Consider the following 42,868-nt stretch of genomic DNA (forward strand, 5'->3'; position numbering starts at 1 on the left):
CCGTCAGGAGTCCTGTCTGCTGGCGGTCGGTCCGTCCGAGGTGAAGCGGATCTTCCCTCAGCTGACCGAGGAGGAGCGGGGGCGGGCCTCCCTCCGCGAGGTCCTGACGAGCTCGCCCTGGTGGATACGGACCCGGGCGTTCTTCGAGGAGGAGGCCGCGGTCGCCTACAAGGAGACGCGCTACCCGACGCAGATCGACCCCGGCGAGGCCGGGCACAAGGGACAGCTGCGCTGGGCCACCGCGACCTGCCAGGGCCGGCCGGCCGTGTTCACCCTGAGCGCCGGGGAGTTCCGCTACTCGCGCATGGTCGAGTCGCGCCTGGCTGCGCTGTTCACCGCCTACGCCGAGCACACCGCAGCCCGGCGCGGCTGCGTCAACCTCGTGCTGCCCGGCGCCGGATAGGGTCGCCGTATGGACCAGGGGAAGAAGAAGCCGCGCACCTACGACTCCGCCCGGATCCGCACCGCGGTCGCCGCTCAGCTCGCCTCCGTACGGGCAGCCGTCGGGCAGCTCACCCCCGAGCAGCTCGCGCTCCCCACCCACCTGGGCGACTGGACCGTGCGGGACCTCGCCGCGCACATCGCCTGGATCGTCCGGTCGATCCCGGAGGCAGCCGCCCGGCCCGCTCCCGCCAAGGCCGAACTGACCGTACGGGACTGGCCGTTCGCCACCTCCCGGCTCGCGGCGACGGTCGCCGAGCTGGCCAAGGAGACCGCGGCCGGGGAGGAACTCGGCCCGCTGTACGAGGAGTCCGCGGCCCGGTTCGAGGAGCTGCTCGCGGTCATCCCCGACGACCGGGTCCTGCAGCTGCGCGTCGGGGCCATGGCGTTCGGGGACTTCATGGTCACCCGCACCGTGGAACTGGTCGTGCACACCGACGACCTGAACCGTGCCGCCGGCCTGGACATCCCCTTCGACCGGCAGGCGCTCGCCGCCTGCACCCGACTGCTCGCCGACGCGCTCGCGGTCAAGGCGCCCGGCGGCTCGGTGGAGGTGCGGATCCCGCCGTTCGCCGTGGTGCAGTGCGTGGCCGGACCCCGGCACACCCGCGGCACCCCGCCGAACGTGGTGGAGACCGACCCGCTGACCTGGATCCGGCTCGCGACCGGGCGCACGGACTGGGCGGCGGCCATCGAGGAAGCGCAGGTCAGCGCCAGCGGCGAGCGGGCCGACCTGTCCGGGCTGCTGCCGGTGATGAGCTGACGGAACCGGTCGCCCGGCGGGCACGTCGGAGGAACATGAGGAATTCCAGCCGAGTTTCCCGCAGCCTGCCGGTCGCCCTCGTCGCCGTACTCGCGCTCGCCGCCTGTGGCGGCGGTGCGGAGCAGCCCGGCGGACCGGGCGGCGGCGGGCCGACCCTGTCCGAAGGAACCTGGTCGGTGGAGAGCCTGACGGTGGGAGGCCGTACGCTGCCGGCGCCTCCGCAGGCCAAGCTGACCGTCGAGCCCGGTCTGACCAGGGCCGGCGGCAACTACGGGTGCAACGGAATCGGTGCTGACCTCGCCGTCGAGGACGACGGCCGGGCCGTCACCGTGAAACCCGGCCCGCGCACGCAGATGGCCTGCCCGGACCTCGACTTCGAGAACGCGTTCGCGAAGGTGTTCAAGGGGCGCCTGGAGATCGCCCGGGACGGCGACCGGCTGACCCTGACCGCCACCGGCGGGGACCGGATCTCCCTGAGCTCCGCGCCCCGCACACCGGCCCCGCTGCTCACCGGCACCCGGTGGATCGTGGACTCGATCATCAAGGGGGAGACCGTCTCCTCCGTCCCGGCCGGAGCGGAAGGACGGGCGGAACTCACCATCGCCGCCGACGGCGCCGCCAGCGGCAACCTGGGCTGCAACCGGTTCACCGGGAAGGCGGCGATCGACGGCCCGAAGATCGAGTTCGGGCCCCTCGCCGCCACCCGGATGGCCTGCACCGGCCCGGCCGGAGAGGTCGAGCAGGCGCTTTCGGCGCTGCTCCGCAGCGGTCCGCTGCACTACACGATCAAGGACGGCACGCTGACCCTGACCGCCGCCGACGGCCAGGGCGTACGGGCGACCGTCGGCCGGCAGTGATCGGCCGGCAGGGATCGGCCGCAATGATCAGGCGGTGATCCGGCAGTGATCAGACGTGGGCCGTGCCGCCGTCCTTGGCCATCGCCTCCGCGACGGCACGCCGGTTCGCGGCCCACTCCTCGTCGGACAGCCGGGGCAGCGCCTCGTCCCACAGGGGCAGACAGCTGCCGCGCAGCTGGAGCATGCCCTCGGGCCGGGCGAAGAAGAACAGGTGCAGATGGGCCCCTCCGTCACCCCACCTGTTCACGTGCACACGGGCGATCCCGCCCAGGGACTTCAGGGCCCGCTCGACCCGCTGGATCATCGGGCCGAGCTCCGCGGACCGTTCGGCAGGCAGGTCGGCCAGGTCGTGGTGGCCGCGGGGCAGCAGTTTGACGATGGCCGGGAGGGCGCCGTGCTCGTCGACGAGCATCCAGTGCTCATCGGTCCACAGGCTGTCGCCGGCGGTGAAGGAGCAGGGCCCGCAGTCCTGTGGGCCCTGCTCCCCGTCCCGCGGCGGTTCGGGCAGGGTCGGCTGCTCCAGAACCCTGACCCGGATGTCCCCCTCGTAGGGGAAGACGTCCCATCCCTGTATGCCGGTGTCGGGGAACGGGAGCCGCTCGCCGATCGGCAACCGGCGCACGTATTCGCTGGGTTCGGTCATGCGTTGATCATGACAGCGGATGATCAGCCCGGGTAGGGCAGCAGCGTCGCGTCCGTCCTCTCCCAGGACGCCTTCAGCTCCGCCAGCCGGGCCGGTTCGGTCCGTGCCCTGTCGGCCTGCTCGCGGATGTCCGCGGCCAGGTTGAACAGCTGGTCGCGGCCGCTCCTGCCCCGGTAGTACTTCCAGTCGCCGCGGCGCAGCGCCCGCTCGCCGCGGACCCGCCAGAACAGGTCCCGGGCCGGGGCCGCCTCGCCGCGCAGCAGGTAGCCGGCCAGGCTGACGCCGTCCAGCGGGTAGGCGGGGTGCCGGCGGGCGCCGGCCAGCTCCAGCAGGGTGGCGGTCCAGTCCGGGGTGAACACCGGGACGTGGCTGACCTGGCCGCCGTCGATCCGGGCGGGCCAGCGGACGATGTTGGGAACCCGGATGCCGCCCTCCTGGAGGGAGGCCTTGTTGCCGGCCAGCGGCCAGTTGTGGGAGAAGCGCTCGCCGCCGTTGTCGCTGGAGAAGAAGACCAGGGTGTCGTCCTCCTGGCCGGACCGGCGCAGCGCCTTCAGCACCTCGCCGATGGAGCGGTCCAGGTCCTCGACCATCTCCTTGTACTTCTCGATCGAGCCGCCGTCCTCGTGCCACAGCGCCCGCCGGTCGCCCGCCCTGATCCGGCGGGCGATCTCGGCACCGGCCTCCTCGTCGCCGTCGGCGACCCAGGGCCAGTGCGGGGTGGTGAAGTTGAGGTTGAGCAGCCAGGGCTTGCCGCCGTGGTCGCGGGAGACGTAGTCGCCGGCCCGCTCGGTCAGGATGCGCGTGTAGTAGCGCAGGTCCTTGTACTCGGCATCGCCCTCGTAGAGGTCGTGGCTGCCGTCGCCGGACAGCTTGGAGTAGTACTCCAGGGCCCCGCTGAAGTTGCCGAAGAACTCGTCCCAGCCGGACTTGGTGGGGCTGTGGTCGGGCAGGAAGCCGCAGTGCCACTTGCCGATCAGGGCGGTGGAGTAGCCGGAGTCGCGCAGCAGCGAGGCGAGGGTGGGGTGGGTGGGCTCCAGGCCGGCGGACCTGTCCGCGATGGGCTCGGCGAGACCGCCCTCGGTGCGGCCCGGGTAGCGGCCGGTGTACAGGCTGAACCGGGTCGGGGAGCAGGTCGCGGAGCCGGAGTAGGCGTCGGTGAAGCGGACTCCCTGGCGGGCGAGGCGGTCCAGGTGGGGGGTCTCGATGTGCGGGGAGCCGTACGAGGAGAGGTCCGCCCAGCCGAGGTCGTCGCCCAGGATGAAGAGGATGTTGGGGCGGCGGGAGGGGCGGAGGCGGGCGGGGCGGAACTCGCTTTCGTGGGCCTGGGCCCGGGCGGCGCTTGGGGTGGCGGCCAGGCCGGCCGTGGCGGCGGCCGTGGCGGCGACGGCGGCGGCGAATGTGCGGCGGGACGGGGTGGGGCTTGGCATGGGGGTGCTCCTGGGCAGGGCAGAGGGCCGCCGGGCGGCGGTGGGAAGGGTGAACCGGGTGCGGCGGCCGCTGCGCGGGGCTGTCCCCTCCCCGCCCCTTCCCGAACTGGGGGCAAGCCCGCAGACCCCCGTACGTGCGCTGCGCGCCCGTGCGCTCAAACGTCGCGCGGGCTGGATGTGCGCAGCACAGGGGGATCGGCCCGTCGGGGCCGGGGATGGAAGTGCAGCCCCGGGCAGGGGGCGGCGCGCCGCAGGGTGAAGGTGCGGCGGCTAGCGACAGATGGCGCTGGCGACACGGGCCAGGTCGACGTGTCGGCGCTCGACGAGGGTGACCGTCCGGTCACCGAGAGGCTGCATGGGGCGGAAGCCTGTACGGATCCCCGCGTACCTGTCAACCAGGGGCATCCGGATGCCGAGACACCACCCGGATGGAGGGGTTCCGTCACACTCCGTGCTGTGAGATTTCCCGGGCCGTCCCCAATTCGGACCAGTGGTCGACCTCGCCTACACTCGGAGATGTGCCTCGTGGTGATGGACGACTCAACCACGACCTGCTCCCCGGCGAGAAGGGCCCCCAGGACGCTTGCGGCGTCTTCGGTGTCTGGGCTCCGGGTGAAGAGGTCGCCAAGCTCACCTACTTCGGACTGTATGCACTGCAGCACCGCGGACAAGAGTCCGCGGGCATCGCTGTGAGCAACGGTTCCCAGATCCTCGTCTTCAAGGACATGGGCCTCGTATCCCAGGTCTTCGACGAAACCTCCCTCGGATCCCTCCAAGGTCATATCGCGGTCGGTCACGCCCGCTACTCGACCACCGGAGCCTCCGTCTGGGAAAACGCTCAGCCCACTTTCCGCGCGACCGCCCACGGCTCCATCGCCCTGGGCCACAACGGCAACCTGGTGAACACCGCCGAGCTTGCCGAGATGGTCGCCGACCTCCCCCGTCAGGACGGCCGCGCCACCCAGGTGGCGGCCACCAACGACACCGACCTGGTCACGGCCCTGCTGGCCGGGCAGGTCGACGCCGACGGCAAGCCGCTGACCATCGAGGAGTCCGCCCGCGTGGTGCTCCCGCAGGTCAAGGGCGCCTTCTCGCTCGTTTTCATGGACGAGGGAACGCTCTACACCGCCCGTGACCCGCAGGGCATCCGCCCGCTGGTCCTGGGCCGGCTGGAGCGCGGCTGGGTGGTCGCCAGTGAGACCGCCGCCCTCGACATCTGCGGCGCCAGCTTCGTCCGCGAGGTCGAACCGGGCGAGCTCATCGCGATCGACGAGAACGGCCTGCGCACTTCACGATTCGCGGACGCGAAGCCCAAGGGCTGTGTCTTCGAGTACGTGTACCTGGCGCGCCCGGACACCGACATCGCCGGCCGGAACGTCTACCTCTCGCGTGTCGAGATGGGCCGGCGGCTGGCCAAGGAAGCGCCGGTCGACGCCGACCTGGTGATACCGACGCCGGAGTCGGGTACCCCCGCCGCCGTCGGATACGCCGAGGCCAGCGGGATTCCGTACGGATCCGGCCTGGTGAAGAACGCCTACGTAGGCCGAACCTTCATCCAGCCGTCCCAGACGATCCGCCAGCTCGGCATCCGACTGAAGCTCAACCCCCTCAAGGAGGTCATCCGGGGCAAGCGCCTGGTGGTCGTCGACGACTCGATCGTCCGCGGCAACACCCAGCGCGCGCTGGTCCGGATGCTCCGGGAGGCCGGGGCGGCCGAGGTCCACATCCGGATCTCCTCCCCGCCGGTGAAGTGGCCGTGCTTCTTCGGCATCGACTTCGCCACCCGGGCCGAGCTGATCGCCAACGGCATGTCGGTCGACGAGATCGGCAAGTCGCTGGGCGCGGATTCCCTGGCGTACATCTCCCTCGACGCCATGATCGAGGCGACGACGATCCAGAAGCCCAACCTCTGCCGTGCCTGCTTCGACGGCGAGTACCCGATGGAGCTGCCCGACCCGGAGCTCCTCGGCAAGCAGCTGCTGGAGACCGAGCTGGCGGGCGGTACCGATGCCGCCGACGCGCTCCGTCGTCCGTAAGTAACACCCCGCAGTAACGACACGAAAGTTCTCTCCGTCATGTCAGAGACCACCGGTGCCAGCTACGCGTCTGCGGGCGTCGACATCGAAGCGGGCGACCGCGCCGTCGAGCTGATGAAGGAGTGGGTGAAGAAGACCCAGCGCCCCGAGGTCCTCGGTGGCCTCGGCGGATTCGCCGGACTCTTCGACGCCTCCGCCCTCAAGCGGTACGAGCGCCCGCTGCTCGCCTCCGCCACGGACGGCGTCGGCACCAAGGTCGACATCGCCCGTCAGATGGGCGTGTACGACACCATCGGCCACGACCTGGTCGCGATGGTCATGGACGACATCGTCGTCTGCGGCGCCGAGCCGCTGTTCATGACCGACTACATCTGTGTCGGCAAGGTCCACCCGGAGCGGGTCGCGCAGATCGTCAAGGGCATCGCCGAAGGCTGTGTGCTGGCCGGCACCGCCCTGGTCGGCGGCGAGACCGCCGAACACCCCGGGCTGCTCGGCCCGGACGAGTTCGACGTGGCCGGGGCCGGCACCGGGGTCGTCGAGTACGACCGGCTGCTCGGCGCCGATCGCATCCGTACGGGTGACGCCGTCATCGCGATGGCGTCCTCCGGCCTTCACTCGAACGGGTACTCGCTGGTCCGGCACGTGCTCTTCGACCGGGCCGGGTTCGCCCTGGACCGGGAGATTCCGGAGTTCGGCCGGACCCTCGGCGAGGAGCTCCTGGAGCCCACCAAGATCTACTCGCTGGACTGCCTGGCCCTCACCCGCACCACCGAGGTCCACGCCTTCTCGCACATCACCGGGGGCGGCCTGGCGGCCAACCTGGCCCGGGTGATCCCGGACCACCTGCACGCCACGGTCGACCGTTCGACCTGGGCGCCCGGCGCCGTGTTCGACCTGGTCGGCACCGCCGGCCGGGTGGAGCGGCTGGAGCTGGAGAAGACTCTGAACATGGGCGTCGGCATGATCGCCGTGGTCCCGCAGGAGTCGGTGGACGTGGCCCTGACCACGCTGGCCGACCGGGGCGTGGACGCCTGGGTGGCCGGGGAGATCCTGGACCGGGGCGCGCACACCGAGGGTGCGACCCTGACCGGTTCCTACGCGAGCTGAGCAGCACGAAACCCGGTCCGGGGCCCGCAGGCCCTGGACCGGGTTACGTGATGTGCGTGTTTGTACGAAGCGTACGAACCGGTGAGCGCGTCAAGCGCCGCGACGGTGCGACGCGGGACCGGACTCTTCGTCCTCGTCCTCGTCGTCGTCGTTGTACATCTCCGCGTAGCGGGCGTACGGGTCGTCCTCGTCCTCGTCGTCGTCCTCGAACGGCTCACCATTAGGCGGCTGGTTCTGGATCGGTTGCGAGTTCGATGCGCCCAGCTCGCTGGCCAGACGTGTCAGATCAGTTCCGCCGCTGCTGTACTTCAGCTGGCGGGCGACCTTCGTCTGCTTGGCCTTTGCCCGGCCGCGCCCCATGGCTCGACCCCCTCGGTGACGGGGCTCGACGGCCCCAGAGTCTTGACACGCGTTCATGGTTCGGAGCGGGCTCTCCTTGGAGAGACCGTCCGTAGGGCTTTAACGGTACCTGCTTCCGCGGCCATACGGTACGCCGCCCGCATGACGTGCCCCGGCACAGTGACCGCGAGCCGCCCTGTACTCGCTGGTCAGCTGCGATTTTAACCCTTTATTGGCGGCCGACCCGCCGAGGCGCAGTGAGTCTTGTCTCGCCGCGCCCCGGCGGGGGCCATTCCGCTTACGCGGTGCGGGCGGAGCGGGCGTCCGCCATCCGCTGTTCGGCGATCCGGTCGGCCGCCGCGGCCGGCGGAATGCCGTCCACCTTCGCGCGAGCAAAGATCTCCAGCGTGGTGTCGAAGATCTTCGTCGCCTTGACCTTGCACCGGTCGAAGTCGAAGCCGTGCAGCTCGTCGGCGACCTGGATCACCCCGCCCGCGTTGACCACGTAGTCCGGGGCGTAGAGGATCCCGCGGTCCGCGAGGTCCTTCTCGACGCCCGGGTGCGCGAGCTGGTTGTTCGCGGCCCCGCAGACCACCTTGGCGGTCAGCACGGGCACGGAGTCGTCGTTCAGGGCGCCGCCCAGCGCGCAGGGGGCGTAGATGTCCAGGCCCTCCACGCGGATCAGGGCCTCGGTGTCGGCGACCGCGGTGACCTTGCCCGGGTGCTTGTCGAGGATGCGCTGGACGGACTCCTGGCGGACGTCCGTGATCACGACCTCGGCGCCGTCCTCCAGGAGGTGCTCGACCAGGTAGTGGCCGACCTTGCCGACGCCCACGACGCCGACCTTGCGGCCGCGCAGGGTCGGGTCGCCCCACAGGTGCTGGGCGCTGGCCCGCATGCCCTGGAAGACGCCGTAGGCGGTGAGCACCGAGGAGTCGCCGGCTCCGCCGTTCTCGGGGGAGCGGCCGGTCGCCCAGCGGGTTTCACGGGCCACCACGTCCATGTCCGCGACGTAGGTGCCGACGTCGCAGGCGGTCACGTAGCGGCCGCCGAGGGACTCCACGAACCGGCCGTAGGCGAGCAGCAGTTCCTCGCTCTTGAGGATGTCGGGGTCGCCGATGATCACGGCCTTGCCGCCGCCGTGGTCGAGCCCGGCGAGGGCGTTCTTGTACGACATGCCGCGGGCGAGGTTCAGCGCGTCCAGGACGGCCTCCTCGTCGGAGGCGTACGCGTGGAAGCGCGTGCCGCCGAGGGCGGGGCCCAGGGCGGTGGAGTGGATGGCGATGACGGCCTTCAGGCCGCTGGCCCGGTCCTGGCACAGCACGACTTGCTCATGGCCGCCCTGCTCCGTACGGAACAGGGTGTGCAGGACGCCGTCGGTCATTTCGGTCACGGTGGTGACTCCCATGGAAGAGATGCGGCGGGACCCTCCTGAGGGTGGGGAGGGCGTGTAGGAGCAGCGTAAGACCTGCGCGGCCGACCGCGGTGCGGAGTGGCCCGGATCACCCTCCGCGGAGAGTGCGCCGGGCTGTCCGGAGTAGCTCCGGGCGGTGCGGGGGAGGACGAAGGGGTGAGCGAATCCCCGGATCCCCTGCTGCCCTCCGCGCGCTCGGCACCGACCATTCCGTACGCCTCCTACCTGCGGGTTTACGAGCCGCTGGCGGCTTTCCCGGAGCCGGAGCGCACCCACTGGAACGACTACGTCCGGCGCGGGGTGCGGCCCACCGCCCAGGACGAACTGCGGAGGTCGCTGGCGGACTTGGTGGCCGTACCGCTGGTGGGGGTGCCGGTGCACGAGAGTGCGGACGCCTTCACGGCGGAGCTGGACGGGGTGGTGCTGGTCTGCCCGTGGCGGACCCGGCTGCGCGGCTGGCTGGCCCTGCGGGAGCTGGTCGCGGAGTTCCCGCTGCCGGTGCTGGACGCGGCGCTGCCGCCGGGCGTGCGGCGGCGGGCGGCCGAGGAGTACGAGCGGTGGCGCGCGCGGAACCCGGACGCCCGGCCGTGGATCCGTACGGCGGTGTGGCAGGTGCCGCTGCGCTGGTTCGTACTGGTGGCCGACGAGGAGCGGGACTACCTTCCGGGGGAGCGGCTGCGCTACCGGACGCCGATGGTGCAGGCCCGGCGGCGGCTAGCCCGGGGACTGCGGACGCTGCGGGAGGCGGAGGGCTACGAGCCGCTGGCCGAGGGCCTGGTGGAGGTCGGCAGCTGGCTGGAGGAGTTCCATCCGCGGTCGATGGTGGAGCTGGACTACGGCGGGCTGGTGCACGCCCTGCCGGGGGACCGGCTGGCGGCGGACCGCTCGGCCGGGGACCTGGCGGCCGGCCTGGCGGCGCTGCGGGCGGGGGACCGGGACGGGGCGCAAGAGGTTTACGAGGGGCTGGCGGACCGCTGGCGGAGCGTCCGGGAGAGACTCTTCGCCAACTAGGGCCGCTCGGGAGCGGCCGGTTCGCGGGGTCCCGTCGACCGGACACGCATCTGTGATGCTGCCGGTATCGGCCGAACGGCCACAATAGGGGATCATGGTCCTCAACCCAGGCATTCGGGTCTTAGTGCCAGGACCTACGTCCCGATACGGGCCATTGGCCCAAGCGTGACGGACCGCACTATCTACACCCTTGCGCCGTTCCCCTACCCTCGTGCCAAAATAGGACAAGGAGTCCGGGGAGGGTTCCTTCCGCCCAACTAAGGGCGGAATGCTCGGCATTGCGCTCTATGGGGGGTCTCGTGACTCCTGATCGCTCTGTGACTGATCGTTACAGTGGGGTGACTGTCCGTTATGGGCCAGTCCATCGGCTTCCGCCGCTGATGAACACCTCGGAGGGCAATTCCATCGGTTTGGCCGACGAGGCTGGACAGATGGTGTAGTTGTAGTGCCGAGGACAAGCCGTTCGTCCTATAACCGACTCGGCCCGCGTCTGTCCATTTCGGGCAACGCGGGCCAAGGTGCAGAATTTAGAGGAAAGAACCGAGATGGTTCGGTTCTCCCGAGGAGGCCGCTCATGACCGCTCGCACCCCTGATGCCGAGCCGCTGCTGACCCCGGCTGAGGTCGCCACGATGTTCCGCGTGGACCCGAAGACGGTGACCCGCTGGGCCAAGGCCGGCAAGCTCACGTCCATCCGCACCCTGGGTGGGCACCGCCGTTACCGCGAGGCCGAGGTTCGTGCTCTGCTCGCGGGAATTCCGCAGCAGCGCAGCGAGGCCTGAGGTCCCGCAGCAACCGCAGTACCCCGCTTTACCGGGTTCGAATCGGGTCCCCCAATCCGATGAAACCCACATGGCTTCATGCGACTGGATCTGCCCCAACAGGTCCGCCCAAGTCGTTCGATCGCGCTGGACTCCGCCGGGTCCAGCGCGATCTTTTTATGCCCCCGACATGAGGTGCCATTGCACATATTAAATCGAGGTCGCGTAGGGGTGCGATAAAAGTGAGAGTCTCAAAAACTCATGTGGTGACCCCTGTCACGTTCGATCACTCTTGTATGCACGGCAATGCACCCGTAAGGGGACTCACTGCCCGGGGCGCCTCATGCGGACGGGGGATTTTCGGGGCGCCCTGCGGCCGGTCCGGCAAGGGGAGGGGAAACGGCGGAACGGGGCAACGGCGGAACGGGGCAACGGGGAAACGGGGGAAACGCATCAGGGCCCGTATCCGAATGGGATACGGGCCCTGACTTTGTTGCGATCCTGACGGGACTTGAACCCGCGACCTCCACCTTGACAGGGTGGCGAGCTAACCAACTGCTCCACAGGACCTTGGTTGCGAGTCAGACTGTACAGCAGGTCAGGGGGTGCGGTCGAACTCGATCAAGACCCGTCACGGCGCGGCCGCGTCCACCGCCTTCACGATGCGCTTGTCCGAGATCGGGTAAGCCGTGCCGAGCGCATGCGCGAAGTAGCTGACCCGCAGCTCCTCGATCATCCAGCGGATCTCGGTCACCTCGGCCGGCACCGGCCGGCCCTTCGGCAGCTGCTCCAGCAGCCACGCGTACTCGTCCTGCATCTCGTGGACCTTCTCCATGCGCGTGGTGTCGCGCTGGACCGCCGTCGGCATCTGCTGCAACCGCCGGTCCACCGCCACCAGGTAGCGCATCAGGTCCGGCAGCCGCTTCAGCCCGGTCCGGGTCACGAAGCCGGCCGGTACGAGGGCCGCCAGCTGCGTTCTGACGTCCTGGAGGTTGTTCACCAGGGCCAGGCTGCTCGTGGCCTTCAGACGGCGCTCACAGGCCTGCCAGGCGGCCAGGATCTGCTGCACCTGGCCCACCGCCCGCACCGTGGTGTCCACCAGGTCGGCCCGTACGGCCTCGTAGAGCTTCCGGAAGCCCGCCTCGTCCCAGGCCGGGCCGCCGTGGTCGGCGATCAGCTTGTCCGCCGCGGCCGTGGCGCAGTCCTCGAACAGCGCCTGGACGGAGCCGTGCGGGTTCCGCGACAGGGCCAGCTTCTGCTGGTTGCCGAGGTGCTCGGAGGCGAACTTCGCCGGGTTCACCGGGATGTTCAGCAGGATCAGCTTCCGGGTGGCCGGCCACATGGCCTGCGCCTGCTCGGCCTCGGTGTCGAAGAGCCGTACGGCAACCGTCGCCCCCTCGTCCACCAGCGCCGGGTACGCCTTCACCGGCTGCCCCGCCCGCCGGGTCTCGAACACCTTGCTGAGGGTGCCGATGGTCCAGTCGGTCAGCCCGCTGCGCTCCACGGACTCGCCGCCCGAGCGCTCGGCGGTGGCCGCGGCGGCCTTGGAGAGCGCCTGCCGGGCCTTGGGCTTGAGGGCGAGCCTGAGGGTCTCCAGGTCCTTGTCCTCGGCGAGCTTCTTGCGGCGCTCGTCGACGATCCGGAAAGTGATCTTCAGGTGGTCCGGGACCCGCCCGAGGTCGAAGTCCTCGGCCGCGACCGGCACTCCGACCATCCGCTGGAGCTCCCGCGCCAGGGTGACCGTCAGCGGCTCCTGCAGCGGGACGGCGGTGTCCAGGAAACGGGCCGCGAAATTCGGCGCGGGCACGTAGTGCCGCCGGATCGGCTTCGGCAGGGACCGGATCAGCTCGGTGACGACCTCTTCCCGCAACCCGGGAATCTGCCAGTCGAAACCCTCGTCCCGGACCTGGTTCAGCACCTGGAGCGGAATGTGGACGGTGACGCCGTCCGCGTCCGCGCCCGGCTCGAACTGGTAGGTCACCCGGAAGGTGAGGGCACCCTGCCGCCAGGAATCCGGATAGTCGGCCTTGGTGACCCCGGCCGCCTTTTCGGTGAGCAGCATCTCCCGTTCGAAATCGAGGAGTTCGGGCTCTTCCCGGCGCTTGTGCTTCCACCAGGAGTCGAAGTGCGCGCCGGAGACGACGTGCTCCGGGATCCGCTGGTCGTAGAAGTCGAAGAGGGTCTCGTCGTCCACCAGGATGTCCCGGCGGCGCGCCCGGTGTTCGAGTTCCTCGACCTCGGTGAGCAGCTTCCGGTTGTCGGCGTAGAACTTGTGGTGGGTCCGCCAGTCGCCCTCGACCAGGGCGTTGCGGATGAACAGCTCGCGGGAGACCTCGGGGTCGATCCGGCCGTAGTTGATCTTCCGCTGGGCGACGATCGGCACGCCGTACAGGGTGACCTTCTCGTACGCCATGACGGCCGCCTGGTCCTTCTCCCAGTGCGGCTCGCTGTAGGTGCGCTTGATCAGGTGCTGTGCGAGCGGCTCGACCCACTCGGGCTCGACCTTGGCGTTGACCCGGGCCCACAGCCGCGAGGTTTCCACCAGCTCCGCCGACATCACGAACTTGGGCTGCTTCTTGAACAGCGCCGAGCCCGGGAAGATCGCGAACTTGGCGGACCGGGCTCCCAGGTACTCGTTCTTGTCGGTGTCCTTGAGCCCGATGTGCGAGAGCAGGCCGGCCAGCAGCGACACGTGGATGTGCTGCTCGGGGGCGTCCGTCTCGGACAGGTGGATGCCGAGCGTCTTGGCGACCGTACGGAGCTGCGAGTAGATGTCCTGCCACTCGCGGATGCGGAGGAAGTTCAGGTACTCCTGCTTGCACATCCGGCGGAAGGCGGACGAGCCGCGCTCCTTCTGCTGCTCGCGCACGTACCGCCACAGGTTCAGGTAGGCGAGGAAGTCGGAGGTCTCGTCCTTGAACCGGGCGTGCTGCTGGTCCGCCTGCGTCTGCTTGTCCGAGGGGCGCTCGCGCGGGTCCTGGATGGACAGGGCCGCCGCGATCACCATGACCTCGCGGACGCAGTTGTTCTTGTCCGCCTCGACCACCATGCGGGCGAGCCGGGGGTCCACGGGCAGCTGCGAGAGCTTCCGCCCCATCGGCGTCAGCCGCTTCTTCGGGTCCTTCTCGGTGGGGTCCAGCGCGCCGAGCTCCTGGAGCAGCTGCACGCCGTCGCGGATGTTGCGGTGGTCCGGCGGGTCGATGAAGGGGAACTTCTCGATCTCGCCGAGGCCGGCCGCGGTCATCTGCAGGATGACGGAGGCCAGGTTGGTGCGGAGGATCTCGGCGTCTGTGAACTCCGGGCGGGCGTTGAAGTCGTCCTCGGAGTAGAGCCGGATGCAGATGCCGTCCGAGGTGCGGCCGCAGCGGCCCTTGCGCTGGTTGGCGCTGGCCTGCGAGATCGCCTCGATGGGCAGCCGCTGCACCTTGGTGCGGTGGCTGTAGCGGGAGATCCGGGCGGTGCCCGGGTCGATCACGTACTTGATGCCGGGGACGGTGAGGGAGGTCTCGGCCACGTTGGTGGCGAGGACGATCCGGCGGCCGGTGTGCTGCTGGAAGACCCGGTGCTGCTCGGCGTGCGAGAGCCGGGCGTACAGCGGCAGCACCTCGGTGAAGCGCAACTTCAGCTTGTTCAGGGCGTCCGCGGTGTCGCGGATCTCCCGCTCGCCGGAGAGGAAGACCAGGATGTCGCCCGGGCCTTCCTTCTGGAGCTCGTCCACGGCCTCGCAGATCGCGGTGATCTGGTCCCGGTCCGCGTCGTCCGAATCCTCTTCCAGGAGGGGCCGGTAGCGGACCTCCACCGGGTACGTCCGGCCGCTGACCTCGACGATCGGGGCGTCGCCGAAGTGCCGGGAGAAGCGCTCCGGGTCGATGGTCGCCGAGGTGATCACGACCTTGAGGTCGGGGCGCTTCGGCAGCAGCTGGGCGAGGTAGCCGAGCAGGAAGTCGATGTTGAGGCTGCGCTCGTGGGCCTCGTCGATGATGATCGTGTCGTAGGCGCGCAGCTCGCGGTCCGTCTGGATCTCGGCGAGCAGGATGCCGTCCGTCATCAGCTTCACGAAGGTCGCGTCCGGGTCCACCTGGTCGGTGAAACGGACCTTCCAGCCGACCGTCTGCCCGATCTCGGACTTCAGCTCCTCGGCGATCCGCTCCGCGACCGTGCGGGCGGCGATCCGGCGGGGCTGGGTGTGCCCGATCATGCCCCGGACGCCGCGGCCCAGCTCCATGCAGATCTTGGGGATCTGCGTGGTCTTGCCGGAGCCGGTCTCGCCCGCGACGATCACGACCTGGTGGTCGCGTATCGCCTCGGCGATCGCGTCCTTCTTCTGGCTGACCGGCAGGGCCTCGGGATAGGTGACCTCGGGCATCCGCGCGGCACGCCCGGCGAGCCGTTCGGCGGCCTTCGCGGCCTCCGCGGCGATTTCGTCGAGCACGGCCTGCTTGGCCTCGGGCTTGCGGATGCGGCGAGCGCCTTCGAGGCGACGGCCGAGACGGTGAGCGTCGCGGAGCGAGATCTCACCGAGCAGCGTCTGCAGGGCGGCGAAAGAAGTAGACATACCTGGTCGAGGATCTCACCCACAGGCTGTGGGTGGCGAACGCATTTGTCGGTCGTCCCCGTACCATTCCGGGACGAGAGCCCCCGAACCGACCCGCCGTACGAGTGAGAGGCCCGTCATGTCCCGCCCCCGGACGCCCGCGTCCAAGAAGCCGCTGCTGATCTCCGCCGGGGTCGCGCTCGCCGCCGTCACCCTCGGACTGCTGTCCTGGCAGGCCGGCGCGCCCGAGGACCGGGCGGCCCGGTACGACGCGACGGTGCCCGGCGGTCCCGCCGCGCCGGTGCCCGGGGAGTCCGGCGCCGCCGGAGCCTCCGACGCCAACGCGGAGCTGCTCGCACTCGCGCGGCGGGAGGCCGGGGACAAGCTGGCGGCCGGCCGCGCCGACGCGCCCGTCGTACTCATCGAGTACTCCGACTTCAAATGCGGGTACTGCGGCAAGTTCGCCCGGGACACCGAGCCCGAGCTGGTGAAGAAGTACGTGGAGAACGGAACCCTGCGCATCGAGTGGCGGAACTTCCCGATCTTCGGGGCCGAGTCCGAGGCCGCTGCCAGGGCCGCCTGGGCCGCCGGGCAGCAGGACCGGTTCCGGCAGTTCCACGCCGCCGCCTACGCCGACGGTGCCAAGGCCAAGGGCTTCGGCGCGGACCGGCTGCTGGAGCTGGCCGAGGAGGCCGGGGTGCCGGACCTGGAACGGTTCAAGAAGGACATGGACGGGGACGCCGCCCGGCAGGCCCTGGCTAAGGATCAGGAGGAGGGGTACCGCATCGGGGTCAGCTCCACCCCCTCCTTCCTGGTCAACGGGAAGCCGATCGCCGGCGCCCAGCCCCTGGACGCCTTCACCGAGGCGATCGAGAAGGCGAAGGCCGCGCAGTAGTGGAGATCGGATACCTGGCCGCGCTGCTGGGCGGCCTCCTCGCCCTGCTCAGTCCGTGCAGCGCCCTGCTGCTGCCGGCCTTCTTCGCGTACTCGATCGACTCCCCCTCGCGGCTGCTCGCCCGCACCGGGATCTTCTACGCCGGCCTCGCGAGCACCCTGGTGCCGCTGGGCGCGGCCTCCTCCACCGCGGGCCGGTTCTTCCACGGCAACCGCGACCAGCTGGTGCTGGCCGGCGGCTGGCTGATCATCGCGTTGGGCCTGGCGCAGATCCTCGGCCTGGGCTTCGCCTCCCGCCGGATGGCCGAGCTCTCCGGCCGGATCCGCCCGACCACCGCGCTGTCGGTGTACGCGCTGGGGGCGGTCTACGGCCTGGCCGGGTTCTGCGCCGGCCCGATCCTGGGCAGCGTCCTGACGGTGGCGGCGGTGTCCGGCTCCCCGGTCTACGGCGGGGTGCTGCTGGCCGTGTACGCGCTCGGGATGGCCGTACCGCTGTTCCTGCTCGCGCTGCTGTGGGAGCGGTTCGAGCTGGGCCGGCGCCGGTGGCTGCGCGGCCGGGCCTTCTCGGTGGGGCGGTTCGAGCTGCACACCACCTCGCTGCTGTCCGGGCTGTTCTTCATCGCCCTGGGCGGCCTGTTCCTGGCCTACGACGGGGCGAGCGCGCTGCCGGGGCTGCTGGACGTGGACGACTCCTACGCGGTGGAGCAGTGGGTGCGGTCCTTCGCGGACCGGGTGCCGGACTGGGCGCTGCTCGGGCTGATCGCGGTGGCCGCGCCGGCCGCCGGGCTGGTGCAGTGGCGCCGCCGGGCGCGTACGGCGGAGGAGCCGGAGTAGGGGAGAACGGGAAAGGCCCCGTCCATCGGACGGGGCCTTCTCACTTGTGGCTGGGGCCGGGGTCGAACCGGCGACCTATCGCTTTTCAGGCGATCGCTCGTACCAACTGAGCTACCCAGCCACGAGGACTCTTTCGAGCCTCAGCGATCCTGACGGGACTTGAACCCGCGACCTCCACCTTGACAGGGTGGCGAGCTAACCAACTGCTCCACAGGACCATGGTGTCTGTGCCAGACAAGTCTCGCACAGAGTGATGCGTGCCCCCAACGGGATTCGAACCCGTGCTACCGCCTTGAAAGGGCGACGTCCTGGGCCACTAGACGATGAGGGCTAAGGGCCCACCTGGGCGCTTTCCAGCGCGTCGGGGACGTGAGAAGCATATGGGATGAGGGGAGCTATCGCCAAAACGGTTTCCTCCGGAGGGGTCAGCCCCAGCCCAGCTCGTGGAGGCGGTCGTCGTCGATGCCGAAGTGGTGAGCGATCTCGTGGACCACGGTCACGGCGACTTCGTGCACCACGTCTTCCGGGGTCTCGCAGTAACGCAGGGTCGGGCCCATGTAGATCGAGATGCGGTCAGGGAGGACCCCGGCGTACCACTCGCCGCGCTCGGTGAGGGGGGTGCCCTCGTAGAGGCCGAGGAGCTCGGGGTCGCTCGGATGGGGTTCGTCCTCCACGAACACCGCGACGTTGTCCATCACCCGGGTGAGTTCGGGCGGGATGGTGTCGAGGGCCTCGGCCACGAGCTCTTCGAACGCGTCACGCGTCATCTCCAGCACACCGCCATTGTCCGCGAGGGCGGGCGGCCGCGGACGCCCCACGCGAGAATGGCTCGCGTGGTGAACGGATGACCCGGCCGGTGGAAGGCGCGGAGGCGATCGATCCGGACGTCGACCTGCACGTGCCGGCCCAGCGCGCCGAGCCGCAGGGGCGGGTGCTCGCGGCGGTGTCGGCGGGCGGCGCGCTCGGGTCGGCGGCGCGGTACGGGCTGTTGCTGGCGTGGCCGGCCGGACCGGGGGCGTTCCCGTGGGCCACCTTCTGGACCAATGTGGCCGGCTGCGCCCTGATCGGCGTCCTGATGGTGCTGATCGGCGAGGGCGGGCGGACGGCGCATCCGCTGGTGCGGCCGTTCCTCGGGGTCGGGGTGCTCGGCGGGTTCACCACCTTCTCGACGTACGCCGTGGACTTCTCCCGGCTGCTGGACGAAGGGGAGGCCGGGCGGGCGCTGGCGTACGCGGCCGGCACCCTCGCCGGGGCGCTGGGCGCGGTCTGGGCGGCGGCCTCGGTGACCCGGCTCGCGGTCCGGGAGCGCCGGTGAACTGGCTGCTGGTGATCCTGGGCGGGGCGGTGGGGGCGCCGTTGCGCTATCTGACGGACCGTGCGGTGCAGGTCCGGCACGATTCGGTGTTCCCCTGGGGGACGTTCACGGTGAACGCGGCCGGCTGCCTGGTGCTGGGCGCGCTGACCGGGGCGGTGCTCGCCGGGGGTGCGGGGTCGCGGCTCGGCCTGCTGCTGGGGACCGGGCTGTGCGGGGCGCTGACCACGTACTCGACCTTCTCGTACGAGACGCTCCGGCTGGCCGAGCGCGGCGCGGGGTTCCTGGCCGCGGCGAACGTGGCGGCGTCCGTGCTGGTCGGGCTGGGCGCCGTACACCTGGGCATGGAGGTGGCGGAGCAGCTGCTGGAGCGGTGAGGGCGGCTGCGCTGTGCGGTTGCCTTGCTTGCCTTGCGCGGTTGCGGTTGCGGTTGCGTGGGCGCTGCGCGGGCGGATTTGCGGACAGGAGGTGTCCGCAGGGGCGTGTCCCGAACGGGGCAAACGGAGTTGGGTCCATTGACCCGTTCCTCGCGGGCCCTCGCCGCCTTGTCCCGGAGGTGCCACCCGTGCGCCAGTTCTCCGCCGCGTCCGTCCGACTGGCCGTCACCGCGCTCGCGGTCGCGGCGGCGGCGGGCTGCATGAGTGTGAGCGACGACTCCGCGAAGCCCGCGCCGTCCTCGTCCGGCGACCGCCCGGGGGCGGCCGCCGATTCGGGCGGAGGCAGCGGTTCCGGCCGGGGCGGCACCGGTCACGGGGCCGGGCACGGGCCGAAGGGCGGTGCGGGCGCCAAGGACGGCAAGCCCGGCGAGGACGGCAAGCTCCACCCCGGCGCCTCCCCCAGCCCAGGGGCCTCGCCCGGCGCGCCCGGCGGCCCCTCGCCCTCCGCCGGTACGGGTGCCTCGGGCGGGTCCGGCGGATCCGGAGGGCCCGGCGGCGGCCAGGGGCCGGGTGGCGGGAGCGGCGGCGAGGAGCCGGTGGACCCGGACCCCGGAGGCGGGGATTCCGGTGGCTCGGGCGCCTCCGAGCCGCCCCCGCCGGTCGACCCGTCCACCCCGCCCCCGCCTGTGACCGAATCCACACCGCCGGTGCCCCCGGACCCGGAGCCCAGCAGCCAGCCCAGCCCGTAGACCCGGGCGGCAGGCCGGGGCCCGGACGGGCCCTGGGACACCCCGGGGCCCGGTCCGACCTGCGGACTTGCCAGGTGGGGGGAGGGGTGCGTATGGTTATAGATCGTTTGATCCCATTGCCCGGCGCCGAATCCGAAGAGCGCCGCGTGGCGCGTACTCTCCCTAGCCGTGGCTGACCGCATTGAGGCGGTCGATTTGCGATTCACGGAGTTTGGGCGCGTGCCGAGACTCCGGAAGGTTTCGCATTTCGCATGTCCATTTCCAGTTCTGACCGTGCCGTCATGCCCGAGAACGACTCGATCGAGGCCGTCGAGACCCTTGTGGTCGACGAGACCATCGAGGCGCTCGAGGCTGAAGTTGCCGACGTTGTAGACGTTGCCGACGAGACCGACACCATCGACGCCGACACCGACGCCGAGCCCACGATCACCTTCGGCGACCTCGGTCTGCCGGAGGGCGTCGTGCGCAAGCTCGCGCAGAACGGCGTCACCACCCCCTTCCCGATCCAGGCCGCGACCATCCCGGACGCCCTGGCCGGCAAGGACATCCTCGGCCGTGGCCGCACCGGCTCCGGCAAGACCCTCTCCTTCGGTCTCCCGCTCCTGGCCACCCTGGCCGGCGGGCACACCGACAAGAAGAAGCCCCGCGGCATCATCCTCACGCCGACCCGTGAGCTCGCGATGCAGGTCGCGGACGCCCTCCAGCCCTACGGCGACGTGCTCGGCCTGAAGATGAAGGTCGTCTGCGGCGGTACCTCCATGGGCAACCAGATCTACGCGCTGGAGCGCGGCGTCGACATCCTCGTCGCCACCCCGGGCCGTCTGCGCGACATCATCAACCGCGGCGCCTGCTCCCTGGAGCAGGTCAAGGTCGCGATCCTCGACGAGGCCGACCAGATGGCCGACCTGGGCTTCCTGCCCGAGGTCACCGAGCTGCTCGACCAGGTTCCGGTCGGCGGTCAGCGCCTGCTCTTCTCCGCCACCATGGAGAACGAGATCAGCACGCTGGTCAAGCGCTACCTGTCGAACCCGGTCGTCCACGAGGTCGACAGCGCCCAGGGCAACGTCACCACCATGACCCACCACGTCCTGGTCGTGAAGCCGAAGGACAAGGCGCCGGTCACCGCCGCCATCGCCGCCCGCAAGGGCCGCACCATCATCTTCGTCCGCACCCAGCTGGGCGCCGACCGGATCGCCGAGCAGCTGCGCGAGTCGGGCGTGAAGGCCGACGCGCTGCACGGCGGCATGACCCAGGGCGCGCGTACCCGCACGCTGGCCGACTTCAAGGACGGCTACGTCAACGCGCTCGTCGCCACCGACGTCGCCGCCCGCGGCATCCACGTGGACGGCATCGACCTGGTCCTCAACGTGGACCCGGCCGGCGACCACAAGGACTACCTGCACCGCTCGGGCCGTACCGCCCGCGCCGGCCGCTCGGGCGTCGTCGTGTCCCTGGCCCTCCCGCACCAGCGCCGCCAGATCTTCCGCCTGATGGAGGACGCGGGCGTCGACGCCTCGCGCCACATCGTCGGCGGTGCCGGCGCCTTCGACCCCGAGGTCGCCGAGATCACCGGCGCCCGCTCGCTGACCGAGGTCCAGGCCGACTCCGCGAACAACGCCGCCAAGCAGGCCGAGCGCGAGGTCGCCGAGCTGACCAAGCAGCTGGACCGCCTCCAGAAGCGCGCCGTCGAGCTCCGTGAGGAGGCCGAGCGCCTCGTCGCCCGTGCCGCCCGTGAGCGCGGCGAGGACCCGGAGACCGCCGTGGCCGAGGCCGCGGAGGCCGCCGTGGCCGAGGTCGCCGCGGAGATCGCGGCCGCGCCGGTCGCCGAGGAGCGCCCGGAGCGCACGTACGAGCGCCGCGACGAGCGGGGCAACTACGAGCGCCGCGACAACCGTGGTGGCGACCGTGGTGGCGACCGTGGCGGCTTCCGCCGCGACGACCGTCCGTCCGGTGGCTTCCGCCGCGACGACCGTCGTGACGACAACCGTGGTGGCGACCGTGGCGGCTTCCGCCGCGACGACCGTCCGTCCGGTGGCTTCCGCCGCGACGACCGTCGTGACGACAACCGTGGTGGCGGCTTCAACCGCGACGACCGCGGTGGCGACCGTGGCGGCTTCCGCCGCGACGACCGTCCGTCCGGTGGCTTCCGCCGCGACGACAACCGTGGTGGGGGCTTCAACCGCGACGACCGTCCCTCCGGTGGCTTCCGCCGCGACGACCGTCGTGACGACAACCGCGGTGGCGGCTTCAACCGCGACGACCGCGGTGGCGACCGTGGCGGCTTCCGCCGCGACGACCGCCCGTCCGGTGGCTTCCGCTCCGGTGGCGGCGACCGCCCGTTCAACCGCGACCGCCGCGACGACCGCCCCTCGGGCGGCTTCCGCTCCGGCGGCAGCGACCGCCCGTACGGCCGCCGCGACGACCACCGCCCGTCGGGCTCCGGCTCCGGCTCCGGCTCCTCCTTCGGCGCCGGCCGCCGCGACGACAAGCCGCGCTGGAAGCGCAACGGCTGACCTGCTCAGCTGAACTGAACGGCCCAGAGGGCCCGTACGACACCCGGTGTCGTACGGGCCCTCTCCCGTTGCCGGGGCTCAAGTCCTTCGGCTCGTGCACGGCGCAGGGGTGTGCGGACGGACGGACAAGGTGGCCGGCTGCGACATCAAGGAGCTTGAGGCGTACGGCAGTTCGCTGTACTGGAAATGCGATTTCGCCTACGGCTACGGCGGCTTCAAGGCGATCCCCTGATGCTCCCGCGGCACCGGTCCTGACACACCTGCGACCCGTCAGCCGATACCCGATCGGCTGACGGGCGCTGTCCGGCTATGCTCTGGGGAGAGCACACCAAGGGCCATTAGCTCAATTGGCAGAGCAGTGGACTTTTAATCCATTGGTTGTCGGTTCGAGTCCGACATGGCCTACCGCTCGCACGGGAAGCCCCGACCGGAAACCGGTCGGGGCTTCCCGCTGTTCAGGCTGCTGTTCAGGCCTGCGGTGGCCAGTTGGACAGCAGGACGTGCAGGGCCTCCAGCATCCGCGGCCAGGACTCTTCCCGGGGGCGCGGGGCCAGGAAGGCGCCGGAGACCTCCAGGGCGGTGAAGCCGTAGAGGGTGCTGCGGAGCAGCCGGACCGCGTCCGTCAGGTCCGGCTCGGTCAGGTCGTAGCCGAGGAACAGCGCGTACGTGTACTCGATCATGCGGCGGTGGCCCGGGGAGGCGGCGCTGATCTCCGGGGGGAGCGGGAGCTGGGTGGCGGCGTACCGGCCCGGGTGCTCGGCCGCGTAGTCGCGGTAGGCGGTGGCGAAGCCGGACAGGGCGTCCTTGCCGGAGCGGCCGGCCAGGGCCGAGCCGAGCCGGTCGGCGAACTCGGCCGCACAGCGCACCGCCAGCCGCTCCCGCAGGTCCTGCAGGCTCCGGACGTGGGAGTAGAGGCTGGCGTCCTTGACGCCGAACTGCCGGGCGAGCGCCGAAACGGTGATCCGGTCGAAGCCGGCGGCGTCCGCCAGCTCCGCGGCCGCCTCGACGATGCGGTCGGGGGTGAGTCCCGCGCGTGCCGCCAACGGTCCCTCGCTTCCTTGGGCTGTTAATCATTTGCCTAGGGGATCTAGGCAAGCCTAGCGTCGCGGGCATGAAGGCACTGACCGAGACCGAGATCCGCAACTCGTTCGTCAACTGCACCAAGGGCGAGGCCGCGCGGATGCCGCTGCCCCGCGATCTGGCCGACCGCCCCTGGGCGGATCTGGACTTCCTGGGCTGGCGCGACCTGTCCGCCCCCGACCGCAGCTATCTGGTGACCGAGCACGGGGGCCGCCTCGTCGGCGTCGCGCTCCGCTTCCCGTCCGTGAAGCGCGGGTTCCTGCACCGCAGCATGTGCAACCTCTGTCTGACCACCCACCCCGGCAGCGGGGTCTCGCTGATGACCGCCCGCAAGAGCGGGAAGGAAGGGCGGGAGGGGAACTCGGTCGGCATCTACCTGTGCACGGACATGGCCTGCTCCCTCTACGTGCGGGGAAAGCGGCAGCCGGAGCCGGGCGGGCGGTTCGAGGAGTCTCTGACGGTGGAGCAGCAGATCGACCGGATGACCGGGAATCTGGCCGCTTTTCTGGGCCGGCTCTAAGGGGCAGCTGGGATCCGGGCGGGTTCGGGGGCGGCCCGGGGGCGGCCCGGAGATTAATTGGCGTCGGGCGGCTCCCGGATGGCGTAAGGTTGTGTTTACCGACGCGGGGTGGAGCAGCTCGGTAGCTCGCTGGGCTCATAACCCAGAGGTCGCAGGTTCAAATCCTGTCCCCGCTACTCAGTACGAAGGCCCGGATCCCATGGATCCGGGCCTTCGTCGTTCCCCGCCCGATCGGCCCCCGCCCTCACCACGGATCTACGCCGGCACGCCGGCGGCGGACCGTACCGGCGACCCGTCGCCACGGTGAGTGACCGAAGGGGAGCGCTCCGCACTGTGATTGACGGGTCGTCATGTTCTGTTGGTGGCCGAGGGAATGTCGATGGGGCCGCCGGATTGTCCCGGTTGAACCCTGTTATGCGGCGAATGCGGAGGCCAAAGCCAGTCAGGGAGTGGCCGATTGGCGTGAACGATCTACGGCAACAGCTTGGAATCACATACCTCTGTCTATTACCGTTCGATAACGCAGCGCGGTCGTCCCAACCGTCGCAAGAGGCGGCGCCGTGCGCGTGTGCGCCAGAAGGAGTCACCCCGGTGGAAGGTATCGAGAACCAGGAAGAGGCCTCCGCCGGCGCCTGGGGCGAGTGGAACCCCACTGAGGACTCCGTCCGTCCGGCCCGGGGCAAGCACCGGGTCGCCCGGCAGCGCGGCGGACTCGCCCGCAGCTCCACCGTGCTGGGCGTCGGTGTGATCGCGGCCGTCGGAGCCGGCGGTATCGCCACCGCGCAGGACCGCCCCCAGGTCTCCATATCCATGCCGTCCATGCCGTCCATCCCGTCGCTGGACTCCCTCGTCGGTGACGGGGACGACGCCCCTGCCGAGGCCTCCACCGGACCGGAAGACCGCGCCGACTCCGCCCGCGCGGACCGCGGATCCGGCGAGCGGACGGCCTTCATCCCCCGGCAGACGGGCGTGGCCGAGGCCGATGCCGGCGAGGCCCTGCGCCACCGCATCCTCCAGCAGGCCGAGTCCCAGAAGGACGCCGCCGCGGCCGCCGAACGGATCGCCGCCGAACGCGCCGCCGCGGAAGCCGCCGCGCAGGAGGCGAAGGCGAAGCAGGAGGCCGCGCGCAAGGCCGCCGAGGCCGCCGCCCGCGCCAAGGCCGAAGCGGAGGCCAAGGCCAAGGCGGAGGCCGAGCGGCTGGCCAAGCTGGCCGCGAGCTACTCCCTGCCCACCTCCGCCTACACCCTCACCTCGCACTACGGCGACTCCGGCTCCATGTGGTCCTCCGGGCAGCACACCGGCCTCGACTTCGCCGCTCCGACCGGCACCCCGGTCAAGGCCGTGCACGGCGGCAAGGTCACCTCGGCCGGCTGGTCCGGGGCCTACGGCTACCGGATCGTGCTGGAACTCGAGGACGGCACCGAGATCTGGTACTGCCACCTCTCCTCGATGGCGGTGACCTCCGGCTCCGTCGGCACCGGCGACACCATCGGCCGGGTCGGCGCCACGGGCAACGTCACCGGGGCCCATCTGCACCTGGAAGTACGCACGGCGGGTGGTTCGACGATGGACCCGCTGGCCTGGCTGGAGTCCAAGGGCCTGAACGTCTAGCCGCCGGCACCGAGACCGGCACCGAGACCGGTGCTGTGGCAGGCACTTCGGCAGGCACTTCGGCAGGCGTCGTCTTGGGCACTACGGCAGGCGGTGTCGCGACCCGCACCGAGACCGGCCCGGCGGGCGCGTCCGCCGGCTGTTCCCACACCGGGGGCACGAGCTCTTCCACCACCGCCGCGCGGGCCAGCGCCGGACCCGCCTCCGACCGGCGCAGCCACAGCCGGCCCAGCAGCTCCCGCTCCCGGTCGGCGAACTCCGGTACCCCCGCCGGGCCACCGCGCCGGGCCCGGTGCCGCAGCAGCGCCAGCTCCACCGCATCCGCCTCGTACGAGGCGACCACCCGCCCGGCCGCGCGGCCGCCCGTATGCCGGGCCAGCGCACGGGCCAGCGACCGGGCGGGCATCGAGGCGAGCGCCCGCGCCTCGGCCTGGCCCAGCCAGCCCGCCGCCACGTACACCGCCAGCTCGCTGCCGACCGTACGCAGTTGACGCCGCCGCAGCCGGACGGCCAGCCACACCAGCAGCCCGAACGCCGGGACCATCACGCAGCCGTACACCAGGTAGAAGCCGTACTCGCCGAGCTCGGAGGAGCTGTTCCACAGCGCGTGCGCGCCCATCGCGAGCGCCAGCCCGAGCAGCGGCAGCCCGATCCGTGCCGCCCGGTGGGCGCACAGGGCGGCCGCGCCGAAACCGAGCCCGGTGAGCACCGTGAACAGCGGGTGCGCGAACGGGGACAGCATGATCCGGACGAAGAAGGTGGCGGCGGTCATCGAATCGAGCACGCCCGTACCGGTGCCGAGGTCCTCGCCGAAGGCGTTGCCCAGGTAGAGGATGTTCTCGGTGAAGGCGAAGCCGGTCGCCGTGAAACCCGCGATGACCAGTCCGTCGCTCGGGGCGCTGAGCCGGCGTCTTCGGAACACGAACACCAGCAGCAGGGCCGCTGCCTTGGCGGTCTCCTCCACCACCGGCGCGATCGCGATCGAGCCGAGCTGGTCGGCATCGGAGGGATCGGCGGTGGAGGCGGCTATCCACTCGGTGGCGAAACTGTTGGCCAGTATGGCGATCAGCGCCGCCGCGCAGGCACCCCATCCGAAGCAGTACAGCAGGTACGCCCAAGGGCCCGGCGAGACCCGGCCGAGCCACCGGAAGGCCGCCATGAGCGGGGGGACCGGCAGGAGGGCCAGGCCGAGGCCGACGAAGAACCCCGGGGTGCCGGTCTCTTCCCGCACCAACTCCAGGATGGCCGCCCCGGACACCGCGAGCACGCCGAGGAGCACGCACGTACGGACCGTGCCCGACGGGCGCGAGAGCACAGCACGGATGTCAGCATCACGGAGCGCTCCGAACACTCCATCACAGTAGCGAGCGGGTCTGACACGCGCTGTGACGTTCCCGGGTTTCGGCCCGGTCCCGGTGCGTTCCCGGGTTAAGGGGTGCGGCGGAACAGCAGGTCGTGTACAAGGTGCCCCTTGTCCAGGCCCTGCCCCTCGAACCGGGTCAGAGGCCGGAACGCCGGGCGCGCCGCGAATCCGCCGTCGACCTGCGTGTTCTCGAAGTCCGGGTGCGCGCTGAGCACTTCGAGCATCTGCTCGGCGTACGGCTCCCAGTCGGTGGCGCAGTGCAGGACCGCGCCGGGCGCGAGACGGGACGCGGCCAGGGTGAGGAACTCGGGCTGGATCAGTCGGCGCTTGTGGTGGCGCTTCTTGGGCCAGGGGTCCGGGAAGAAGACGCGCATCCCGGCGAGGGAGGCGGGCGGCAGCATCTCGCGGAGCAGGATGATCGCGTCGCCGTTGGCGACGCGGATGTTGCTCAGCCCGTTGCGCTCGGCGAGGGCGAGCAGGTTTCCCTGGCCCGGGGTGTGGACGTCGGCCGCGAGGATCCCGGTCTCCGGGTCGTCGGCGGCCATCTGGGCGGTGGCCTCGCCCATGCCGAAGCCGATCTCCAGGACCACGGGCAGCCCGTCGAAGAGCTTGTCGAGGTCGAGGACCTCGTGCCCGTCGATGTCCAGGCCCCACACGCCCCAGAGCCGCCGCAGGGCGTCCTCCTGCCCGGTGGTCACCCGGCTGCGGCGCGGCTGGAAGCTGCGGATCCGCCGCTCGTGGTGGGATCCCGCCGGGTCGGGGGAGGGGCCGTCGGGGAACCGCGGCTCGGTGCGCCAGCGGGGCGGGGCCTTGGGTTCGGGCTGGGGGTTCGGAGACTCAGACACAATGCCTCGATTCTACGGTCGCCCCCGCCCCCCCACGCGCGCCCGCCCCAACCGCCCCCGTCCCCCGCCGGGCGGCACCCACCCCGCCCCGGCACCCACCCCGCCCCGCCGGGCGGTACCGACCTAGCCCCGCCGGGGTTTGGCCTTTCCAGCCTCCCCGGTGTTTGGCATCTCCAGCCTCGCCTGGTGTTTGAGGCGCGGGGTCCGGGTTCCGCCGGGCGCACCCCCCGGCCCCGCCGGGCGGTACCCCCCAGCCCCTCCGGCGTTTGAGGAGCGGGGTCTGGGGCGGAGCCCCAGTTCGGGAAGGGGCGGGGTGGGGAAAGGCTCCGCGCAGCGGCCGCTTGTCGCGTACGGCGCCGTTGCCGGGGGCCAGCCCCCGGGCCCCCGCGCCTCAATCGCCGGCGGGGCTGGAGTTGCCTGCGGCAACCCAGCCGCAAGGGGCCGGCGGGCTGCGGGTGCCGGGTCCGGGTGCGGCGCCGTTGCCGGGGGACAGCCCCCGGACCCCCGCGCCTCAATCGCCGGCGGGGCTGGAGGCGGCCCGGCGGGGCTGGGCAGGGCCCGCGGGGGTTAGGTGCGGGTGGCGGTCAGGGCGCGGCGGGCGATTTCGCGGCCGATGGGGAGGGCGGCGGTTGCGGCGGGGGAGGGGGCGTTCAGTACGTGGACCGTGCGCGGGGCCTCGCGGATCAGGAAGTCGTCCACCAGGGTGCCGTCCCGCAGCACCGCCTGCGCACGCACCCCCGCCCCCGCCGGCCGCAGATCCGCCTCGGCGACCCCGGGCAGCAGTCGGCGCACCGCCTCGGTGAAGGCGCGCTTAGACAGGGAGCGGTGGATCTCCCCGGCCCCGTACCGCCAGTGGCGGCGCGCTATCGCCCAGGTGCCGGGCCAGGCGAGCTCGCCGGCGAGGTCTCGCGGCCGGACCACGGACCAGCGGTACCCCTCGCGGGCCAGCGCCGGCACCGCGTTCGGCCCGACATGGACGCCGCCGCCGATGCCGCGGGTCAGATGCACGCCCAGGAAGGGGAAGGCCGGGTCCGGGACCGGATAGACCAGGCCGCGCACCAGCCAGGGTCGGGCGAGGTCGTAGTACTCGCCGCGGAAGGGGATGATCCGCATGCCCGGGTCGTCGCCGGCCAGCCGGGCCACCCGGTCGCACTGCAGTCCCGCGCAGTTGACCAGCGCGCGGGCCCGCACGACGAGCCCGGTCGCGGTGCGCACCGCGACCGCGGACGGGCGGCGCGAGATCAGCTCCACCCGCTCCCCGTACAGCACCTGCGCGCCCGAGGCCTCCGCCAGCTGCTCCGCGACCCGCCCGTAGTCCACGATCCCGGTGGTGCCGACGTGGATCGCGGCCAGTCCTCGCACCTCCGGCTCGTATTCGGCGATCTGTGCGGGACCGAGCTCCCGCACCGGAATGCCGTTCTCCCGGCCGCGCTGGACGAGCGCGTGCAGCCGGGGCAGTTCCGCCCGCTCGGTGGCGACGATCAGCTTGCCGGTCACCTCGTGCGGGATGCCGTGCTCCGCGCAGAACTTGACCATCTCGGCCGCCCCGCGCACCGCGAACCGCGCCTTCAGCGAGCCGGGCCGGTAGTAGATCCCGCTGTGGATCACGCCGCTGTTGCGGCCGGTCTGGTGCCGGGCCGGGCCGGGTTCCTTCTCCAGCACCACCACCCGCGTCCCCGGGGCGAGCCGGGACAGCGCATGGGCGGTCGACAGGCCGACGATCCCGCCGCCGATCACCAGCACATCGCAGTCCAGGCTGCCCACTCGCTCCACCTCCCACCCCTGATACTGCACCGTGGCTCTGACAACCAAGCCTCGGGGCGTCGGGCAGGCGCCGATTCGTGTCTCCGGGAAGAGGCTCCGGGAAGTTTCGCCGGGTCGTGTCTCCCGGTCGTGTTCCCCGGTCGTGTTTCCCGGTCGTGTCTCCGGCCGGGCTCGGCGAGTGCTCCGAGGGCTCGGTCGGGGTTCAGGCCGGCGTGACCAGCAGCGGCCGGGCCCGTTCCCGCAGCTCGGCGACGCGCGGTTCGTCCCCGTACGGTTCCAGCCGGTGCAGCAGGTCCCGTACGTACTCGGTGGTGCGGGCGGAGGAGATCCGGCCCGCCACCTCCACCGCGCGGGCACCGGCCGCGCAGGCCGCGTCGAGGTTGCCGGATTCCAGCTCGGCGACCGCGCTGACCACCAGCCGGAGGCCGTGCGAGCGGACGTACTCCTCGGTCGGCCGGGACAGTGCCTGCTCGGTGAAGCGGCGTACCTGCCGGGGCAGTTTGAGGTCCCGGTAGCATTCCGCCGCATCCGCCGCGAAACGGTCGTACGAGTAGAAACCGAGCCAGGTGGGGTCCGGATCCCCGTCCCGGGACCGCTCCAGCCAGCCTTCGGCCGCCCGCAGGGCCGCTCCGGCCGCCTGCGAGTCGCCGGCCTTGGCGTGCGCCCGGGCCTCGACGAGCCGGAAGAAGCTCATGGTGCGGGCGGTGGCCAGGCCCCGGTTGCGTTCCACGGCCGCCTGTGCCAGGTCGACGCCCTCGTCCGCGAAGTCCCGGTAGGTGGCCTGCAGGGACATGGACGCCAGCACGTATCCGCCGAGCGGTACGTCGGCCGCGGCGCGGGCCAGTCGCAGGGCCTGGATGTAGTACCGCTGGGCGGCCTCCTGCTGGCCGGTGTCGAAGGCCATCCACCCGGCCAGCCGGGTCAGTTCGGCGGTGGCGCCGAACAGGGCCCGGCCCACCTCGTCGCTGTACGAGCCGAGCAGCAGCGGGGCGGCATCCATCCGGAGGCACTCCGGCACCATCGACGAACGCCAGTCCCCGCCGCCGTACTTGGAGTCCCAGCGGCGCGCGTCCTCGGCCGCTTCGCGCAGTTTGGTCACATCGCTGTGGCCGACCCGCTGCGGTGAGGCGTCGGTGAGGCGCGGCGCGGGCTCGCGCGGAGTTTCGGGTCCCGGCTGCGAGGGCACAACGGAGGACGGCGAAGACGCGGGCGACGGCGGTGGCGATGTGGACACGGCAACAGCAGCGGCATGGCCGGTGGCGGACCCGGTGGGGCCGGCCGGGCCTGCAGGGCCGGCAGGCCCGTTGTGCCCGGTGGCTCCCGTGGCTCCGGCGGCTCCGGTGGTTCCGCCCGTGCCGGGCGGCGGTGCGGCCTCCCGCGCCACCGAGCTGTCGGCCGGCGATATCAGCCACCGGGAGGCGGGCGTCGCGTATGCCGCCACGGAGAAGGACCCGGCCAGCGACTGCCAGATTCCGCCACCGCCGCGTCGCCCCGCCAGGTCCAGCCGGTACAGATCGGTGGCCGAGCGCACGGCCGCCCCCACGTCGCGGGGGAAGCCGAGACCCACCTCGGGCGCCGGATCCGCATCGGCCAGCCCGATCTCGTGCAGCGGCACCGGCCGGCCCAGCTTGGCGCCGATGGCGGCGGCGATGAGATGAGGGGCGGCACCCTGCGGGACCATGCCCTTCGACACCCAGCGCGCCACCGAGGTCTTGTCGTAGCGAAGCGTCAGGCCCCGTTGCGCGCCGAGGTCGTTGACCCGCCGGGCCAGCCCCGCGTTGCTGATGCCGGCGAGGGCGAGGACGGCGCCGAGCTTCTCGTTGGGCTCGCGGAGCTCCCTGGACATGCGCCACCCCTCGTCACGCGGAACGCAAGACGCACACGTACGGTCATAAGGTCGGCCACCGGGCATAGGCACCCGGCATTCGTAAACCCAGCGTAGTTCCCCGCATCCCAAGCGTTAAGGCCCCGACTTCCGTATGGCGGGATTGTTGTCCGTGTGCACAGTCCCGCCCGGGGCGCACGTGTCAGCGCGTGCTCCGTCCGTGTGGCCGTGCGCCTGCCCGTGCGCTCTGGCCCGCCCGCAGGACCGGCGATTCGATGTCCGGTGCGTGGGTCGGCCCGCTGCGCGGATCCGGCGGGCCGGGGGACGCCGCCGCCTCAATCCCCGCGGGTGGCGGACCGGTCCGGGGGGTGGATCGCGCCTCCCGGACCGCACCGCGCACATCACCCCTGGGTGGCCGAAGAATGGCCGAAACCGACCTATGGGGCACGCCGGGGCGCCAGGAACGGAACGCCAAATACCGCATGGCCGGGGCGTGTTCGTCCGCATGTGCGCCCCCCTTACCGACTCTCGCGCGCCCTTCTCGTGGCAGCATGGACCCCGACCCACAGGTGGCCACGATGCTGGTAGCGGGGAGGCGGCGATGCGCTGGTTGGTGGGCTGGAGCAGTATCGCCGCGAGTTTCGGTACGGCGGGCCGCGTCTCCGGCACCGGCCACGACGGCCCCGTCCACGGGGGCATCGCCGATGCGGCCCACCCGGACGACCCCGCCGAGGACGCCGAACGCACCGTCCACCCCGTCGGCGCCCAGCTCCTCTGGGGCGACCCCGACCCGCTGTGGGCCGTCGGCGACTGGCGCGCCGACGAGATCCGCACCGTCACCGCCGACCCCGCCGACCCCTTCACCCGGCTCGCCGTCCTCGGCTGCTGCGGCGCGAGCGACGACGAACTGCGCCGCGCCCTGTACGCCGCCCGCGGCGGCGCCCTGCGCCATCTGACCTCCTGGCCGGGCAGCTACACCGCCGTCGTCCAGGCCGGCCGCCGGATCACCGTGCTCGGGGACCTCGCCGGGGCCCGGCCCGTCTTCTACACGCCCTGGGCAGGCGGTACGGCGTACGCGACGGCCGCGCTCCCGCTCGCCGACCTGATCGAGGCACAGCTCGACATCGGCCACCTCGCGGCGCTGCTGGCCTGCCCCGACAGCCCCGAGGCACTGGGCGACGGCACACCGTACGCCGGAGTCCGGCGGATCCCGCCCGGCCACGCCCTCATCCTGCGCGAGGGCTCCCGCGAGATCACCGGCTACGAGCCGGTCGCCTCGCTCGCCGTGGCCGCCCCGGAGATCGACGCGGAGCGCGCGGTGGAGGGCGTACGGGAAGCACTCGTCGACGCGGTGCGCGCCCGGCTCACGGCGCCGCGGCATGCCCCCGAGACCGTTCCGTACGACCCGGGGCCGGTTCCCGGCATGGGACCCGAGGACCGGCGGGCGGCCCGCGGAGCACCCGCGCCGGTGCCCGGAATCGGCGCCGACCTCTCCGGAGGCAGCGCCTCCGCGACCTTGGCGCTGCTCGCCGCAGGTCTGCCCGGCGCGCCCGGCACCGTCCTGGGCCACGGCGCCACGGCGGCCGGCGAACGCCTGCTGGCCGTCACCTTCAACGACCTCGTCACCCCGCAGGGCCGGGAGGCCGAACTGGAGCGGGCCCACCTGATCGCCGCCGACCCCCGGCTGCACCACGTGGTGGTCGCCGCCTCCGCGGAGGCCCTCCCGTACGCCGAACTCGAAGGCCCGCTCACCGACGAGCCCGGTCCCGCACTGGTCGTGGCCGCCCGGGAACGGCGCCGGCTGGCCGCCGGCTCCGCCGACCACTTCGTGGGCAACGGCGCCCGCCAGGTCCTGGACGGGCACCCGGCCCGGCTGGCCGACCTGCTGATGGACCGGCGCCGGCGGCACCTGCTGCGGCCGGTGGCGGCCCTGGCCCGCTCGGCGGCCACCGAAGGGGCGTCCCTGCTGGTGCCGTTGACCGTCTACTCCGCTGCCCGCCGGCTGGCCCGCACCTCCTACCGGGCGGGGATGGAGGCGGTGGCGGCGCAGCTGCGCGGCGGCCGGCTCGCCGCCGGGCCCTCCGGTCCGGTGGACGCCTCCCTCTCCGCGCTGACCTGGTGCCGGCCCGGGCCGGCGGCGCGCTGGCTGACCGGGGAGGCGCTGGCGGAAGTATCGATCCGGCTGGGGAGTGCCGCGGCCCGCCCGCCGCTGTCGCTGCGCCCCGGTGAGGCGCGGGCCCGTTCGGTCCTCGCCCGGCACGCCGCCGACCACCGGGTCTTCGAGCAGGCGGCGGAGATCCGCAGTCAGCGGCTGCACGCGCCGTTCCTGGACAACCAGGTGGTGCGGGCCGCGCGCGCCCTTCCGGAGTCCCTCCGGGTCCAGCCGGGCGCCCGCGCCACGATCCTGCGCGGGGTGCTGTCGGCGGCCGGGGTCCGTGAACTCCCGCCGGGCTGGGGCGCGGTCTCCCACTCCCCGAACGAGACGGCGACCCGGCTGGGTCTGCGTGCCGCTCTCCCCGACCTGCTCCTGCTCTTCTCCTCCCCGTTCCTGGCGGACGCGGGGCTGATCGAGGCGCGGGTGGTCCAGCAGGCCCTGAGCGACGCGGCGGACGGCCGGCCGGTGCCGTTGGACGGGCTGGCGGAACTGGTGTCGATGGAGCTGTGGCTGCGCCGGCTGCTGGCCCGCCGCGGCACCTGCTGGACCGGCACCTCCACCCCGCGCCGCCGTGCCGTTCCCACCGGCGTCCCGCTGCGCCGCCCGGCCCTGTCGTAGCGTCGCCGCTGCCGGCTCAGCGGCAGGTCAAGACCGCGTCGGCCCAGCCGGCCAGGGTGAGCCGGGTGTGCGGTGCGGCGTGTTCGACGACCAGGCGGAGCGTTGTGCTGCCGCCCAGGCCGCCGACCTGGACCGGGACCGCGGGGTCGCCGTGGCCCAGGGCGGGGGAGCGCCAGAGCTGCCTGCCGTCCCCGTAGACGGAGAAGCGCACGGTGCCGTCGCTCAGCAGGGACAGGTCGTCCACCCCGACCCGGGCGGAGAAGCTGCTGCACTGCCGGTTGAGCCGGATCTCCACCCGGGAGCGGGAGTTGACCGTGATGCCGTGGTCGAAGCGGCGGTCGTCGATGCGCAGGCCCCAGCGCTGCCAGACCCAACTGCTGCGCCAGGTGTCCAGCTCGGGCCCGGTGTGGTCGCCGAAGGCCGCATGGTTCAGCGTGGCGAGCCGGTACCCGGTCGGCACCGTCACGGGCGGCGGGGTCGGCTTGGGCGTGGGTGTGGGGCTGGGCTTGGGCGCGGGCTTCGCCGGCGGGGCCGGCTTCGGAGGCGGCGTCGGGCTCGGCTTCGGCGCGGTGGGCGCCGGGCTCACCGCGGCCGCGCCGGGCCGGGCGGGCGAGGGCGTGGGCTTCGGGGTCTGCTGTGGCGGTACGGGCGCCTTCGCGCTCGGCGGCCGCGGCGCGGGCGGGCTCGGTGCCGGCGCGGGCGGTGCGGGGGCCTCCGGGAGCACCGGGGCCACGGCGCTCGGCGCGGGCTTCACCCCGGCCTGGGGCTGGACCTCGTCCCCGGCGAACGCGAAGACCAGCCCGGCGGCCGCGGCCACCGCGGCGCCGGCCGCGAGGGCGGCCTTGGCGGGCAGCCCGAGCCCCTCGGAGACCGCCGCGGACCCGGCCGAAGCCCCGCCCCCGCCGGCCCCACCCGCAGCTCCCGCCCCGCCGGCACCGCCGGCAGCTCCCGCGCCGGCGGCACCTGCCGTGCCCGCGCCTGCCGCGCCCGCTCCCGCCGTCGATCCGCCGGTCGCTGCCGCGGCTGCACCGGCGCCGCCCGCGGCCGCGGCTCCACCGGCGACCACTCCGGCCGCCTTGGCCGCGTACCCGGCGGCGAACCACCCGATGACCGCGACCGGAAGCAGCGCCGGAATGCCCGCGTTGACGTCCTTGAGCTCGCCGGCCGCCACCCGGCACTTCGCGCATTCCTCCAGGTGCTTGCGCAGCCCCCGTTCCGCCCGCATCCGCAGCCCGCCCCGGGCATAGGCGCCCAGCCGGTCCGCGTACCGCGCGCAGTCCCCGCCCGCGCTGAGCGCCGTACTGACGTGCGCCTGCAGGTACGCCTGCTTGAGGCCTTCGCGGGCCCGGCCGGCCAGGACCGCGGTGGCGTTGGCGGTCAGCCCGAACAGCGGCGCGATCGAGCTCGGCGAGGCCTCCTCGACGGTGGTGTGCCACAGCACGGCCTGCCACCGTTCCGGAAGGCTCCGGAAGGCCTGCATGGCCAGGGTCTGCTCGGCTTCGTGCATGGCCCGCACGTCCGCGCCCAGTTCCAGCGTGTCCTCACCGGACAGCCCGAGCCCGGTCTCGGCTCCTGCCGTGCCCGTGGCCGCCTGCTCGGCGAAGACCGCGAAGTCCTCGACGAGCTGTTCGCGCTTCGCCGTCTTCGTCCACGCGGCAGCGACCCTGCGCACCGTGGTGAGCAGGTACGCGCGGACGGCCTGGTCGGGGCCGGCCCCGCCACGGACCGCCTGCAGGGTTCGGGCGAACACCTCCGCGGTGAGGTCCTCGGCGGTGTGCCCGTCCCGGCAGCAGGTCCGCGCGTACCGGCGTACGGCCTCGGCGTGCCGGCGGAACAGCTCCTCGTAGGCGCTGTCGTCGCCGCCGCGCATCCGGGTGATCAGGTCGCCGTCGGAGGGAGGCAGCTCGGCCGAGGTCGCCCCGCTGCCCGCCTCCCGCTGGGCCGGCACCTGCCGGGCCGGCACCTGCCGGTCGGACGGACTGCCCGCCTCGACGTCGCCTCCGGCGCCACCGAGTGGCTCGTCCCGCCCGTCAACGCTCATCGCGGAAGCTCCCGCACGACACACTCAACCGGTACACCGGGCAAGCGTGTCACAAAGCGGACGCACGCCGAACCCCTCTCCGTGCCTTCCACTCATCCGGGCACAGTTCGACTGTCGGACGGCAACAGCGAACCGGGCAGCACCCGTTCGAGCGATCAGTTCTTCGAGGAGCCCGGCCGGCCCGTCCGTTCGGTGCGGCACCGGCCGGCCCACCGCTGAGACAGCCGGTGAGCCGCCGGTGAATCCGCCGGACGGTGCGTCAGACGGTGCGTCAGGCGGTCCGCGAGCGCAGGCCCTCCAGCAGGATGTCGAGCAGTCGGGCCGAGGCCGCGGCCTGCTGCTGCGGGTCCGGCAGGGCCGGCGCCGCCGTCGCTATGACCAGCAGGACATCGGCCACCGTGACATCGCCGCGGAGCTCGCCCGCCGCCCGCGCCCGGTCCACCAGCTGGCCGACCACCTCGAGCAGCGCTCCGGCGCCCGCGTCCTCAGACGGCTCCGGTGCGGCGGACGGGGCCGGCGCGGTCCGCGCGCCCACCACCCGCAGTTCCGGCTGCTGCCGCTGCTGCGGCACCCGGACGTCCGCGGAGGCCGCCCCGTTCTCGTCGGCCTCGTCACCGACCGAGCCGACCCGCAGCACCTGCGGCGGCAGCAGCCGCCCGGCGCCGGAGGCCACGGAGGTCCGCAGGAACCGGGACAGTGCCTGCCACGGCTCCTCCTCCTGACCCAGCGCGGCCCGTGCCTGCTCGGTCAGCCGAGCGGTCTCCTCCTCGGCTATCCGCCGGACCAGCACGTCCTTGCTGGGAAAGCGCCGGTAGACCGTGCCGACACCGACGCGGGCGCGGCGCGCCACGTCCTCCATCGGGGCCCCGTAGCCCAGCTCGCCGAAGACCTCGCGGGCTGCCCGCAGGACGTGTTCGAGATTGCGCTGCGCGTCCACCCGCAGCGGAGTGGAACGGCCCACGCCGTGCGTGGTGCCGCCCGCGATCACGCGGCCGCCGCCGTCCGAGAGCGCGGTCGCAGAACCATGGAAATCGGAAATATGCATATGTTTCCCCCGGTAATCATTTGTCTCCCCCCGGAGACACTCCCCGCCTTCGTGTCGAGTGGGCCGAGGTCATCTGGGCCCGGTCCTACTCCTCGACGAGCTACGAACATAGTTGAGCCAGAGTCAATTCAGAAGAGGCAGCCCCGTACGGACCACCGCCCGATCGGAGCATTCACACCCACTTTTCCGTTTCCACTCCCCGGAATCATCCACTCCGGTAGCTCTGACCTGCACACTTTTCCTCCCGCCAGCCCCTCCCGCCAGCCCCGTCCCACCACCGCCGCCGGTCACACAATTTGACGGGCCTGTGGACAAACTCCCGGCCACGTTGCGTCATGGGATGGTGAAGGCTGCTAACTCCCGGGGCACGGCCCCCGGTACCCCGCCCCGCGCACGCATCCTCGTCGTCGGCGGCGGCTACGTCGGCATGTACACGGCTCTGCGCCTCCAGCAGAAGCTGAGAGCGGGTGAAGCCGAGGTCACGGTGGTCACACCCGAGCCCTACATGACCTATCAGCCCTTCCTCCCGGAAGCCGCAGCAGGCTCCATTTCCCCGCGCCACGTGGTGGTCCCGCTCCGCCGGGTCCTCGGCGACTGCCGCATCGTCATCGGCGAGGCCCGGCGCATCGACCACGCCAAGCGCACCGCCACCGTCACCACCCTCGCCACCGAGGAGGAGGGCGCCGGCGCGCTACAGCTCGAATACGACGAACTCGTCCTGGCTCCCGGGTCCATCTCGCGCACCCTCCCGATCCCCGGCCTCGCCGACTACGGCATCGGCTTCAAGACCGTCGAGGAGGCCATCGGCCTGCGCAACCACGTCCTCGAACAGATGGACATCGCCTCCTCCACCCGCGACCCCGCCATCCGCGACGCCGCCCTCACCTTCGTCTTCGTCGGCGGTGGATACGCCGGCGTCGAGGCACTCGGCGAACTGGAGGACATGGCCCGCTACGCCGCCCGCTACTACCACAACGTCAAGCCCGAGGACATGAAGTGGATCCTGGTCGAGGCCAGCGACCGGATCCTCCCCGAGGTCGGCCCGGAGATGGGCAAGTACACCGTCCGCGAGCTCCGCCGCCGCAACATCGACGTACGCCTCGAGACCCGCCTCGACTCCTGCGAGAACCGCGTCGCCGTCCTCAGCGACGGCACCAGCTTCCCCACCCGCACCGTCGTTTGGACCGCCGGCGTCAAACCGCACCCGGTCCTCGCCGCCAGCGACCTGCCCAGGAACGAACGCGGCCGCCTCGCCTGCACCGCCTTCCTCACCGTCGACGGGACCGAACACGCCTGGGCCGCCGGCGACGCCGCCGCCGTCCCCGACATCACCGCCGAGGAGCCGGGCCGCGAATGCGCGCCCAACGCCCAGCACGCACTCCGCCAGGCCAGGGTCCTCGCCGACAACCTCCTCGCCTCTCTGCGCGGCGAGGTTCTCACCGAGTACGCCCACAAGTACGCCGGCTCCGTCGCCTCCCTCGGCCTCCACAAGGGCGTCGCGCACGTGTACGGCCGCAAGCTCAAGGGCTACCCTGCCTGGCTGATGCACCGGATCTACCACCTCAGCCGGGTCCCCACGGTCAACCGGAAGATGCGCGTCCTGGCCGAGTGGACCCTCGCCGGACTCTTCAAACGCGAGATCGTCTCCCTCGGCTCCCTCGAACACCCTCGCGCCGAATTCGAACTCGCGGCGGGTGGCGGACCCACCACACCCCCGCCCAAACCCCCGAAGCCCAGCCAAGGCTGACGTTGTCAGTGCGGTCGGCCACACTGGACGTGTGACCATAGGTGGGCTCACACCTGCACAGAGTGACACCGCCCCAGCACCGCCCAGCGACCGTCCCCCGGACAACACAGCGACCACGAGCGACACCACGAGGCTTGAACGCAGTGAACTTCACGCGCTGGAGCGCCCGGTTTCCCGGAACGCAGCGCCGCGCCGCCGCCCGGATCGAACACGCCGCCGCCCAGGCCAAGCGAGGCGAAGGCTCTGTCCCTGCTGCCCGTGGCTCCGCGCCGGACGGCCGCCCCGCCGACCCCACCGTCTCCGGCACGGGCACCGGCACCCCGCTCGCCGCCGTGCCCTCCGCCGACGAGCTGTCCGTACCGGCGGTCCTCGGACGCATCCCCGCCCTGGTGGCCCTCGTCCACGGCCCGGACCACCGCATCGCCTACCTCAACGACGCCTACACCGCCGGCTTCGGCCCCCGCCCGGCCGGCGCGCCCGCCGCCGAGGCCCTCCCCGAGCTCGGCGAGCTCGGCCTGCTCCCGCTCCTCGACCAGGTGCTGCGCAGCGGCAAGCCCCGTACCGCCAAGAACCGCACCGCACCCGGCGGCGGGAACTCGTACACGGTCACCTGCACCCCCGTCGACTTCCCCGGCCCCGACAGCACCGGCGTGATGATCCACCTCGCCGACGTCACCGACCACGCCGAGGCCGTCGACCGGCTGCGCGCCAGCGAACGCCGGCAGCGCGAGGCCGCCGTCACCCTCCAGCGCTCCCTGCTCCCGCAGGAACTGGAACAGCCCGACGACCTGCGCATCGCCGCCACCTACCAGCCCGGCGGCACCGAGGCCGCCGTCGGCGGCGACTGGTACGACGTCATCACCCTCGGCGCCGGCCGCACCGCCCTCGTCATCGGCGACGTCATGGGCCGCGGGGTCCGCGCCGCCGCCGTCATGGGCCAGCTCCGTACGGCCGTCCGCGCCTACGCCCGCCTCGACCTGCCGCCCCACGAGGTGCTCCAGCTGCTCGACGGACTGGCCGCAGAGATCGACGCCAGCCAGATCGCCACCTGCGTGTACGCCGTCCACGACCCCAACGAGGGCCTGCTCGCCTACGCCTCCGCCGGCCACCTGCCCATCCTGGTCCGGGACCCCGACGGCACCGTCCGCCGCGCCGCCGACCCCACCGGCCCCCCGCTCGGCACCGGGGGCTGGCTCCACTCCTCCGGCACCATCGCCCTCGGACCCGGCTCCACCGCCGTCCTCTATACGGACGGCCTGGTCGAGCGGCGCGGCGAGGACATCGACGAGGGCGTCGCCGCCCTGGAGCGCGCCCTGTCCGGAGCGCAGGGCACCCCGCAGGTCATCTGCGACCGCCTGATGCGCGCCCTCGGAGTGGACGCCGACCACGACGACGACGTCGCCGTGCTCGTCCTCCAGCACCCCACCCGCACCGGAACCGACGCCGAGCTCTTCCACAACGCCGCCCTGGAACTCCTCGGCGGCATCGAGGCGGCCCCGCGCGCCCGCGCCTTCGCCCAGGGAGTCCTCGCCTCCTGGCGCTTCCCGGTCGAGCTGTGCGATCTCGGTGTGCTGGCGGCCAGCGAGCTCGTCGCCAACTCCCTCCAGCACGGCACCCCGCCGATGCGGCTGCGGCTGCGCCGCACCGACCGCCGCCTGATCATCGAAGTGACCGACGGCGACGACCACCTGCCGCGCCGCCGCCGCGCCGAACCGGCCGACGAGACCGGCCGCGGCATCTCGATCGTCGCCACCATCGCCTCGTCCTGGGGCTCCCGCCGGACACCGGGCGGCGGGAAGGCGGTCTGGTGCGAGTTCGCCCTCCCGGACAAGTAGGCCCGGACAAGTAGCCCCGGACAGTAGTCCCGGACACGCGAAAGGCCCCACTCCCGGTGGAGTGGGGCCCTTCGTATGCGGCGTCCCTACGCGGGGACCCGGTCCGCGGCCGGCGCCGCCGGCTGCTTGGCCGGTGCCAGGGCCGTCCGCACCAGCGAGGGGTTGTCCTGCGCGGTGCTCAGCTGCCTGCCGAGCCGCAGCGCGAGCCCGGCGATGCCCAGCGAGACCAGGACGAAGATCCCGATGTAGACCATCGGCAGCCCGGCACCCACCGGCACACCCAGCGGTCCGAGCGCCAGTGCCATCTGCTTCACCAGGGCGAAAGCCGAGTTGTACTGCCCGACCGACCCCTCCGGAGCCAGATCGGCGACCAGCGGCGCCAGCGTCGGCGACAGCATGGCCTCGCCGATGCCGAAGAGCGCGTACGTGGTGATGAACGCGGCGGCGGCCATCACCGCACTGCCGTGCCCGAGACCCGAGAACCCGGCGATCACCCAGGCGACCGTCCAGATCAGCCCTACCAGCGCGATCACCCGGGACCGGCGGCGCTTCTCGACCAGCTTCAGTACGACGAACTGCGCGACCACGATCGCGCCGGTGTTGGCGGCGAGGGCCAGACCGAGGGTGGACGGGGAGATCCCGGCGGCCTCGGTGCCGAAGGCGGCCAGACCCGACTCGAACTGCCCGTAACAGGCGAAGAACAGCACGAAGCCCAGCACGCACAGCTGAACCATCGCCTTGTGCTGCAGCAGCCGCTTCCAGCCGCCGCCGCCCGCCTGGGCCGGGTCCCGCGGCACGGCATCGGTGATCGCCGGCGCGTGCGGCATCTTCACCGAGGCGATGACGCCGGCCAGCACCAGGAACATCACGGCCTCGATGCCGAACAGCAGGGTGAAGCTGCCGGGGCGGCTCTCGTCCACGATCTGGCCGCCGAAGAGACCGCCGATGCCCAGACCGAGGTTCTGCATGAAGAACTGGAGCGCGAAGGCACGCGTCCGCGTCGCCGGGGTCGAGCACCACACGATCATCGTGGCCAGCGCGGGCTGCATGACGGCCTGGCCCGCACCCAGCGCAAGAGCGGAGAGCAGGAGCGGCAGGACGCCGGTGGCCAGTCCGAGGGACAGCGCACCGAGGGCAGCGGTGACCGCGGCACCGATGACGACCGGGACCGGGCCCCGCCGATCGATGACCCGCCCGGTGAAGGGCAGCGCGACGAGCGCACCGAGCGCGAACGCGATGAACGCGCACGTCGCCCACATGGAGCCCAGATCTCGCACCTGCGCCACATAGATGTAGAGGAACGGAACCGTGAAACCGATGCCGAACGCGGTCAGCGCGTTCCCGGCCTGGATCCGCCGCATCGCAGCGCCCATCACCTTGGTCACTTCTCACCTGCCCTTAGAGCTGAAGACTTCACACCTAAAGTTCAAGCATTAAGAGTACACATCGAAGGAGTTAGATGCCAACGGAGTCGTGCGATACTCGGGACCATGGGTGACACCCCGGACGGCACAGTGGCCGTCAACGAGCCGACCATCGACGAGCAGATCGCCGCCTACCAGCGCGAATTCCAGGACCTCGACCCCCAGGTCGAGAAGGTCGTGTCGGGGCTGAGCCGCCTCAACCGCCGCATGAACGTCGCGTACGGGCGCCAGACCGCGGCCCTGGGCATCAGCAACGCGGAGTGGGAGGTCCTCAAGGCCTTGGTGCTGGCCGGCGCTCCCTACCGGATGGGGCCGAGCGAGCTCGCGAAGCAGCTGGGTCTGACCCCGGCGGCGATGACCCACCGGATCGACCGGATGACCGCCGAGGGGCTGGTCACCCGCGAGCGGGACGAGTCGAACCGGGTCCGCGTGATCGTGGAGCTGACGGACGAGGGCCGCAGCAAGTGGCTCGACGCGATGCGCATGGCCTCGGTCTTCGAGGAGGACCTCCTCCAGGACCTTTCCACGGAGGAGCGCGGCCTGCTGGGCGACATCCTGACCCGCCTGCTGGACCGTGTGGAGGAGCTCCAGGGGAGGGGCTGACCCGGGGTTGACACCCCCCTGCCGGATCCGTAAAGTACTCCGAGTTGCCACGGGGCCGTAACGGTTCTTCGGCAGCACATCCCGCCGCCTCGTTGCGGCACCCAACTCAGCACGATCTCCCACTGGGAACGAATTCGGCATGCCCGAATTCATTTCCGAGGCCCGATTATGAGCCGCCCGGGAAATCCGCTAGAGTTCGGGAGTCGGAAGGGCCCAACAGCCCGGAAGACAAAGCCCGCTGACTGGGAGTCAGGCCCGAAAGGATCTGATAGAGTCGGAACCGCCGGAAAGGGAAACGCGAAAGCGAGAACCTGGAAAGCACCGAGGAAATCGGGTCCGAAAAGATCTGATAGAGTCGGAAACGCAAGAACGAAGGAAGCG

The 42,868-nt window shown here is 72.0% G+C and carries 35 protein-coding genes and 6 tRNA genes (1 of these 41 cut by a window edge); 22 read left to right on the top strand and 19 right to left on the bottom strand.

Annotated features, from left to right (window positions below; all coding sequences use genetic code 11):
- The 3 genes in view from AB0447_RS23775 to AB0447_RS23785 are tightly spaced (at most 35 nt apart) and all read left to right on the top strand, a layout consistent with a single transcriptional unit that may run on beyond the window.
- Positions 1-403, top strand: partial view of a hypothetical protein gene (locus AB0447_RS23775; protein WP_366478733.1) — the 3' end only. Its footprint begins 839 nt before the window's first position; the window shows 403 of its 1,242 coding nt (coding positions 840-1,242); its start codon lies off the left edge, out of view; the stop codon is at positions 401-403.
- Positions 404-412: 9 nt separating this feature from the next.
- On the top strand, positions 413-1,204 hold the full coding sequence (locus AB0447_RS23780; protein ID WP_366478734.1) for a sterol carrier family protein: 792 nt from the start codon (positions 413-415) through the stop codon (positions 1,202-1,204).
- 35 nt (positions 1,205-1,239) lie between these two features.
- Positions 1,240-2,061: an META domain-containing protein gene (locus AB0447_RS23785; protein ID WP_366478735.1), complete on the top strand. Its 822-nt coding sequence runs from the start codon at positions 1,240-1,242 to the stop codon at positions 2,059-2,061.
- Positions 2,062-2,110: 49 nt separating this feature from the next.
- On the opposite strand, the gene AB0447_RS23790 is transcribed toward AB0447_RS23785, so the two are convergent.
- The 3 genes from AB0447_RS23790 to AB0447_RS23800 form a co-directional block, all read right to left on the bottom strand.
- Positions 2,111-2,704, bottom strand: coding sequence for a hypothetical protein (locus AB0447_RS23790; protein WP_366478736.1), 594 nt, complete (start codon positions 2,702-2,704; stop codon positions 2,111-2,113).
- 23 nt (positions 2,705-2,727) lie between these two features.
- A complete protein-coding gene (locus AB0447_RS23795; RefSeq protein WP_366478737.1) occupies positions 2,728-4,131 on the bottom strand; it encodes a sulfatase-like hydrolase/transferase in 1,404 nt (467 codons plus the stop codon).
- A 270-nt stretch (positions 4,132-4,401) separates the two neighbouring features.
- The gene (locus tag AB0447_RS23800; RefSeq protein ID WP_366478738.1) at positions 4,402-4,536 is read right to left on the bottom strand and encodes a putative leader peptide; all 135 of its coding nucleotides are present in this window, start codon (positions 4,534-4,536) and stop codon (positions 4,402-4,404) included.
- A 113-nt stretch (positions 4,537-4,649) separates the two neighbouring features.
- On the opposite strand from AB0447_RS23800, the gene purF reads away from it, so the two are divergent.
- Entirely contained in the window at positions 4,650-6,167 is a 1,518-nt protein-coding gene (purF, locus tag AB0447_RS23805; protein ID WP_366478739.1) for an amidophosphoribosyltransferase, read from the top strand.
- Between the two features lie 39 nt (positions 6,168-6,206).
- The gene (gene purM / locus AB0447_RS23810; protein ID WP_366478740.1) at positions 6,207-7,274 is read left to right on the top strand and encodes a phosphoribosylformylglycinamidine cyclo-ligase; all 1,068 of its coding nucleotides are present in this window, start codon (positions 6,207-6,209) and stop codon (positions 7,272-7,274) included.
- 90 nt (positions 7,275-7,364) lie between these two features.
- Here the strand turns inward: purM and AB0447_RS23815 are convergent, their stop codons facing one another.
- The gene (locus tag AB0447_RS23815; RefSeq protein WP_366478741.1) at positions 7,365-7,634 is read right to left on the bottom strand and encodes a DUF3073 domain-containing protein; all 270 of its coding nucleotides are present in this window, start codon (positions 7,632-7,634) and stop codon (positions 7,365-7,367) included.
- A gap of 277 nt (positions 7,635-7,911) precedes the next feature.
- On the bottom strand, positions 7,912-9,021 hold the full coding sequence (locus AB0447_RS23820; RefSeq protein WP_366478742.1) for a Glu/Leu/Phe/Val dehydrogenase dimerization domain-containing protein: 1,110 nt from the start codon (positions 9,019-9,021) through the stop codon (positions 7,912-7,914).
- Positions 9,022-9,183: 162 nt separating this feature from the next.
- Between AB0447_RS23820 and AB0447_RS23825 the strand changes: the two genes are divergently transcribed.
- Together AB0447_RS23825 and bldC are read left to right on the top strand one after the other, a co-directional pair.
- Positions 9,184-10,038, top strand: coding sequence for a hypothetical protein (locus AB0447_RS23825; protein WP_366478743.1), 855 nt, complete (start codon positions 9,184-9,186; stop codon positions 10,036-10,038).
- A 574-nt stretch (positions 10,039-10,612) separates the two neighbouring features.
- Positions 10,613-10,819 (top strand): developmental transcriptional regulator BldC, encoded by a 207-nt coding sequence (bldC, locus tag AB0447_RS23830; protein WP_003949541.1) that lies wholly within the window; start codon positions 10,613-10,615, stop codon positions 10,817-10,819.
- A 475-nt stretch (positions 10,820-11,294) separates the two neighbouring features.
- Here bldC and AB0447_RS23835 read toward each other — a convergent pair.
- Positions 11,295-11,368 (bottom strand) — tRNA-Asp (locus tag AB0447_RS23835).
- Between the two features lie 61 nt (positions 11,369-11,429).
- The gene (gene hrpA / locus AB0447_RS23840) at positions 11,430-15,353 is read right to left on the bottom strand and encodes an ATP-dependent RNA helicase HrpA (protein ID WP_366478744.1); all 3,924 of its coding nucleotides are present in this window, start codon (positions 15,351-15,353) and stop codon (positions 11,430-11,432) included.
- A 118-nt stretch (positions 15,354-15,471) separates the two neighbouring features.
- Here hrpA and AB0447_RS23845 point away from each other — a divergent pair, with 118 nt between their 5' ends.
- Both AB0447_RS23845 and AB0447_RS23850 read left to right on the top strand, forming a co-directional pair.
- The gene (locus AB0447_RS23845) at positions 15,472-16,227 is read left to right on the top strand and encodes a thioredoxin domain-containing protein (RefSeq protein WP_366478745.1); all 756 of its coding nucleotides are present in this window, start codon (positions 15,472-15,474) and stop codon (positions 16,225-16,227) included.
- A complete protein-coding gene (locus AB0447_RS23850) occupies positions 16,227-17,060 on the top strand; it encodes a cytochrome c biogenesis CcdA family protein (protein ID WP_366478746.1) in 834 nt (277 codons plus the stop codon). Before AB0447_RS23845 ends, AB0447_RS23850 begins: the two co-directional genes overlap by 1 nt.
- 47 nt (positions 17,061-17,107) lie before the next feature.
- Here the strand turns inward: AB0447_RS23850 and AB0447_RS23855 are convergent.
- The 4 genes from AB0447_RS23855 to AB0447_RS23870 form a co-directional block, all read right to left on the bottom strand.
- A tRNA-Phe gene (locus AB0447_RS23855) sits at positions 17,108-17,181 on the bottom strand.
- Positions 17,182-17,204: 23 nt separating this feature from the next.
- A tRNA-Asp gene (locus AB0447_RS23860) sits at positions 17,205-17,278 on the bottom strand.
- 40 nt (positions 17,279-17,318) lie between these two features.
- A tRNA-Glu gene (locus AB0447_RS23865) sits at positions 17,319-17,391 on the bottom strand.
- A 94-nt stretch (positions 17,392-17,485) separates the two neighbouring features.
- Positions 17,486-17,836, bottom strand: a complete 351-nt coding sequence (locus AB0447_RS23870; protein ID WP_366478748.1) for a metallopeptidase family protein — start codon at positions 17,834-17,836, stop codon at positions 17,486-17,488.
- Positions 17,837-17,904: 68 nt separating this feature from the next.
- Here AB0447_RS23870 and AB0447_RS23875 point away from each other — a divergent pair, with 68 nt between their 5' ends.
- From AB0447_RS23875 to AB0447_RS23900, 6 genes are all read left to right on the top strand, one after another.
- Entirely contained in the window at positions 17,905-18,375 is a 471-nt protein-coding gene (locus tag AB0447_RS23875) for a CrcB family protein (protein WP_366478749.1), read from the top strand.
- Positions 18,372-18,749, top strand: a complete 378-nt coding sequence (gene crcB, locus AB0447_RS23880) for a fluoride efflux transporter CrcB (RefSeq protein ID WP_366478750.1) — start codon at positions 18,372-18,374, stop codon at positions 18,747-18,749. The genes AB0447_RS23875 and crcB overlap by 4 nt, the downstream gene beginning before the upstream one ends.
- A 188-nt stretch (positions 18,750-18,937) precedes the next feature.
- Positions 18,938-19,498, top strand: coding sequence for a hypothetical protein (locus AB0447_RS23885; protein WP_366478751.1), 561 nt, complete (start codon positions 18,938-18,940; stop codon positions 19,496-19,498).
- 251 nt (positions 19,499-19,749) lie between these two features.
- On the top strand, positions 19,750-22,011 hold the full coding sequence (locus AB0447_RS23890; RefSeq protein WP_366478753.1) for a DEAD/DEAH box helicase: 2,262 nt from the start codon (positions 19,750-19,752) through the stop codon (positions 22,009-22,011).
- A 94-nt stretch (positions 22,012-22,105) separates the two neighbouring features.
- On the top strand, positions 22,106-22,243 hold the full coding sequence (locus tag AB0447_RS23895) for a hypothetical protein (protein ID WP_366478754.1): 138 nt from the start codon (positions 22,106-22,108) through the stop codon (positions 22,241-22,243).
- A gap of 100 nt (positions 22,244-22,343) precedes the next feature.
- Positions 22,344-22,416, top strand: a tRNA-Lys gene (locus tag AB0447_RS23900).
- A gap of 62 nt (positions 22,417-22,478) precedes the next feature.
- Here the strand turns inward: AB0447_RS23900 and AB0447_RS23905 are convergent.
- On the bottom strand, positions 22,479-23,054 hold the full coding sequence (locus AB0447_RS23905) for a TetR-like C-terminal domain-containing protein (RefSeq protein ID WP_366478755.1): 576 nt from the start codon (positions 23,052-23,054) through the stop codon (positions 22,479-22,481).
- 68 nt (positions 23,055-23,122) lie between these two features.
- On the opposite strand from AB0447_RS23905, the gene AB0447_RS23910 reads away from it, so the two are divergent.
- The 3 genes from AB0447_RS23910 (at position 23,123) to AB0447_RS23920 (ending at position 25,222) form a co-directional block, all read left to right on the top strand.
- On the top strand, positions 23,123-23,611 hold the full coding sequence (locus AB0447_RS23910; protein ID WP_366478756.1) for an FBP domain-containing protein: 489 nt from the start codon (positions 23,123-23,125) through the stop codon (positions 23,609-23,611).
- A gap of 102 nt (positions 23,612-23,713) precedes the next feature.
- Positions 23,714-23,787, top strand: a tRNA-Met gene (locus AB0447_RS23915).
- A gap of 415 nt (positions 23,788-24,202) precedes the next feature.
- A complete protein-coding gene (locus AB0447_RS23920) occupies positions 24,203-25,222 on the top strand; it encodes a M23 family metallopeptidase (protein ID WP_366478758.1) in 1,020 nt (339 codons plus the stop codon).
- On the opposite strand, the gene AB0447_RS23925 is transcribed toward AB0447_RS23920, so the two are convergent.
- The 4 genes from AB0447_RS23925 to AB0447_RS23940 form a co-directional block, all read right to left on the bottom strand.
- A complete protein-coding gene (locus tag AB0447_RS23925; RefSeq protein WP_366478759.1) occupies positions 25,128-26,537 on the bottom strand; it encodes a PrsW family glutamic-type intramembrane protease in 1,410 nt (469 codons plus the stop codon). The two genes, AB0447_RS23920 and AB0447_RS23925, sit on opposite strands and share 95 nt — an antisense overlap.
- 113 nt (positions 26,538-26,650) lie before the next feature.
- The gene (trmB, locus tag AB0447_RS23930; RefSeq protein WP_366478760.1) at positions 26,651-27,430 is read right to left on the bottom strand and encodes a tRNA (guanosine(46)-N7)-methyltransferase TrmB; all 780 of its coding nucleotides are present in this window, start codon (positions 27,428-27,430) and stop codon (positions 26,651-26,653) included.
- Positions 27,431-27,997: 567 nt separating this feature from the next.
- The gene (lhgO, locus tag AB0447_RS23935; RefSeq protein ID WP_366478761.1) at positions 27,998-29,194 is read right to left on the bottom strand and encodes an L-2-hydroxyglutarate oxidase; all 1,197 of its coding nucleotides are present in this window, start codon (positions 29,192-29,194) and stop codon (positions 27,998-28,000) included.
- 202 nt (positions 29,195-29,396) lie between these two features.
- Positions 29,397-31,040 carry a sporulation protein gene (locus tag AB0447_RS23940; RefSeq protein ID WP_366478762.1) on the bottom strand — a complete coding sequence of 548 codons (1,644 nt, stop codon included), beginning with the start codon at positions 31,038-31,040 and terminating at the stop codon, positions 29,397-29,399.
- A gap of 580 nt (positions 31,041-31,620) precedes the next feature.
- Here AB0447_RS23940 and AB0447_RS23945 point away from each other — a divergent pair.
- Positions 31,621-33,792 carry an asparagine synthase-related protein gene (locus AB0447_RS23945; RefSeq protein ID WP_366478763.1) on the top strand — a complete coding sequence of 724 codons (2,172 nt, stop codon included), beginning with the start codon at positions 31,621-31,623 and terminating at the stop codon, positions 33,790-33,792.
- Positions 33,793-33,808: 16 nt separating this feature from the next.
- Here the strand turns inward: AB0447_RS23945 and AB0447_RS23950 are convergent, their stop codons facing one another.
- Positions 33,809-35,833, bottom strand: a complete 2,025-nt coding sequence (locus AB0447_RS23950) for a sigma-70 family RNA polymerase sigma factor (protein ID WP_366478764.1) — start codon at positions 35,831-35,833, stop codon at positions 33,809-33,811.
- A gap of 271 nt (positions 35,834-36,104) precedes the next feature.
- Positions 36,105-36,878, bottom strand: coding sequence for a helix-turn-helix domain-containing protein (locus AB0447_RS23955; protein ID WP_366478765.1), 774 nt, complete (start codon positions 36,876-36,878; stop codon positions 36,105-36,107).
- 340 nt (positions 36,879-37,218) lie between these two features.
- On the opposite strand from AB0447_RS23955, the gene AB0447_RS23960 reads away from it, so the two are divergent.
- Together AB0447_RS23960 and AB0447_RS23965 are read left to right on the top strand one after the other, a co-directional pair.
- Entirely contained in the window at positions 37,219-38,625 is a 1,407-nt protein-coding gene (locus AB0447_RS23960) for an NAD(P)/FAD-dependent oxidoreductase (protein WP_366478766.1), read from the top strand.
- A gap of 143 nt (positions 38,626-38,768) precedes the next feature.
- A complete protein-coding gene (locus tag AB0447_RS23965) occupies positions 38,769-40,460 on the top strand; it encodes a SpoIIE family protein phosphatase (RefSeq protein ID WP_366478771.1) in 1,692 nt (563 codons plus the stop codon).
- 86 nt (positions 40,461-40,546) lie between these two features.
- Here AB0447_RS23965 and AB0447_RS23970 read toward each other — a convergent pair whose 3' ends face one another.
- Complete coding sequence (locus AB0447_RS23970) at positions 40,547-41,833, bottom strand: MFS transporter (RefSeq protein WP_366478772.1); 1,287 nt, start codon at positions 41,831-41,833, stop codon at positions 40,547-40,549.
- A 117-nt stretch (positions 41,834-41,950) separates the two neighbouring features.
- Between AB0447_RS23970 and AB0447_RS23975 the strand changes: the two genes are divergently transcribed.
- Entirely contained in the window at positions 41,951-42,487 is a 537-nt protein-coding gene (locus AB0447_RS23975; protein WP_366478767.1) for a MarR family transcriptional regulator, read from the top strand.
- The last annotated feature ends 381 nt before the right edge of the window (positions 42,488-42,868 follow it).

Source organism: Streptomyces sp. NPDC051211, assembly GCF_040689505.1.
Taxonomy (GTDB): domain Bacteria; phylum Actinomycetota; class Actinomycetes; order Streptomycetales; family Streptomycetaceae; genus Streptomyces.

Excerpts from the sequence above, each read along its gene's own strand:
- AB0447_RS23945 (WP_366478763.1), top strand. The coding sequence starts at position 31,621 with ATGCGCTGGTTGGTGGGCTGGAGCAGTATCGCCGCGAGTTTCGGTACG.
- AB0447_RS23780 (WP_366478734.1), top strand. The coding sequence starts at position 413 with ATGGACCAGGGGAAGAAGAAGCCGCGCACCTACGACTCCGCCCGGATC.
- AB0447_RS23940 (WP_366478762.1), bottom strand. The coding sequence starts at position 31,040 with ATGTCCAGGGAGCTCCGCGAGCCCAACGAGAAGCTCGGCGCCGTCCTC.
- AB0447_RS23845 (WP_366478745.1), top strand. The coding sequence starts at position 15,472 with ATGTCCCGCCCCCGGACGCCCGCGTCCAAGAAGCCGCTGCTGATCTCC.
- AB0447_RS23790 (WP_366478736.1), bottom strand. The coding sequence starts at position 2,704 with ATGACCGAACCCAGCGAATACGTGCGCCGGTTGCCGATCGGCGAGCGG.
- AB0447_RS23795 (WP_366478737.1), bottom strand. The coding sequence starts at position 4,131 with ATGCCAAGCCCCACCCCGTCCCGCCGCACATTCGCCGCCGCCGTCGCC.
- AB0447_RS23910 (WP_366478756.1), top strand. The coding sequence starts at position 23,123 with ATGAAGGCACTGACCGAGACCGAGATCCGCAACTCGTTCGTCAACTGC.
- AB0447_RS23815 (WP_366478741.1), bottom strand. The coding sequence starts at position 7,634 with ATGGGGCGCGGCCGGGCAAAGGCCAAGCAGACGAAGGTCGCCCGCCAG.
- AB0447_RS23820 (WP_366478742.1), bottom strand. The coding sequence starts at position 9,021 with ATGGGAGTCACCACCGTGACCGAAATGACCGACGGCGTCCTGCACACC.
- AB0447_RS23970 (WP_366478772.1), bottom strand. The coding sequence starts at position 41,833 with ATGGGCGCTGCGATGCGGCGGATCCAGGCCGGGAACGCGCTGACCGCG.
- hrpA (WP_366478744.1), bottom strand. The coding sequence starts at position 15,353 with ATGTCTACTTCTTTCGCCGCCCTGCAGACGCTGCTCGGTGAGATCTCG.
- AB0447_RS23890 (WP_366478753.1), top strand. The coding sequence starts at position 19,750 with ATGTCCATTTCCAGTTCTGACCGTGCCGTCATGCCCGAGAACGACTCG.
- AB0447_RS23785 (WP_366478735.1), top strand. The coding sequence starts at position 1,240 with ATGAGGAATTCCAGCCGAGTTTCCCGCAGCCTGCCGGTCGCCCTCGTC.
- purM (WP_366478740.1), top strand. The coding sequence starts at position 6,207 with ATGTCAGAGACCACCGGTGCCAGCTACGCGTCTGCGGGCGTCGACATC.
- AB0447_RS23955 (WP_366478765.1), bottom strand. The coding sequence starts at position 36,878 with ATGCATATTTCCGATTTCCATGGTTCTGCGACCGCGCTCTCGGACGGC.
- AB0447_RS23875 (WP_366478749.1), top strand. The coding sequence starts at position 17,905 with ATGACCCGGCCGGTGGAAGGCGCGGAGGCGATCGATCCGGACGTCGAC.
- AB0447_RS23950 (WP_366478764.1), bottom strand. The coding sequence starts at position 35,833 with ATGAGCGTTGACGGGCGGGACGAGCCACTCGGTGGCGCCGGAGGCGAC.
- AB0447_RS23800 (WP_366478738.1), bottom strand. The coding sequence starts at position 4,536 with ATGCCCCTGGTTGACAGGTACGCGGGGATCCGTACAGGCTTCCGCCCC.
- AB0447_RS23975 (WP_366478767.1), top strand. The coding sequence starts at position 41,951 with ATGGGTGACACCCCGGACGGCACAGTGGCCGTCAACGAGCCGACCATC.
- bldC (WP_003949541.1), top strand. The coding sequence starts at position 10,613 with ATGACCGCTCGCACCCCTGATGCCGAGCCGCTGCTGACCCCGGCTGAG.
- AB0447_RS23960 (WP_366478766.1), top strand. The coding sequence starts at position 37,219 with ATGGTGAAGGCTGCTAACTCCCGGGGCACGGCCCCCGGTACCCCGCCC.